Source organism: Yersinia antarctica (assembly GCF_056636475.1).
Window position 1 is genome coordinate 2,417,746 of record NZ_JBSJQF010000001.1, and the last position, 57,671, is coordinate 2,475,416.

Below are 57,671 nucleotides of genomic sequence, written 5' to 3' on the forward strand. Positions count from 1 at the left end.
AAGTGACCCACCGGTCAGGTACGGATAAAATAGCCGTATTGACCCTGTCGGAGACCCTGTTGCATGAAGGGAAAACATTTGACTCAGCATGAGCGCTTTTACATCGAAAAACGAAAAGCTGAAGGCGTTAATCAGTCCTGCATTGCCAGAGAACTGGATGTCTCTCGCTCTACCCTGAGCCGGGAGCTCAGGCGTAATACGGACCCCGCTTTCAACGGACTTTACTCCTCCAGACGCGCTGATGCCTTAGCCAGACAACGGCGGGGCGCCACCTCGGCACACAATGCCTGTTTCCCTCTGTGCCAGCAGACACAAGACTTTCTCCGGCAGGCGCTGGCTGTACATACCTCCCCTGAGGTTATCTGTGGGAGACTGAAAATCCAGTTTGATATCGCCGTCAGCAAAAATACCCTCTACCGCTATATCCGTTCGGACAGACAGGCTGGCGGTAAGCTTTACCTTCAGCTCCCTCACCGGGGTAAACGCTATCGCTATGATACGGGTGAGCCCGGACGCACGCCCATCCCGGACAGGGTTGGCATTGAGCACAGGCCTGCTGAGGCTGAACTCAAACAGGTTCCCGGGCATGTTGAAATCGATACGATTTTTGGCAAAGACCAGAAGTCATTCCTGCTGACGGTCGTGGACAAAGCCACAAAGCAGGTCATTATCCGTAAACTCCCCAATAAGTGCGCTGAGAGCGTCGTGGAAGCGTTCAGGGACATCGTGGCGAATACTTTCTGCGAGTTTAAAACCCTGACGGCAGATAACGGACCCGAGTTTGCGAAACATAAGGACATCACTCAGGTAACGGGCGCAAAGGTTTACTTTGCCCGGCCTTATCATTCCTGGGAGCGGGGGTTGAATGAGCATACCAACGGTCTGATACGGCGGTTTTATCCGAAAGGAACCGATTTTAATGGCGTCAGCGATGAAGATATTGCGAGACTGGAGCACATCCTCAACACTCGGGGGCGCAAATCTCTGGAATACAGCTCACCGAATGAGGTATTTTTAGAGTATCTACTCGCTGCATAACGCATGATGGTTTGTTGCGTTTCGTTCGGGAATGGGGCATCGGCCATCATGCGGGTATTATTTGACATGGTGTCATAGAAAATGGTTATCCGGTCTTCCTGATAATCTGCCGCCCAAGCCAGATATTGCGTGACAATTTGGGTTGGATTATCGCGCCATACCACGCCATGGGAGGTGGCAATCATTGATACTGGCAGATTGAAACCAAGAATTTCATTGATTTTTGGTGTTACCAAGCGGCTGAAAGGGGTCAAAATGTTGGCATAATAGCGAGCGCACTGTTCATAAAGTTCGGTCTGATCGACCTCGTCATTAAACAGATGCTCATCACAGTAGTGCTGACCGAAAGCATCATTACTGAACAACACGGCATCACCCGTGATGTAAGTCATCATGCTGTCAGGCCAGTGCAGCATCGGCGTTTCAACAAAGATCAATTGCTTACCGTTGCCGATATCTAAGGTATCGCCTGTTTTAACTGTAATGAAATTCCATTCAGGATGATGATGATGTCCGTTGATTGAGTCGATAGCATTGGCGGTGCAATAAATCGGAGTGTTGGGGATACGCGCCATTAACTCGGTTAATGCGCCGGCATGGTCTTCTTCTGCATGATTGATAACAATATAGTCGAGCGCATTTAAGTCGATCTCCCGTGCTAAATTGGCAACAAAATCTCGATCAAATTTCTGATCAACTGTATCGATCAGAATGTTCTTTTCTTCGCAGATTAAATAGCTGTTGTAACTGGTCCCTTTCAGGGTTTTGTACTCAGTACCATGGAAATCACGCACTTCCCAATCACGTTGCCCAACCCATTTGATATTATTCTTAACTTGAATCGCCATGAACCGTTCCTCAACTAAAATAAATGATTTACCTCACCTTAGAGAGCAAATAGCGTGCCATGATTTATAGTATTGATTTTAATCATATAAAAATTAAAGTTAGTCATTATGACATTGATGTGTCATTGTCATAATGACTAACACTATGTCGGAATGACAAAATATGAGTTTATCCATTCAGTCACTGGCCAAAATAGCCATTGAGCTACAGGGCGGCTTATCAGGGCAAGATCGTTTTCAGACGTTAGTCAGTAGCTTGCGGCAATTACTGCAATGCGATGCCTCGGCACTTTTACGTTATGAACATCAATTGTTCCGCCCCTTGGCCATTGATGGTTTATCGCCTGATGTGTTGGGGCGGCGTTTTTCGTTGTCATCCCATCCGCGATTAGAGGCCATTGCCCGGGCAGGGAATGTGGTCCGTTTCCCGACTGACAGCCATCTGCCTGATCCCTATGCCCCATTCCCGAACGAAACGCAACAAACCATCATGCGTTATGCAGCGAGTAGATACTCTAAAAATACCTCATTCGGTGAGCTGTATTCCAGAGATTTGCGCCCCCGAGTGTTGAGGATGTGCTCCAGTCTCGCAATATCTTCATCGCTGACGCCATTAAAATCGGTTCCTTTCGGATAAAACCGCCGTATCAGACCGTTGGTATGCTCATTCAACCCCCGCTCCCAGGAATGATAAGGCCGGGCAAAGTAAACCTTTGCGCCCGTTACCTGAGTGATGTCCTTATGTTTCGCAAACTCGGGTCCGTTATCTGCCGTCAGGGTTTTAAACTCACAGAAAGTATTCGCCACGATGTCCCTGAACGCTTCCACGACGCTCTCAGCGCACTTATTGGGGAGTTTACGGATAATGACCTGCTTTGTGGCTTTGTCCACGACCGTCAGCAGGAATGACTTCTGGTCTTTGCCAAAAATCGTATCGATTTCAACATGCCCGGGAACCTGTTTGAGTTCAGCCTCAGCAGGCCTGTGCTCAATGCCAACCCTGTCCGGGATGGGCGTGCGTCCGGGCTCACCCGTATCATAGCGATAGCGTTTACCCCGGTGAGGGAGCTGAAGGTAAAGCTTACCGCCAGCCTGTCTGTCCGAACGGATATAGCGGTAGAGGGTATTTTTGCTGACGGCGATATCAAACTGGATTTTCAGTCTCCCAGAGATAACCTCAGGGGAGGTATGTACAGCCAGCGCCTGCCGGAGAAAGTCTTGTGTCTGCTGGCCCAGAGGGAAACAGGCATTGTGTGCCGAGGTGGCGCCCCGCCGTTGTCTGGCTAAGGCATCAGCGCGTCTGGAGGAGTAAAGTCCGTTGAAGGCGGGGTCCGTATTACGCCTGAGCTCCCGGCTCAGGGTAGAGCGAGAGACGCCGAGCTCTCTGGCAATGCAGGACTGATTAACGCCTTCAGCTTTTCGTTTTTCGATGTAAAAGCGCTCATGCTGAGTCAAATGTTTTCCCTTCATGCAACAGGGTCTCCGACAGGGTCAATACGGCTATTTTATCCGTACCTGACCGGTGGGTCACTTTGTTGCATTTCGTTTGGGAATTGGCGGATGCTATTGCTCAGGGTATTCACGATACCGACCCCGGTGTGGCAGTGAAGATCTACAACATTGCCCGCCATGACAAAAATGAAATCCTCACCCAGGTCTTCCGTTCTAAAGGCGTTTTAGTGGGTTCTTCCACCATGAACAACGTCATGATGCCAAAAATCGCCGGGATGCTCGAAGAACTGGCCGGATTACGTTTCCGTAACAAAAAAGCTGCGGCATTTGGCAGCTTTGGCTGGACTGGCGGTGCGGTTGACCGCATTCAAACTCGCCTGATGGATGCCGGGTTTGATATCTCCCTCTCCTTAAAAATGAAATGGCGGCCTGATACTGATGCTTTAGCAGAGTGCCGTGAACATGGGCGTAAAATTGCCCGTGAATGGGCACTTCATCCATTGGAGACCCCCCATTTATCTGAGGTTGACGACGTTATCGCCCTCACTCAAGAAAAGGCCCGCGCCGAGAAACAGAATCTGGGTATTTCAATGCAATGCAGTGTTTGCCAGTGGATATATGACCCAGCACTGGGTGAGCCTCTTCAAGAGGTTAAGCCGGGAACCTGTTGGGAAAATGTACCCGATTTCTTCCTCTGCCCAGAGTGTGGCTTGGGCAAATCTGTGTTCGATCCACTGTAATGGAGCATGTTATGACAGATAACATTATTATTGTGGGTTCAGGTTTTGCCGCCCGCCAAGTGGTTAAAAACATCCGTAAACTTAACCCACAAGTGCCAATCCAGATGATCGCCGCTGACAGTGGCGTGGATTATAATAAACCTGATTTAAGTCATGTATTTAGTCTTCAGCAGAGCGCTGACGATCTCACCCGGTTGTCGGCCGAGAAGTTTGCAGAAGAAAATAATCTTACTTTGCATACAGCGATGTTGGTCACCGCCATTGAGCGGCACACTAAACGCGTTTTTTGTGGTGATCGGGGATTTAATTACCATAAATTAGTGCTGGCTACCGGGGCGTCTGCACTGGTTCCGACCGTGCCCGGTAGCGAGATGATCGTTACATTTAATAGCCAAAATGAATACCGGCAACATCAAGATAGGTTGCAAAAGGCATCGCGTGTTTTAGTGCTGGGCGGCGGGTTAATCGGGACGGAGTTGGCAATGGACCTACAGCGTTCTGGTAAGCAGGTGATTCTGGTGGATAAGGCACACAGTTTGCTAGCCTCTGTGATACCAGTGGAGATCAGTAGCCGCTTACAACAGCGCCTCAGCCAAAGTGGTGTTACTTTGGTGTTTAATAATGAATTGCTCAGTGTGACAAAAGTCACCAACGGCTTGCGAGTAGAACTTCGCGCGGGTCAAACGTATACCGTTGATGCTGTTATTGCCGCGATTGGTTTAAAGCCGGAAACTGCCCTCGCCGCTGCCGCAGGTCTCGATATTGGGCGTGGTATTAAGGTCAATAATCAGTTGCAAACGGTTGATCCAGATATCTTTGCCGTGGGTGATTGTGCCGAGGTCGAGGGGAAAGTACTGCCATTTTTGCAGCCCATATTAGTGGGAGCCATGACACTGGCAAAAAATATTCTAGGGGGAGCCGCGTGTCTCACCCTGCCGCCGATGTTAGTTAAAGTCAAAACACCTGATCTACCGCTCTATTTCGCTGGCGAAACCAACCGCGAGGATCTCCACTGGGAAATATGCCTGACAGCGCAGGGGATAGTGGCGCGTGGCACTGATAACTCACAGCAATTACGCGCGTTCGTCGTCAGCGAACAACAGACCCAACAGGCTTTCCCCCTGTTACGTGAACTGAGTGTGTAACATTAATCGTGCTGCGCTATAACATCACAACGCTAACCCCCCGCCACCTGCGTAGGGGGTTTTGCCTGCAATTTTCATCACTTCTGCCCCCAACGTGACAAAAGGTGCCCGCCGACTGGCGTAGATAATGCCGCCAGCCTGAGCGCGAACCGCTTTTACCGTATCGGTGAGCGGATCAATAATTTCAGCTACCACTTCATCTTTCCCAACCCATTCACCCGGCTGGCGTAATAACAGCAGAATGCCACTGGCAGGTGCTGTCACTATCTCACCCGCCGTAAACGGCAACAGGGTGACTTCCCGCTGCGGAATAACCAAAGGTTGCCCTTTGACTGCGCCACGGTACTGCAAATAGTGATAAAGACGCTCGGCATCAGCACTGGCCAACGCGTGGCTAACATCCTGTTGACCCCGTAATTCTAGCGTCACCGCCATGCAGCCCGGTTCAAGCTTTAACGCCGGATAGTGCGCCGCCAACCGGTGCCATGGCAAGCCGCAAGCCTCATCAAAGGATCCACCACCGCTATCTTGCGACAGTAATACGGTGCCAATATCTAAGAACCGTGCCAAGGTTTCGGCGGGTTCACACCAGGCAGGATCAGCGTACATGTGCAAAATAGCGTGATCATCACAATGCAGATCCAGCACCAGGTCCGCATCACAAGCCAGTCTTAATAAGTGTTGGCGCAGCGATGCAACTTCACTGCTGGCAGGCAAATCCTGCAATGCCTCAACCATGGCAACTCGCACTTGTTGCTGTATACCAACACTATCAGTGAGCGGCCGCGATGCCAGCCGCGTTTGTACCCCTTGCGCCAGATCAGGGAAGTCACGGTTGAAATTGCGGCCACTGCCCAGATCAAAACGGCCGATACCACTATTAAGGAGCACTTGCGCAATACCTACCGGGTTGGCAAGCGGCACAATAATTATTTCGCTCTGAATTTCACCGCGCCGTTCCGCCTGACTCAGTAATCTTTTAAGATAATGTAATACCAGCATGCCGGGCAGTTCATCAGCATGCAGGCCAGCTTGTAGATAGATTTTCTCACCAAAACTTTGCTGGCCGAAATGAAAGCTGGTTAATTGACGCTGCCCACCCAGGGCATGTTCAGGTAACTTATGATTATTGATTTTCATTGGACGTCCTATCTGTGGAAAAGAAAGCCCGGCTTGACCGAATTGACAAAAAAATCCTTGAAATACTGAGCCAGGATGGTCGCATCTCTTATCAAAAGCTCTCTGAACAGGTAAACCTTACCGCTCGCCCTTGTCTGGAGCGCGTACGGCTACTGGAGCGTGCCGGTATTATCCGCGGTTACAGCGCGATTATTGAGTTGCCGGAACCTGCGCATGCTTTTGTTATACAAGCACAAATTGCACTGGCCGACCATGGGCACTCGCAGGCGGCATTCGAACAGGAAGTATGCAAAACGCCGGAGGTGCTGGACTGTTGGTTGGTCGGTGGCAGCTTCGACTTCCTGGTGCGCATTGGCTGTCGTAACATGGAACACTACCGGTTACTGGCTGATAGTTGGCTGACCAGTAAAAAATTCCGGGTCGATAAAATTGTCACCCTGACGGAATTACAAACCATCAAACGCACTTAAATCCGCAGTGCCCGCACGGAATACTTAATCGTGACGGGCAAAAGCCAGCCAGCGCCGTTCTGCACGTGAAAATAGGTAAATCAGCATAAAAGTGCATAACAGATAGAGCGCCGCCGCCATCAGGAACGGGATGAACGGGGAATAAGTTGCCGCATAGAACGAGCGCGCCACGCCGGTAATATCCAATAGCGTTACGGTACTGGCAAGTGAGGTGGCGTGTAGCAGGAATACCATCTCGTTATTCAGCGCTGGGATACCGCGCCGCAATGTTGCGGGCAGTACCAACCGGCGAATAATCTGCCACTGGCTCATGCCAAAAGCTTCGCCAGCCACCCACTCCTGACGTGGAAACGTCACCATCATTCCCGCCAATAATTCTGCCACATAAGCACTGGTATTCAGCACCAGCGCGAGCGTGGCACAGAAAGTGGCATCACGGAACAGCAGCCAGAACGGTTGGTCGTCCTGCCAACCCAACTGCACGATGTCAAACTGTGACAAACCGTAGTAGATCAGCATTAATTGCAGATAGAGCGGCGTGCTACGGAAAAAATAAGTTACGCTGCGGATGAACCAAGAGAGCGGCCGTGGGCCAAAAGCTTGCCCAACTGCCATCAGTAGTGCCAACAATAAACCCGGCACCACGGACAGTAAAAACAGCTTAGCGGTCATGGCCAACCCGGTAACATCCGACCCGTCGCTATACAAAAATGTCGGTGCAGCCTCCAGCATGGTTTGCAGATTCATCCTTGCCTCGCTGCACTAGAGGTTGACAGCGCATAGCGCCGTGAAAGCAGACTGAATCCCCAACTAGAAAGCGCGGTGATGACCATGTAAATCATCGCCACCAGGAAGTAAAACAAGAACGGTTTTTGTGTCGCCCGTCCTGCCTGTTCAGCCAGCCACACCATATCTTCCAACCCCAGAATGGATATCAACGCCGACGCTTTCATTAAACCAAGCCAGTTGTTATTGATCCCCGGAATGGCAAAACTGAGCATCTGTGGCAACATAATGCGCCGGAATACCTGAGCAGGACTCATACCGTAAGCTATTGCGGCCTCCAACTGACCACGATCAACGGTTTGAAATGCGCCCCGGAAGGTTTCAGTGTAGTAAGCGCCGAATACAATACCAATGGCCAACACGCCAGAGATAAAAGTGTTGAAGCGAACCGGCCCCACGCCCAATAAACTGAGGAACCCATTCACCAGCATTTCGCCACCGAAAAATAGCAGCAACATAATCACCAGTTCAGGAATACCTCGCACCAGCGTGGTGTATCCGGTTGATATCCAGCGCAACCAGCGCGGACCAAACAGTTTGATAACCGCATTGATCAACCCAAGTACCAGTGCCACCGCGAGTGACAGCAGCATCACACACAGTGACAACCCCGCCCCCTGTGCCAGTAAAGGCAAATATTCGGCTACCATTATTGGCCCCCTGTCGCTGAAAAACCGGTGCCGGGCGCGTTAGTCATCGGCCCGGCGGGTTTACATCACAAAAAATGGTGAAGCACTCAGTTGCCGTAAATATCGAAACTGAAATATTTTTTCTGAATGGCGTCATAAGTACCGTCAGCACGGATCGCCTTAATTGCTCCATTCAATGCATCGCGTAACGCTGGATTATCTTTACCGACGGCGATACCCACATCAGATGAGATAGTTTCGTCTTGGATAACTGGCCCGGCAAAAGCAAATTTCTGCCCACGCGGGGTATCAATAAAGCTACTGGCAGCCTGAATGTTATCTTGTAGCGAGGCGTTGATGCGCCCAGACAGCAGATCCAGATAGACATTGTCCTGATTGGCATAAGAGACGATTTTCACCCCTTGTCCACCCCAGTGTTTTTTCGCATAGGTCTCATGGATTGAGCCGGTTTGCACACCCACGGTTTTGCCTTTCAAGCTGGCGGTGTCCGGTAACAGCGGACTGCCTTTTCGCGCCACCAATTGTGCGGCACTGCGATAGTATCGATCCGTGAAATCCACTTCTTTTTTGCGCTCTTCAGTAATGGTCAGCGACGCAATAATTGCATCGAACTTACGGGCATTAAGTGCCGCGATCATGCTTTCAAACGGTTGTTTAACGAATACACACTTCGCATGCAGGTTTTCACACAAGGCATTCGCGATATCGATATCAAAGCCGGTGATCTCGCCACTGGGAGAAAGAACATCAAAAGGTGGATAACCCCCGTCTACACCAAAGCTAATAGTGTCAATGGTCTGAGCCGCCACGGGCGCGGAAAGTATCAGGCCGGTCAATATTGCAGCTAATGTCTTTTTCATGGTTAAGATCCCAATGTTGGCAAGTAATAGAAACCGCAAAGATTAGAAACGAAGCGAGAGGCAGGTCAAGCCGCCATCCATTTTTTTAAATTCACTGGTATCAAGTTGAATAATTGGCATTCCCAGCTTTTCAATTTGCGCCAACGTGTAAGGATACCCTTGCGGTGTAATCAACGTATCATTGATCCACAAAGTATTACCGGCGTAAGACTCATCTTCAGGAATAACAATGGTATTAAACCGAGAAAACGCGGGATGGTGCTGATAATCCTCGGTCAGCAACAAGGTGTTACGCCCAACATAGTTAACAATCGACTTCAGGTGTAACCCCGCACTCACTGCTATTGGCGTTACCCGATAGCCATAGCGCGCGACCGCGGCGGTAAACTCGCTGATCCCGACTTCATCAGTGCGTGAAGTCAGGCCGATAAAAAATTGTTTATCCACCAACAGCACATCACCCCCATCAAGATGGCCTTGCTCGCTCATTCGAAAGACCGGGCGGTCGGTAAATAGCGGCTCGATAGTCGCCACTTCGCCTTGGCGGCTGGGTGCCCCAGGGTGGGTTATCACCGCCAGTTCCGGCATGACGACGGCAGTATCCTCAACAAAGTGCGCATCAGGGAATGCCGGTGCTGCCGGTAAAATAGTCACTTTCAGGCCAAGACGGAGCAAGGTATCAACGTAGGCCAAAAATTGGTGACCCGTCACAGCAATATCTGGGGCGCCCAATTGGGACGTAGTCTGGCCGCTACCACAGGTAGCCGCCGGCAGTCTGGCAATGGCTTGAGTAAAGTGCATAGGCGAGTCTCTTGATTGAGTGTTGCAAAAGTGTTGATCTGATTATTAAACAGATACTGTTACCAATCAGGTTGAATCAGCTATCACTGCCATACATTTACGCTGTATATGACTCTCTCTGCGACCTATTCAGTTGTCAGATGAAAACCATAGACAACCCGCTTTAGCTATATACTATTTGATATAACTTATCGGGCAGTATCCGAGACAGGCAAGCTACCCTTCCTGTCTCTGCGCGCGTAGCGTGCTAGCGAACCTAAGGAAACCGAATGAAAAAGTTAATCATGGTGATGATTACACTATTGCTGATTGCCTGTGCAAATACCGGTCATGTCGGCGTGAGTGGGGGTTCGGGCGGAGTATCGAGTATCAGCATTGGCACCGGCATTCGCCGGTAATACAGGCAGGTGTTTTCAGTCCCTGCCTTACCAGTATTGACTGTAAAATTGGCTGTCAGCTATCTGTTTTTCAGGACTGGAGCATCCTCGGAAAAACGTGCTGAAATAGCATCCCGTTCATAACCTTGCCGCTCAGTCAAAATGGTATATAACTCAGGGCGACGACCATAGATCCAGCGCCGTCCAGTACTGAGTGGGATCAAGGAGAGATCCAGCTCAGCGCACACCATCATGTCGGCGGCCTCCCAGGTTTCATTGATGATGCGACCATACGGGTCCAGTATCATCGCCCCATTCCCGAACGAAACGCAACAAACCATCATGCGTTATGCAGCGAGTAGATACTCTAAAAATACCTCATTCGGTGAGCTGTATTCCAGAGATTTGCGCCCCCGAGTGTTGAGGATGTGCTCCAGTCTCGCAATATCTTCATCGCTGACGCCATTAAAATCGGTTCCTTTCGGATAAAACCGCCGTATCAGACCGTTGGTATGCTCATTCAACCCCCGCTCCCAGGAATGATAAGGCCGGGCAAAGTAAACCTTTGCGCCCGTTACCTGAGTGATGTCCTTATGTTTCGCAAACTCGGGTCCGTTATCTGCCGTCAGGGTTTTAAACTCGCAGAAAGTATTCGCCACGATGTCCCTGAACGCTTCCACGACGCTCTCAGCGCACTTATTGGGGAGTTTACGGATAATGACCTGCTTTGTGGCTTTGTCCACGACCGTCAGCAGGAATGACTTCTGGTCTTTGCCAAAAATCGTATCGATTTCAACATGCCCGGGAACCTGTTTGAGTTCAGCCTCAGCAGGCCTGTGCTCAATGCCAACCCTGTCCGGGATGGGCGTGCGTCCGGGCTCACCCGTATCATAGCGATAGCGTTTACCCCGGTGAGGGAGCTGAAGGTAAAGCTTACCGCCAGCCTGTCTGTCCGAACGGATATAGCGGTAGAGGGTATTTTTGCTGACGGCGATATCAAACTGGATTTTCAGTCTCCCACAGATAACCTCAGGGGAGGTATGTACAGCCAGCGCCTGCCGGAGAAAGTCTTGTGTCTGCTGGCCCAGAGGGACACAGGCATTGTGTGCCGAGGTGGCGCCCCGCCGTTGTCTGGCTAAGGCATCAGCGCGTCTGGAGGAGTAAAGTCCGTTGAAGGCGGGGTCCGTATTACGCCTGAGCTCCCGGCTCAGGGTAGAGCGAGAGACATCCAGTTCTCTGGCAATGCAGGACTGATTAACGCCTTCAGCTTTTCGTTTTTCGATGTAAAAGCGCTCATGCTGAGTCAAATGTTTTCCCTTCATGCAACAGGGTCTCCGACAGGGTCAATACGGCTATTTTATCCGTACCTGACCGGTGGGTCACTTTGTTGCATTTCGTTTGGGAATTGGCGATTCGCCGCTGCTAATGGTTGGATGCTCAAAAGCATGCAATTTGCGATGAGTGTGCCAGGTGCCATCAGGCATGCAAGCAACATAGGCGTTATAGAGTCGCCCGTCATCTGCCCGCTCAATCAGACCCACACCAATAAGCATTTGATATTTAACTGCTAACGCACGAACCAAGGCGATTGATGGACTGTTTCCTATCGATTCCGCCAGTGCATTGACTTGCACCGCAGTCAACTTAGGGACATGCCAGTATCCAGTGATACACATCTCTGGAAAGGCTAATATTTTGATGTTTTGCAGGGCTGCCTGCTCGATAAACTTCTCAATAACCAACAGATTATATTGTTTGTTATTGGCCTGATGCTGGAACTGCACTGTTGCTGCTGTTATCAATGGTAATTCAGTCACATTATCCTCCTAGGGCATCTATCGCTGATTTTTATCATTGGCATTACAGCAGCCGTATTGATAACTTTATAATGAATGATTTTCCTTTATCGATTACCAATTGGAATGAAATAGTGAATATTAAGTTGCTAAAAGCCTTTGTTATGCTGGCACAGAAAAGCAATTACAATGAAGCTGCACAGGCGCTTTGTATCACGCAACCGGCCCTGTCTAAGCAGATTAACTTATTGGAATCGATGCTAAATCTTCATCTGTTCTCACGCGGGCGTCATGGTGCGCTACTGACCCCTGGCGGCCAACAGTTGCTGGCAGAGGCGGAGAAAGTGATTAATCAGTCTAATTTTTTTCTACAACATGCCGCCAGAGTGGCCAAGGGCATTGAAGGGTTTATATCGATAGGTTTTGGATTGTCGACTTTCTATACTGCTCCGCACTGTATCGCCAAATTCAGAGAGCAGTTCCCTGGCATTGCCATTACGTTGGAGGATATCCCCTCGGCACAGCAATATGCATTATTAACCCACGGTGAACTGCAAATAGGATTTGTTCGAGTGCCGCCCAAGGCGCCGTTACATTATCATCCCTTATTTGACGATCGCCTGGTGCTGGTAACCCCGCAAGATAAGGCACTAACACTCGACGAATGGTTAAAACATCTGCCGTTACTGCGTTTATATACCGAGCGTGGGCGCGGGCTAAATGCACAAATTGACCTGTTCTTACAGTCAAATCAACTCTACGTGCCAGCGATGCAAGAAGTTGAGGATATTCAAACCATACTCGCACTGGTGATTGCCGGTCTCGGCGTGGCATTACTGCCGCAGAGTGTGGTGCATATCGCGCCCCCGACGATGAATATTATTGCGCTCAGCGGAGACACCCTCAGTTGGCAAGTGGGTATCGCTTGGAATAATACTATTCCTGATTTGGTGCGGGACAATTTTATTAAGATGGTCATCGAGCATAACCGGCAAAACATCGATTGATACTTTGCCGGTTTATGGCGTGATGAGATTAGCGGAACGGCGGCTCGTTAAAGGTGCGCAGTTTGCGTGAATGCAGTTGATCACCCTCCGCGCGCAATAAATCTATTGCCCGAATACCAATCTGCAAATGCTCAGAAATAGCACCTTCATAGAAATGGTTAGCTTGCCCCGGCAACTTGATTTCGCCATGTAACGGTTTATCTGAAACACAGAGCAATGTGCCATAAGGCACTCGGAAACGATAACCTTGAGCTGCAATGGTGGCACTTTCCATATCGACGGCAACTGCGCGGCTTAAGCTAAAACGCAGTGCTGACGCAGAAAAACGCAACTCCCAGTTACGGTCATCAGAAGTGACTACCGTCCCGGTGCGCAACCGCTGTTTGACTTCAACGCCTGGCATGCCACTCACCGCTTTGGTGGCGTCGTACAATGCCCGCTGTACCTCAGCAATACTTGGGATCGGGATATCTGGTGGCAACACCGCATCCAACACATGATCATCACGCAGATAGGCATGAGCCAGCACATAATCGCCGATGGCCTGACTTTCACGCAATCCACCACAGTGCCCAATCATCAACCATGCATGAGGCCGCAGTACCGCCAGATGATCACAAATAGTTTTGGCATTGGATGGGCCGACGCCAATATTCACCAAAGTAATGCCATGCCCCCCTTCTGCAATTAAGTGATAGGCCGGCATCTGATGTTTTTTCCATGCCAGATCAGAGGTGGTCTTTTCAGGATCAGCATTTTCAGCCGTTATGTAGCTGCCACCGGCACAGGATAAGGCTTTATAAGGGCTGGCGGGGTCGAGAATCTGCTCACAAGCCCAACTGACAAACTCATCAACATAGCGGCTGTAGTTAGTGAAAAGGATATAAGGCTGAATATGTTCTGCGGGGGTGCCGGTGTAATGTTTTAGCCGCGCCAGTGAAAAATCAGTCCGCAAGGCATCGAAATGCGATAAGGGAAAATCAGCGGTGGCAGTATCAATACCATCAGTAATGCCATCACCGATTTTTGCCAAATCCGTGGTTGGGAAGTGCTGAGCAAGGCCCGCCGTCATTGACCGGTCGAGAATGAGGTCAGAACCGTCGATCACAAAAGGATATGGCATTTCTTGTTGTGACGGTGTCACTTCAAACACCGCGCCGTACTCACTTTCAAGCAAGGTGAGTTGCTCTGTCAGATAGTCCCGAAACAATGTCGGCCGAGTAACCGTGGTACTGTATTGCCCGGTCCGGGAGAAACGACCATAAGCACGGGTACGCTGGTGGTCGCGGAATCTTCCGTCCCAACTGACACTGAGCTGTGGATATGAAAACAAGCCCTTAGCCCTTTCACCAACATCCGGCAGAGCGCCATCGCGAATAAAAGCGCTAATAGCATCACGTAATGCCGCAAGTGCTGACTCGTATAGCGTCTCAAGCCTATCAATCGCTTCGCTGGCTGATAGGTGAATGGTATTTTGTGATTGATTCAAGATATCTCCTTTCAATACGCGTAAAGGCGGTGCTTAGCTTACTCAATTAACCGACGCAGAAACATAGTAAAAAACACGGTTTTACTGTCCATCGACGTAATGTGCTCTGTAATGAACATTTTGCCGTTACAGGTCAAATATCCAAACACGCGTTACACCAAAAACCTCCATTCATTGAAAACAAGAAGACATTTTGCCACTTATTCCGTCGTTTGATTCCCCTTCACCAACACTAAAGTATAGGTTGTCGCAGATAACACATTATTTTCTGCCTTGGGCAACACTATAAAGGTCTCTTTTGCGTGGCAAAATCATTTTTACGCAGTGGTAGTTTGGACGACATTCTGGCGTTAGGCGAAAACGGGCAACCGGTTTATGCCTCTGCACGGCAGATAAGAGAGGCATTACGCCTTAAAAAACAGCAACATATTGCTGACTGTCTGGCCATACCTCAACTTAATGAACGCGGCGACCGCATAGATTGGTATGCCCCCATTGAAGGTAAAGTGACCTCATGGCTGGCAGCCAGCAGTGTTGAGCGCAAGGCAGCGGTTAAGCAGTTGTCAGCCTGTCTGGCAAGTGCCAATGACTTGTGTCAGCGGGCGCAAAAATCAGATAACGCCGCACAGCAGCTATTTGGCGTACTGTTGGCCAAAACAATGCAATTCCCCGATCAAAATCACGTTTATTTAGTGGCAGGCAAGCCAGTACTGACCTTTTGGGGATTTGTCAGCCCGGATAAAAAAACACGCACTGACCCACTCGATTGTCTGCGCCAGACCACCGAAGTTTACGAGTCGATTGAACCTATTATCGCTACCATTACGGCCCCAATGCCCACGCCGCCTGCCGCTGCTGTCATTGAGTTAGCACCTCAGGCCGAAACTACGTTGCTGCCCCCCCTGCCGGAGCCTGTCGCAGAGGTCACCCCGCTATCAAAAGCAGTAAAAAAACCAACACGTTGGCTACGATTTAGCTGGATGTTACCGGTGTTGGCGCTAATCATCGCCTTGATAGTGCAATTCAGTGGTGGAATGCCGGAAAATGCCGCTGCCGCCCCGGATGTTAAGCCCACTGTCCTCGAAGATAAATCAGCCACTGAAGATAGAACCCTGTCAGTTAAAGACCTTGCACCGGTAACCACTGCACCTGTTGCTCAAATTATCCAGCCCACAATTGCATCACAACTGCCGTTGAATAATGCCACCGTCGTGCCTGCATCAGCTATCGCGGAACCGACCGCCGTCGCATTGCCGACCACCGTTGAGAGCAAAAGTGCGCTGATACTCCCTTCGGATGCCGTCAAAGTGGGATCGACTACATTCCTTAATGGAAACTGGCGGGTCAGCCCGGATATTAAAACCGCCCAAACCGGTAAAGCACCCAGCCTGAAGTATCAAATTAAAAACGGTAAAGGTACGGTGAAAATCACCCACGGGGATAACGTGACTTGCCGCGCAAATATCACTGCTGGTGTAATGAAGTCAGGCAATTTGGTAATCAATAGCCGCTATAGGGCGCAGTGCAGTGATGGTTCAAAATATCAAATGCCTGAGATCGTCTGCAAACAAGGCGTGAGCGGGATTGCAGATTGCAAAGGCCGTTACGATGCCAATACGACCCTTCCAATGACGATGAAGCGTGAGACTAAATAATATTATGCTGGCAACGATCACGGATTTAAAACAGAAAATTACGCTTATTCAGGACAGCGGCATTCAGTTTCTGGACTTCGCTTTAAAGCCCCAATTAGATACTGAGCTGCCAAATAAATTCGTCCGCAAAAGCGCTAATGGCCCACTATTACGCCTGAATTACCATCCACATAACGGTAAATATTCGCTAATGGTACCCGGCTCAGCCCCAGAGATTGTTAAACCTGAATTTAGTATTCCATTGGAACAATCGCTAAAACTGCTGAACAAGATTTGGTTGCCGCTGCCCTTCTTGCGTTTTAATCCGCCGCGCACCTTCGTTAATGGGCCTGATAACTGGGCCAGAGTACAGATTTTAGTGCTAGATTCGCCAGATCAAGATGGCAATACTTTACGTGTCACCATGGCATTTGATACCAAAGTCTATCCTGAAGGTGATGCTAATGAGTATTTGGCACCTAATGAAAATGATGTCAAAACCGGATTAAGTTTCGCCCTGGCCTACCACAATGAAGAATTGGCAGAATTCCTTGATTTAACCTGGGTTGACGGTTGGTTGCGGGAAGTTTTTGTTCAACAGGCATCAGAGCAGGAAGAACGCACCGAAAGGCATATCAGTGTGTCGCTGCGCGAATTCGAATATCAGGCGCACTATCTTAATTTGCTGGAGTTACTTGGCAGCCAAATTGGTGTGCCAGAAATAAAAATCAATACCAGCACCTTACAAGAACCTACCGTTAATGTTGATTTGATCCTCGATGTCGGCAACTCGCATACCTGCGGCATTTTGGTGGAAGACCATGCCGATGAAAGTAATGGCCTGAAACAGACTTACGAATTACAAATTCGTGATTTAAGCGAGCCACACTATCTGTATAACGAACTGTTTGAAAGCCGGATTGAATTTGCGCAAGCGAAGTTCGGCAAACAGAATTTTTCGGTGGAAAGTGGCCGTGACGATGCCTTTATCTGGCCTGCGATTACCCGTGTTGGTCGTGAAGCCAGCCGTATGGCACAACACCGTTTAGGCACCGAAGGGTCTACCGGCATTTCCAGCCCCCGCCGCTATCTGTGGGATGAAGAGACCTATACTGCGGGCTGGCGCTTCAACGAGACCCAAACCACGCTAATACATGAACCGCTGGCGACGGCGTTGCCGCTGACCAATCTGGTCAATGATGACGGCCAACCGCTCTATACGATGCCAGTAGATGAACGGCTCCCGGTATTTTCACCACATTATAGCCGTAGTTCATTGATGACATTTATGTTGTCGGAACTATTGGCGCAAGCGCTGATGCAAATCAACAGCGCGGCACAACGTTTAAAAATGACCCATGCCAATGCGCCACGGCAATTACGCGCCATTATCTTAACGCTGCCGTCCGCCATGCCAAAACCGGAGCGCGAGATATTCCGCCGCCGGATGAATGAAGCCATTGCCTTAGTTTGGAAATCTATGGGTTGGCATCCGGCAGATGATAACTTTGCATCCACCCAAGGCCGCGCCAAAAGCCAGGTTCCAGTACCAGATGTACAGATGGAATGGGATGAAGCGACCTGCGGTCAGATGGTTTATCTGTATAACGAAACTCAAGTTAATTTCGGTGGCCGTACCGCAGCCTTTTTTGCCAGTATGGCACGACCCGATAAACAGCCGGAAGCTGGGGATGTTGCCGGGAAAACCTTACGTATCGCCTCTATCGATATTGGCGGTGGCACCACCGACCTGGCAATTACGCAATATTGGCTGGATGATGGTATTGGCAATAATGTCAAAATCAGCCCGCGCCTGTTATTCCGTGAAGGGTTTAAAGTGGCCGGTGATGATATTTTGCTGGATGTTATTCAGCTCTATCTTCTACCTGCCCTCCAGGCTCGCCTTAAGAAAGCTGGCGTCACCAATACTGATGCCTTGCTGGATAAATTATTCGGCAATGATGGCCGCATGGATGGGCAATCAGCCCTGCGTCAGCAAGCCACATTGCAGATATTTATGCCCGCAGGCCGGGCTATTCTGGAAGCCTACGAGAACTTTGATCCCCTGGATGCCAGTGCAGAAATAGACGCTAATTTTGGCGAGCTATTGCCCCAATTACCGACGCAGAAAGTCCTTGATTACATTAACAGCGAAGTTCAGCGTGAACTAGCAACAGATGCTGGCGGGTTTGATATTTTGCAGGTTCCGTTAGTATTAAAGCTAAGCAAGTTGCACGGTGAGTTTTTATCTAACCGAATGAGTATTACGCAAAACCTGCGTTCACTGTCTGAAGTGGTATCACTCTATTCTTGTGATGTGCTGTTATTGACTGGCCGCCCTTCCCGCTTCCCCGGCATTCAGGCACTATTTCGCCATCTGCAACCTCTGCCCAACAATCGTATTCTCTCGCTGGATGGATATCACACCAGCGATTGGTATCCGTTTAACAAGCATGGTCGCATTGATAACCCAAAATCGACTGCCGCAGTGGGGGCAATGCTATGTTTACTGGCACTGGACTTACGGCTGGCCGGTTTTTACTTTAAAGCCGGTGATTTCCAACCTTATTCGACCATACGCTACCTCGGGATGTTAGACAGCAGCGACGCACTGACAGAAGAGAATGTCTACTATCGCGATATCGATCTGGATAGCAGCAATTTTGCCTTGCCATCCGACGCTCATTTTCAGGTTAGAGGGTCGTTGTGCCTTGGCTTTCGCCAGCTCGATAATGACCGTTGGCCTGCCTCGCCGCTTTATACCTTATCCATTGTTGATCAGGAACTGGCGCGCAAAGTCGCGGGTGACAGCGTATTGCATGTCAGACTGAGATTAGCAAAGGGCGACAAGCAGAATGACGATGGTCAGGAGCGCTTTGAGATAGCGGATGCCGTATTGCAAGATGGGAGCCGTGTGCCATCCCACCACCTGCGCCTCAAGCTCAACACATTAGCCAGCAACGGTTCAGGATCAACCCATTATTGGATTGATAGTGGGAGTGTATTTAGAAAATGAAATCATTAATCACCCAACAGCTCAATAACCAGCTTGAGCAAGTCACACAAGGTATTGATCAAACAATTAATTGGATTAACAATGTGCGCCAACACGCCATTCGATTGGATATTGAAGCCGATCTTCTCACCATCAAACTGCGTCGCCATCGCAATAAAGCACGTCAACTAACGGAAACATCCTTAACCGGCATGAGCATTGGCTTTTTTGGTCAGTCATCTGCCGGGAAACAGCACCTTATTTCAGCGCTGGCGGCGGATGAAAATGGCCGCTTGGAAACCACCCTTGGCGGGAAAACTCTCGACTTTTGGCAACAAATAAAACCGGGCTATCAGGCCAGCGGGCTGGCAACACGTTTTAGCCAGCAAGCCGTTAGTCATTCCGAAAGCCATCCGGTACGGCTTTCTCTTCTCAGTGAAGTGGATATTGCTAAAATAGTTGTGGGTGCTTTTCTACTGGATAATCCTCAAGGCCCCCGTCATCAGGATGGACGAGAGCATTCGCTGGATGAACAGCATATTACTGACCATCTGCAACAGCTCGTTATGCGCAGACAACCGATCGCCAACGCAGGTATCAGCAGTGATGATGTCATTGGGCTGTGGGATTATCTGGTTCGTCATGACGCCCCGCGCCAGAGAAAACTGGAAACTCATTTCTGGCCGGTGGCCATTGAACTGGCTCCTTATCTGAGCATTGATGATCGTGCCCTTTTGTTCTCATTACTGTGGACAGAATTACAGCCATTGACCGATGCTTACCGCCATTTTGCCTATACTTTGCAACATCTGGGCGGCGCGACTCAAGTACTGTCACCACTAAGCGTATTAGTGGACGATACCCTACTGCCCGCCAATGGCGTTATGAATGTTGCGACACTCTATTCTCTGAACACACCCGCGGATAGCCACATTCAAGTTATACCCTTAGTTGATGACAATGCGACTGATTTAGTGACATTGTCACTTGCTGAGCTAACTTTTTTAGCTGCCGAGTTACATATCCCGCTGACCACATCTACCCGTAAAAATGTATTTGAATCCATTGACTTGCTAGATTTCCCTGATTTTACTGAGCCATTCGATACACCAGAATACCTTGAACATCCTCCTTATCCGCAGGCCGTTTTGCTATCTCAAGCTAAAAATGCCTATTTGCTTGACCGCTACACGGATAAACAGCAGATAAACCTGCTATTAGTCTGTAATGCGGCGGGTAAACGCTCAGAAGTCAAAACTGTCAGTAAGGCACTGGATTATTGGGTTAAGCAAACACAGGGGGAAAATGTGCAGGTGCGTTCCCGTCGCAATCCTGGGTTAATCTGGGCATTAACACCTTTTGATCAACGGGTTACTGCGGACCCACAGTTGGCTGGTGCGAAAAATTATGACGAAGCGGTACAACGTCATGTGGGTAATCCTGGTGATAGCTGGGGCTCCATGCTGGCATTGGACACTCGTGGTGTTGAACGAATGGTCACTTATCTGACCCAAGAGATCCGTCGTGATATCAAAACAGAACGGATAACCGAACAACTTCATGAGTTACAACGAGAATTGACCGATAATCTGCTTGCAGGCTGGTATCAGCCAGCAAACAGCGAATTGCAACAGAAACAACGTATTGCTGAAACCTTACTCAAAGCCTTACAAACGCGAACCGGCTTACACGGCGAGTTATTAGAGCGACTGCTGCCCTCTCGTGATGAGTTACGCGGTTTATATCTACAACAGCAAAACCGTGCGGCTGAATTGATCACCCCAGCGACCCATAGCGAACCTTTTAGTATCGGTATCGATATCGACTTATTCAGTGATCAGCCCGAATCCGCGGCATTTCAAACCACGGTAACACCTGCGATAAGCCATGATTATGAAACAGCCTATGCCGCAAGTGTGCAGCGTTATTGGATAAATCACCTGCGACAACTGCCCGATAACGGCCCATTGATTGAACTGCTCGGTATTGCCAAACCCACCATTGAATTGCTGGTTGCAGAACTGATTACCGCCAGTATCCGACTGGATATCGCCGGGCAGTTAATCACGATACTGGCAGACAGTGAGCAAGTTGGTCTGCACCGTGAAACCAAAGCCGATCGTCAGGTATCGCGTGCGTTGACGGTATTGGGCGATTTTGTTGCCTGGCTTGGTTTCTTACAAATAGAGGAAAACCAGCGCCCTGATAGCCGTATTAATCGGGGAAATAAGATTTTTGCCCAACCACCTAAATCAGTATCGCCGTTGGGGGCATCACAGCGATTGACCAAATTGGCATTGACCCCAACCAATAATACTGCATTTTATATTTATGATTGGCTGGTTGGCTTAGGTGAAATGATTATTCACAACCAGGGTTATTCTGCCAGCAGCGAAATAAACTTGCAGAATCGTGAACAATTAGCGGCAATATTCTTGCTGATTAATCCGCAATTCAGGCCGTAAACCATCAGTAATATATCCGTTATTCCCCGTTGAGTCGGGGGAGTAACGGATACCACCATACTGAACTCAACCCATTGGTTCTAAATCACTATCTCCGACCGGCAATGCCCTAAGTACCACAATGCCTGGGGTTTTCTTCACATATTCCAAGAAAGGTGAGTCGACAACTTTATTGTTCCCTTTCATTGATGATGCATTACGGAACATCGCGCCTTTTGCTGTCCTGATAAATATTCCTGTATGGGTGACATCCAGACCTAAAATAGGGGTGTAAATGCCGATATAATCCCCATTTTTTAACTCCGCGACTACCGCATCATTAATAAACTCAGCCGGAATATAAACAATATTACGCTCAATAGCACTCAGCCCGGGGATAAACTCGCCACCCTCTTTTTTCTGATTCAGATTTTTGAGAACAGTGTGGGTATGAGTACTTATTTGTGCAGTAACATCTTGTGCGTTTAAAGGGGATCGCTGTGACCAGTCAGTAAAGAAATGTTTTCGGTGCAAGTAGCTGACATCAGCATCAACATATCTTGTTCTGATAACTTGCTGCACAAACTCCGCCTTGCTTCCTGATTTTCGCAAGGCTTCAACATAATCCAGGTAGGTGAAGCAGTCCAATCCACGGAAATCGACCACTAACTGTTCCGGTTGCGTTAGCGAACCAATGAGTACATTTGCCTCATAAGGTGTACCTAAAAACTCAGCAGATATATTCGCAATAGCATCACCCTTATTGCTATAAGGTGCTGTTTCTAATTTAGCTTCTATAATACTGGTGATACGATTTGCGGTGTAATTATCAATGCTGACCGTTTCGGGAGGGGGTTGTTTCGCACCACATCCTGCGATAATAGCAATGAGAACCAAAGATAACGATTTATGCATAAGTCCCTTCTATGCCTTATCAAGCGGCTATTCCATACACTCCAAGAGTTTTACTTTAATGTTTAAATTTTAAACAAGGTATCAACAAGAGCAGATTAGCCTGTGTTGATAGGCTATCTGAGTGCTGACACCTCATGCTATATGATAAAAAACCTTATCTTGCTAAATCGCTAACCAAACATCTATTAATTACTTTAATTTTCAAATAATTAAACAAAAAAATATTTAACTACCGCGTCCAGCCACACCAGTAACGTTGTGATCCGCCTCAGATTTTTGCATTGTTATCATTCTGATTGCTTGTGCCTTTTGGCGAATCGTGTTTATCTTTTAAGGCTTATTACACTTATTGATGAGATACCTCGTGAACTATTCCACTGCCACCTTCAGTCTACAAAATACTGCGTATGTTAACGCAGTGGTAGTCGTACGCGTGCTAGTGGTGGTGGTCGGCAGCGCGCCGTAACGGGTACCGAATCCAGAAAGATTCCCAAACCCCGCCGGCGCCAGCCGAGCGGGGTTTCTTTTTAGCCCCACTCTGTTAACCGCCGGCCCTGATGAAGGATATAACCATGCGTTATACAGGCGCCCAACTAATAGTTCGCTTGCTCGAGCAGCAAGGTATTACCACGGTCGCAGGCATTCCCGGCGGCGCAGCGTTACCGTTGTATGATGCTCTAGGGCAAAGCCGTATTATTCGCCATGTGCTGGCACGACACGAACAAGGTGCTGGCTTTATGGCTCAAGGCATGGCCCGCGCCACCGGCCAAACCGCAGTCTGCTTAGCCTCCAGCGGCCCTGGGGCAACCAATCTGGTCACGGCAATTGCCGATGCCAAACTCGACTCTATTCCACTCGTGTGTATTACAGGTCAGGTTTCCTCCTCAATGATTGGCACCGATGCTTTTCAAGAGGTTGATACCTATGGCATATCGATACCTATCACCAAACATAATTATTTGGTTCGCGATATCAGTGAATTGTCCCGGGTGATCCCGGCGGCATTTCGCATTGCCCAGTCTGGGCGGCCCGGTCCGGTATGGATTGATATTCCCAAAGATGTGCAAACAGCAGAAATTGAGCTTGAGAGTTTGCCGCTACCAGGAGTTGCCGATGAACCTTGCCCAATAGACCCACAAGCTATCGCGCACGCCGCTCAAATGATCAACCGTGCGGCACGGCCTGTGCTCTATCTGGGGGGAGGAATCGTTAGTTCGCAGGCACACCAACAAGCAATACAACTGGCTGAACAGGCTGGACTGCCAACTACCATGACATTAATGGCACTGGGTACCATGCCCGTTGACCACCCATTATCCTTGGGAATGTTGGGAATGCATGCAGCACGCTCAACCAATCTGATCATGCAACAAGCTGATTTATTGATCGTACTTGGGGCGAGATTTGATGATCGTGCTATCGGAAAAGCAGAACAATTCTGCCCTGATGCTAGCATCATTCATATTGATATTGACCCGGCTGAATTAGGCAAAATCCGCCGACCACACCTGGCGATGAATGCCGACATTAAGCAGGTATTAACCCACCTGTTGCCTTTAGTTGAAACTCGTTCACGCAGCGAATGGCGCTCAACCGTCAGTGATATGCAGCGCGAATTTCCGTTCAATCAACCCAACAGCACCAACCCACTGTGCCACTATGGTTTGATTCGTGCGGCGGCCGAAGCGCTGGATGATGACACCATCATTACCACTGATGTGGGACAACACCAAATGTGGGTAGCGCAGGCTTATCCGTTGCATCGCCCGCGACAGTGGTTAACGTCTGGCGGACTGGGCACCATGGGATTTGGTCTGCCCGCTGCCATTGGTGCAGCACTGGCGAAACCAGAGGCAAAAGTAGTGTGTTTTTCTGGTGATGGTAGCCTGATGATGAATATTCAGGAAATGGCGACCGCCGCTGAAGAGCAGCTGAACGTTAAGATTATTTTGATGAATAACCAATCATTGGGTTTAGTCCATCAGCAACAGGAACTGTTCTTTGGTAAACGTATTTTTGCAGCCGATTACCCGTATCGCACAAACTTCATCCATATCGCAGAAGGGTTTGGTTTCTCCACATGTGACCTCAACACAGCCAGCGACCCTTATGCTGCCTTGCATGAAGCCTTAAACCGCCCAGGCCCAGTATTGATCCACGCACTGATTGATGTAGATGAAAAAGTGTATCCGATGGTGCCACCGGGTGCTGCAAATATCGATATGATTGGAGGGGAGTAATATGACGACTCAACAAATGGCAGGACAACCAGCACCAAACCTATCGACATCTGCGCAGGTGACACTGTTACTCACAGTACGCAATCACCCCGGGGTGATGTCTCATATTTGCGGGCTATTTGCCCGGCGTGCATTTAACGTCGAGGGAATTTTGTGTATGCCGTTGGCTGGCGGTGACGAAAGTCGCATTTGGCTGCAAGTCTTGGATGATCAGCGATTACTGCAAATGATAAGCCAGTTGGAGAAACTGGAAGATGTGCTCCAGGTGCGCCGCTTCGGGCCTGAAATGCCTATTTTTGACCAAGTAGAAGACTTAATTGCCAATCAGCGGTGACGTTGTCACTAGCATTGAATTACGTTGGATGGCAGACCTTAGTTGTAAACCCGCACTTCCGCTTACTGGCGGCTGTGCGGGCTAGCTCAATTTTAGGCTGGATTAATAGCAAATAGCGTTTCTATCTCAATATTTATCTCAGGTGAGAATAAACCTTTAACTTCAACCAAAGAACTGGCTGGCAAGTTGGGGTTCCGTGCACATTTCCCCGATAATGCTAACCTAATCGCTAAAAATCATTTATTTTCACTATGTTGACTTTAAAAAATCGACTGTCGCCGCTCACGTTTTCGACTCATCGATGATTTTATAGACCGTAGAACGTGCGATACTTATCATCTTTGCTATTTCTGTCGCTCCGGTTCCCCTTCCTCCTAAATCTTACCCCCTTAAGCTTGGCCTCCCGTCTGCCTTCGTTTGTTTGTTCTAAGGTCGATATAAAAAAAGGCCCGAAGGGCTTTTTATGAGGTCAGGGCAGACTGTGCCTGCGCCAGCCATCTTTCCTGAATGGTGGCTTTTGCCTGTGCCAGTCGCTGCTCTTCAATGACGCCTTTTTGCTGGGCAACCATCGCCCCGGGCTGGAGTGTAAATGCCTGCAACAGTTCCGCGCCGGGTAACATGGGCAGCGGCTTACCGGACAGAATATCCATCGCCTGGGCTTCCAGCGAAATGGCTCCCGCCATGCCGGCCAACCCCAGAAGTTTACCCTGTATTTTTTTCTGTTTAATGATAAAGGCGACACCGCCCACCAGGGTTGCCGCCCCAACGACCGCGCCCGCCACCATCAGCGGTGACAGCGGTTTATTGCTGTTATCGCCAAAATAGATCATCCGCTCGAGAAAATAACTGCCCCAGGGTTCGCGCGCCCCAAACGCATTGTGCATAAACCAGGCGCGGGAATCATGCACCTGATCATCAAACAGCGCGCGGAGCTGCCCCCCGGGTAATTCGGTATTACTGGCTTCACCGGCCACAGGGAATAGCACGGTACATCGCACTTCACCGGCGGTTTTCATGCGCAGCCATTCCGGGTATCGGTCGTCGGTACTCAGAAGGAAAATCGCGTTTTTTAGCCCATAGACCGGCTCAAAGTACCATTCCTGCGTGTTGGTGCGTGATACTCCCTGATAATCCTCTCGGAACTCCTCTGCGGCCTGGCGTAACTGGGTCTGTCCCAGTGACGCATCGAAGTCCTTAGGCCCCTGAGGGAGAAGGAGAAACTCACCGTCTTTAGCGGCAGCGGCCATGCTCTGGCGCTCTTTATCCGTGGTTTTTTGAATTTCCGCCCGGTTATCTTCGTCGGCTTTTCTGAGGGCCGGATCACTGTGTTTATCCAGTCCGTTGGCGGCAGAGTCGATGTAGAAGCGTTGTGTTTTGTAGGAGCCGTTGGCGTAGCGGTTGATGCGCCAGGCGGTGATCCACGCCGTTTGTTCTTCCATGGCTTTTTCCAGGCTGACGGCCGCGCGCAGTGGCTGGTATGTCGAGGCCTGTTCGTTGCTGATCTTTTTCTCTGCCGGCGGCAGGTTTAATGTCAGCGTACGCCATGCATTGAAGCGGCTGACGAGCGTCGGTTCTATAAAGAATTCTAATTGAAGGTCTGGGGGTAATTTCCGCCAGATATCTTTTTTCAAATCATCAGAAAGGGAGGATGGCGGTACTTTTAACGGTGCTCCAGCAGAAAACGCATTGGCATAAAGGTCATGTAACGGTATTTGCGATAAAAGATATCTATCTAATTGGTCTTTGTCGTTAGCTTTTCCCTGGTCGCCTGGCGGATATCCACCGCCCAAATCTGAATGTACACCGGGGTACACCACCTCTTCGCTGTTGGCCGGGTACTTTCCATCGGTGCGGCGAATGGAATCAAGGGGGAAGCAGAGCCGCTGCTCGTGGGAAGACACCAGATGGACACAGCGTTTTATCAGACCACCGTAAATTTTCTCGTCAGGCAGCGCCTGGTTACCGTCGGCCCAACCCATGTGGCCTTCCGCAATCGGGGCCATGTGGGGAATACCCACGGAGGCGACTGTATCCAGCAGGCCAATAAACTCTACGCTGAGGGGGATTTTCAGGTCACCGACCATCAGACACTGTTCTGGTTTTTCCTCATCGCCCTGCGGTTTTGGCAGCAGTTCACTGAGCCAACTGATAAAAGCCCTGGCTGCGGCCGCGCCGCGTGAAAACCCGTAGACGTACAGCTTGATACCCAGCAGTTTTGGCTTTCCCGGTTCTGCTGGCTGCAAGGCCGTGCGCAGAGATTTTAACAGGTCAGGCTTTTTGAGAAGGCGCTGGAATTCTTCATAGCGGTTACTGCTGCCGGTCAGGCCGAAGGAGGCCATCGATGTTGCCATTGTTTGAACGGATTTCCAGCAGGTACTGTCGTCCATTCGCTCCAGTCCTGTTGTGCGCCTGAGGGCATCAATGATGCGCAGCAGCCCCCAGTTGATGCGATCTTCGCCGTGCGTGGCGGCAGCGAGGCCGCGCATGCTGAAATCGAGGTCTGAAATTTCCGGGAACGGGGTACCGACGCCCGGCATATAGTATTTGTAATACTTGTTGTCGGCGCTTTGCGGCATATCTGTCAGCGCAGCGTTTTTGCTGGCAAGTCCTCCGGCCTGCCCCTGGCCGATGGTGGCTCGAAACAGGCGGGCAATATTGGTGGGGTGTTTCGGGTCGGCCACGTACAGGTCGTGATTCATGTTGTTGCCGGTGCCGTCAAAGAACAGGCTGATGTGCAGGGTCTTGCAGCAGGGGGGCATGACGCGGCGTCCTGTTGCGAGGCACAACTCATTGTGGTAGGCCCGTTCATGGCTGTCCTGTTGACGGCAGTTCTGACCGACCAGAGCCGCGTGAGCCGGAAGTCGGCCCTGTTCGGGGAATTGGGGGGGATACCAGACCAGATCGGTTGTTATCTCGGACATACTTTAGGCTCCGTCATCCGTAAAGGCTCTTTAATGGGGTAGTTAGGATGGCCATACTCGTAGCAACTGGTGGTGACTTTAATTTGGTCGCAGGGCATAAAGTGAACGGTGATCCCACATGTTTTTCCACCGGAGGTATAAGCGGGTACAGGAACTGTCAGGGTATGTTTTTTATTCATGGCCTTTATTTTTCTAGCCCACGCCAAAGCTTTTTCACTGTTCTCATACCCAGGAAAATCATCGTCAGTTCCCACCCCTGTTTCCCAATCTATTCTGACCGTCATTCCCGGTTTCCATTGTGGTGGTGCGCCGTAACAGCAGCCACCGCCGCCGCCCTGGAATGGGCCGATGGCATCGATGCCAGACTGTCCGTTGACGCTGAACTGGTTGATGGCCCATTTGGTGTGGTTAACAGCTTCGATGGTGCCCGCGAGGGCGAATTGGCTGCTTCCCGCCAGTAAAAAAGCCCCCACTAACAGGGTACGGCTGATTATTTTCATCATTAATTCCCTTCGCCAATTCCCAAACGAAATGCAACAAAGTGACCCACCGGTCAGGTACGGATAAAATAGCCGTATTGACCCTGTCGGAGACCCTGTTGCATGAAGGGAAAACATTTGACTCAGCATGAGCGCTTTTACATCGAAAAACGAAAAGCTGAAGGCGTTAATCAGTCCTGCATTGCCAGAGAACTGGATGTCTCTCGCTCTACCCTGAGCCGGGAGCTCAGGCGTAATACGGACCCCGCCTTCAACGGACTTTACTCCTCCAGACGCGCTGATGCCTTAGCCAGACAACGGCGGGGCGCCACCTCGGCACACAATGCCTGTGTCCCTCTGGGCCAGCAGACACAAGACTTTCTCCGGCAGGCGCTGGCTGTACATACCTCCCCTGAGGTTATCTGTGGGAGACTGAAAATCCAGTTTGATATCGCCGTCAGCAAAAATACCCTCTACCGCTATATCCGTTCGGACAGACAGGCTGGCGGTAAGCTTTACCTTCAGCTCCCTCACCGGGGTAAACGCTATCGCTATGATACGGGTGAGCCCGGACGCACGCCCATCCCGGACAGGGTTGGCATTGAGCACAGGCCTGCTGAGGCTGAACTCAAACAGGTTCCCGGGCATGTTGAAATCGATACGATTTTTGGCAAAGACCAGAAGTCATTCCTGCTGACGGTCGTGGACAAAGCCACAAAGCAGGTCATTATCCGTAAACTCCCCAATAAGTGCGCTGAGAGCGTCGTGGAAGCGTTCAGGGACATCGTGGCGAATACTTTCTGCGAGTTTAAAACCCTGACGGCAGATAACGGACCCGAGTTTGCGAAACATAAGGACATCACTCAGGTAACGGGCGCAAAGGTTTACTTTGCCCGGCCTTATCATTCCTGGGAGCGGGGGTTGAATGAGCATACCAACGGTCTGATACGGCGGTTTTATCCGAAAGGAACCGATTTTAATGGCGTCAGCGATGAAGATATTGCGAGACTGGAGCACATCCTCAACACTCGGGGGCGCAAATCTCTGGAATACAGCTCACCGAATGAGGTATTTTTAGAGTATCTACTCGCTGCATAACGCATGATGGTTTGTTGCGTTTCGTTCGGGAATGGGGCGAAAGTGATGCCTATGCAAACGCCAGCAGTAATATGAATACGATCATTATTAACAATGGTGTGTTCAAGGGTGATATTTACGGCGGTTATTCTGTTAGCAATGGCAATGCTTTGGCAAACGCCTACGGTACTGGCAGCATCGCCAGAAGTTTGGCTGATGCGCGCGCCACCAGTGATACCAATAACATTACGATTAATGGCGGTTCGTTTAGTGGCCCTGTGCATGGTGGATATGCCTATACCAATGTGTTTGCTTTTGCCTATGGCGCTAACAGCGTAGATAAAACTCAGGCGAACGCCAGCGCCTCAAGCAGTGGCAATACAATTGTTATTAATGATGGTTCCTTTATTGGTTCTATTTATGGTGGCTACGCAGAAGCTATCACCATGATTGACCAAATAACCCCAGGAGAAAGTAGCAGTATCAGTGTGAAAAGTAATGCCAACACTCTTACGCTGAATGGCGGTGTATTCAGTGGCCTTATTTATGGCGGTTATGCCTCAAGCTTTGGTGGCGCACCAACCCCCGAGAATGCCACTGCAATCAATAACACCATTACGCTGTCAGGCGCTCCGGTATTTAACGCTAATAGTAGTGAAATATGGGGGGGATATGTGGATATGTTCGACGGTATCGCAACCTCATATGGTGATGCTTTCACCGGCAATACTTTTAATTTTTCCGCCAACCCTATCACTCTGAATAAGATCGGTAATTTTGCCTTTTATAATTTCTATCTGAACAACAATATTAAAAATAATGATGTTTTGATTGCACTGACTAACGCGGCTAATATCGACAATGCGGCTATTGCAGTGACCGGCATCAGTAAGGACAGCAACCTGGTCAAGGGTGATGCTATTACGCTTATCTCAAATGTCACCGGGGGTGAGCCGACGTTAAATAACACGCAAAAAGTCACAATTGGTACGGCAAAACTGGCGGATATCAGAGTGTATCGGGAAAATGATGCAGTAAAAGCGTCGTTAGATAGCGTAACCCAATTAAGCCGGGAAAACGGCCCGACCACCGGTTTTGACGCAAACCCACAGACTAAAGCCTATTTGGAAGGCCGTCTGCCAGGCATGTTTTTAATCAATCAAGGCAGCGACCTGCTTGCCGGGTTGGATACAGCACAACTTTACCGTGATGATAATGGGGTGGCACTGTTTGGTCTTACCTCCGGCAGCAAGAGCCGTTACAACACCGGTTCCCACATTGATATGGATAGCTTCGCTTTGACCACCGGTATCACCAAGAATCTGGGGCAACTCACCCTCGGTGGCCTGTTTGAAGCCGGCTGGGGTAGCTATGACGCCTATAATGATTTTAGCGGATTGGCCAGTGTAAAAAGTAACGGAAATGTCGACTATAAAGGTGCAGGTATTATTGCCAACTATGCATTCACTGACGCTATTTACCTCAACAGTTCTCTGCGTGCAGGGCGGGTATCTAGCGACTTTTCTTCTGCTGATTTCGGTGTGAATGGCGGGGTTGCGAGCCATTATGACAGCGCGTCACCTTATGTCAGCGGGCAGCTGAAAACCGGCTATCGCTATGCCATGACGCCGGCGGTGAAACTAGACACCCATGCCAGTATCCTGTCGACTCGAGTGGGCAGTGACAGTGTCACCAATTCCCAGGGTGAGAAGCTGACGTTTTCGGCGTTGAACTCACAGCGTGTGAATACCGGCGTTACTGTTACCTATCATGCCACACCTAAACTGGATGTTATCGGCGGGGTTGCCTATGAATATGAGTTTGATGGTAAAGCCAAGGGGACTATCGATGGGGATAATATCGATTCTGCGGGCATTAAAGGGAGCACGGGCATTGGTGAAGTGGGCATTCGTATCACACCGACTAAAGAAAAGAATCTGTCTATGGACCTGAAACTGTCAGGTTACAGCGGAAAACGCGAAGGTGTAGCTGGCGGGCTTAGTGTGAAATATGCCTTCTAACACCCGTGATTGAGCATGTCATCTGGGTTGGATACCGGTACCTTTCGGTTATGCCGTATCCAACACCCCAGATATTAAAGATATTTAGCGGAACGGCGTGGCGTCCCCCGCTCCTTCACGAATAACTTCAGGAGAGGAATCAGTCAGATCAATAACTGTAGTGGGTTGCTGCCCTAATGAACCGCCATGGATGATTAAATCCACTTGCTTACCGAGATGGTCTTTGATCTCTTCCGGGTCGGATTCAGCAAAGTCATTACCCGGTAGCATCAATGTCGTCGACATCAAAGGCTCGCCTAATACATCCAGCAACGCCAGCGCAATAGGGTTAGAAGGCACACGTAAACCAATAGTTTTACGTTTGTCATTCATCAAACGCCGAGGAACTTCTTTCGTCGCCTTCAATATAAAGGTGTAATTACCCGGGGTATTATTTTTGATAAGTCGAAACGCTGAATTATCAACATATGCATAAGTCGATAACTCCGACAAATCACGGCACACCAGTGTGAAGTTATGATTACCATCTAATTGACGGATACGGCAAATACGTTCCATTGCCGCTTTATCTTCTAAACGGCAGCCAAGGGCATAACCAGAATCTGTCGGATAAACCACCACCCCGCCCTTGCGTAACACATCAACACTTTGGTTGATCAGTCGCGGCTGAGGGTTTTCCGGGTGTATATAAAAAAATTGACTCATGACACTACCTCATCATTCAACGTTCGCGTTAGCTGGCTCTACAGGCCAATCACGCCATACTGGTTCCACCCCTGCGGGCAGCCACAATTTGCGGCCCAATTCAATCCAGGCGCAAGGCTGATGGAAATCAGATCCCTGGGATGCCAGTAAATTATAGTCGCGCGCATACTGTGCAAGCTGCGCTCGTTCATGGGGGGCTTGTTGGCACTGGGCAACTTCCATGGCATCACCGCCATGCTCGGCAAAATGGGCTAATAAACGTTTCAACCATTTGGCGGTTAAATCGTAACGACCCGGATGCGCCAGTACCGCTTGCCCACCAGATTGCTTAATTGCTTCAATAGCTTGTTCTATTGTACACCATTGTGCGGGGACATAACCGGTCTTGCCTTTGGCTAAATACTTTTTAAAAACCTGCCCAACGTTACTCGCCAACCCCAACTCCACCAGATAGCGGGCAAAATGCCCACGGGTTACCTGTCCGCCCCCCGCCAAGCGGTTAGCTCCGTCCCAGGCACCGGGAATACGCGCTTTTTCCAGTCGCGCGCTTATTTCCTGCGCCCGAATATAGCGATAGTTGGACTGCTCACTCAATAATTTGCCAATACTGGCATGCTGGGTATCAATACCTAATCCCACAATATGGATCTCGTGGTTTTCCCATAATGTAGAAATTTCCACCCCAGGGATAAGCCGTAGTGCCAATTGTTGCTGGGCAATGGTGGCGGCGGCTTCAGCCAACCCTGCGGTGGTATCGTGATCGGTAATAGCCAAAACACCTACCCGCATCTGCGCTGCTCTTATTACCAGTGCCGAAGGGGTTAACAAGCCGTCCGACGCAGTGGTATGGCTATGCAAATCATAAAGTGTAAAGGCCGTTGATATGGTGGCATCAGCCCTATCAGATAAGGTGGTGTTATCAGTCAAAACAGGTTTATTTATCAAAATGGTCTTATTAACCAAAACAAAAATCCGAAAAAGCGTGGCGGGCTATCATACCTGTTAATAACACACTAACGTTAATCAAACTTAGTCGTGCTCTGCCACCGTATCGAAATTAAAGTGAAATAGATAACCGCACAGACTTTGTTAGAAAACAATCAATCAAGGGTTGACATTTACCTCGTGAATCAGTTAACTAGTACACAAGTTCACAGGGCACTTAAACGTCTGAGTAAACAGCAAGTGAACGTAGCTAACCCCCTACGGCGTCAAGGGCAAGGGGAATAAACTGAATGCAATCATAGAGAGTAGTGACTGATAATGAAAACTTCCCTGATTTCCTTACTGCGTTGGTGGCACATCTCCCTCTCTCGGGCGATGTAATCACGCATATCAGTCACCAGACAATGCAGATTGCTTCAGCCCGCTAATAGCGGGCTTTTTTATGGTTAGATTTCGGCGTAATCACTTTTCAGGAAAGATAAATGATGCAAACTTCGCGCCCCACATTACAGTTACTGAGCACCCCGGCGTGTTACCGCGATGACCCAACCGCGCTGTTTCACCAGCTCTGCGGCGCACGACCAGCCACTCTGCTGCTTGAATCCGCAGAAGTGACCAGTAAACAGAACTTAAAAAGCCTGCTGATTATTGATAGCGCTTTACGTATTACCGCCCTTGAGCAGAACGTCACGATTGAAGCACTCAGTCGCAATGGCGCGTCGTTATTACCGCTGTTAGATGCTGCGTTACCGCCACAAGTAGAGATTCAAGTGCGCCCGAATGGCCGTGAATTAACCTTCCCTATCATTAACGAAGTGCAAGATGAAGACTCTCGTTTACAGTCATTGTCGGTTTTTGATGCGCTACGTTTGCTACTAAAACTGGTCGATGCACCCGAAGCTGAGCGGGAGGCCGTATTCATTGGTGGTCTATTCGCTTACGATTTGGTGGCGGGTTTTGAAAATTTACCCCCGCTGCGCCAGGACCAACGTTGCCCAGATTTCTGCTTCTATTTAGCCGAAACCTTGTTGATATTGGATCATCAGCATCGCTCGACGCAGTTGCAAGCCAGTTTGTTTACCGCCGACGCTAGCGAACATTTGCGTCTGACCCAGCGGTTAGAACAAGTTAGCCACCAGCTACAGCAAGCACCACAACCGATCCCTGCCCAGTCAGTGCCTGAGATGGCGTTACAGTGTAACCAATCAGACGCAGAGTACGGTGCAGTGGTGGCCCAATTGCAGATAGCAATCCGAGAAGGCGAAATTTTCCAGGTTGTTCCTTCGCGCCGTTTCTCACTGCCTTGCCCCTCACCACTGGCGGCATACCAAACATTGAAAGACCATAATCCCAGCCCGTATATGTTCTTTATGCAGGATAACGAATTCTCCCTGTTTGGTGCTTCACCGGAAAGTGCGCTGAAATATGACGCCACCAACCGCCAGATTGAGATTTACCCGATTGCCGGTACGCGCCCGCGTGGCCGCCGTGCCAATGGTGAATTGGATCGTGATTTAGACAGCCGTATTGAGCTGGAGATGCGCACTGACCATAAAGAATTGGCTGAACATCTGATGCTGGTGGATTTAGCCCGTAATGATTTAGCCCGCATCTGCGAGCCGGGTAGCCGCTATGTGGCCGATTTAACTAAAGTTGACCGCTATTCCTTTGTGATGCATTTGGTCTCGCGCGTAGTGGGCACGCTGCGTCAGGATCTGGATGTACTGCATGCTTATCAAGCCTGTATGAATATGGGCACCCTGAGCGGCGCACCGAAAGTCCGCGCTATGCAATTGATTGCTGGCAGTGAGGGCGCACGTCGGGGCAGTTACGGTGGCGCGGTGGGTTACTTTACCGCACACGGCGATTTGGATACCTGCATTGTTATCCGCTCAGCTTATGTCGAAGACGGTGTCGCCACGGTTCAAGCGGGGGCCGGTGTGGTGATTGACTCCATTCCACAGGCCGAAGCCGATGAAACTCGCAATAAAGCACGTGCGGTTCTACGGGCAATTGCTAGCGCACACCATGCCAGGGAGATCTTCTAATGGCTGATATCTTGCTGCTCGATAATATTGACTCCTTTACTTACAACCTGGTGGACCAATTACGCTCCAGTGGCCATCGGGTGGTGATTTACCGTAACCAAATCGCCGCCGATACCATTATCGCCCGCTTGCAACAACTCGAACAACCGGTGCTGATGCTCTCACCCGGCCCTGGCACACCGGCACAGGCGGGGTGTATGCCCGAATTATTGCAACGTCTACGCGGCCAGTTACCGATTATCGGTATTTGCCTTGGCCACCAGGCCATTGTCGAAGCTTATGGCGGCCATGTAGGACAGGCCGGAGAGATACTGCACGGCAAAGCCTCGGCCATTGAACACGATGGACAAGCTATGTTTGCAGGCATGCCGAATCCGCTGCCAGTAGCCCGCTACCACTCATTAGTGGGCAGCAATATCCCAACAGAATTAACCGTTAACGCCCGTTTTGGTGAGATGGTCATGGCGGTGCGCCATGACGCACATCGGGTGTGTGGCTACCAATTCCACCCGGAATCTATTTTAACCACCCATGGTGCCCGTTTGCTTGAGCAGACGCTGGACTGGGCATTATGCCCTCCACACATGAAGCTGTAGCGGTGTTAGCTACATTCGTTACTCGCATGCTGTCACCTGTAACACCATGTTCTTTGGGTAGGGTGTAATTAAGGACTATAAGATGCAAAACTTATTATTATCAAAAGAATTATTATTGGAAAAACTGTTTCAGGCTAAATCCCTGACCCAAGCGGAAAGCCAAATCCTGTTTAGCTCTATCGTGCGAGGTGAACTGGAAGCGAGCCAATTGGCGGCGGCGTTAATCAGTATGAAAGTACGCGGTGAAACACCTGCCGAAATAGCGGGTGCCGCGCAAGCCTTATTGGCGGATGCACAGCCCTTCCCGCGCCCGGATTACCTGTTCGCCGATATCGTTGGTACCGGGGGTGACGGCACTAACAGTATCAATATATCTACCGCCAGCGCCTTTGTTGCCGCCAGTTGTGGCGTAAAAGTGGCCAAACATGGCAATCGCAGTGTTTCCAGCCGTTCCGGTTCATCAGACTTGCTGGCCGCATTTGGTATTCGCCTGGACATGAGCGCGGAACAATCCAGATTAGCCTTGGATGAGTTAGGGGTTTGTTTCCTGTTTGCGCCGCAGTATCACACTGGCTTTCGCCACGCGATGCCGGTTCGCCAGCAGTTGAAGACCCGCACCCTGTTTAATGTGTTGGGGCCATTAATCAATCCGGCTCGCCCGCCGTTGGCGCTGATTGGTGTTTACAGCCCTGAGTTGGTATTACCCATCGCGCAAACCCTACAAGTGTTGGGTTACCAGCGTGCTGCGGTGGTACATGGTGGGGGAATGGATGAAGTGGCGATTCATGCACCGACTCAGGTTGCTGAGCTGAATAACGGCAGCATCGAAAGCTATGAATTAGCACCGGAAGATTTTGGTCTGAACCGTTATTCACTGGGCGCGTTACAAGGCGGCGCACCGGAAGAAAACCGTGACATTTTAGCACGGTTGTTACAAGGTAAAGGTGAACCGGCACACGCCGCAGCCGTTGCGGCTAACGTGGCGTTATTGCTGAAGTTGCACGGTCAGGAAAACCTGCGCCATAACGCACAGCAGGCATTGGAAATGATTCACAGCGGTCAGGCTTTTGATCGTGTTACCGCTCTGGCGGCGAGAGGATAAATCATGCAGGAAACTGGGCTTAATAAAACCGTGCTCCACCACATTGTGCACGATAAGGAAATCTGGGTTGCCGCTCGGAAATTGCAACAGCCTCTGGCTAGCTTTCAAAACGATATTACCCTGAGCCAGCGCGACTTTTATCACGCGCTGCAAGGCAGTAAGACCGTTTTTATTCTGGAATGTAAGAAGGCATCCCCGTCTAAGGGGGTTATCCGCGAGAACTTTAATCCGGCAGACATTGCAGCAGTTTATAAAAATTATGCATCGGCCATCTCGGTATTAACCGATGAAAAGTACTTCCAGGGCAACTTTGATTTCTTACCACTCGTCAGTGCTGCCGTCACTCAGCCGGTGCTGTGTAAAGACTTTATTATCGACGCCTATCAGATTCAATTGGCGCGTTTTTATCAGGCTGACGCCATTTTACTGATGCTATCGGTGCTCGATGATGACAGCTATCGCCAACTGGCCGCCGTAGCACACAGCCTAAATATGGGGGTGTTGACCGAGGCCAGTAATGCTGAAGAACTGGATCGGGCAATAGCATTGGGTGCCAAAGTGGTCGGTATTAATAACCGGGATCTGCGTGACTTGTCGATAAGCCTTGATCGCACCCGCGAACTGGCCCCACGGCTGCCAAAAGGTGTCACGGTTATTAGCGAGTCAGGTATTAATAATTACCAACAGGTGCGCGAACTGAGTCACTTTGCCAACGGGTTCCTGATTGGCAGCGCGTTGATGTCTGAACCCGATCTCAATGCTGCGGTGCGCCGTGTGTTACTCGGTGAAAATAAAGTCTGCGGCCTGACCCGCGCTCAAGATGCCGCCGCAGCTTATCAAGCAGGTGCCGTCTATGGTGGTTTAATCTTTGTTGGCAGTTCACCGCGTTATGTGGATATCGCCAAAGCACGGACTGTGATTAGCGGCGCACCATTGAAGTATGTTGGCGTATTCCGTGATGCCAAAATTGAAACTGTGCAGCAAACAGCCGAGCGCCTGTCGCTGGTGGCAGTGCAGTTGCACGGGCAAGAAGATCAGAGCTATATCAATCAACTGCGGGCGATACTGCCTGCCAGTTGCCAAATTTGGCAGGCGTTGCGTGTTGACGATAGTGTACCGCAACGCAACTCACAGCATGTCGAGCGTTATGTTCTGGACCACGGCAACGGTGGCACCGGTCAACGCTTTGACTGGTCATTACTGGCCGGTCAACCGCTGGATAATGTGCTGCTGGCGGGTGGGCTAAGCGCTGACAACTGTTGTGCAGCAGCCCAACTGGGTTGTGCCGGTCTTGATTTCAATTCCGGTGTAGAAAGTGCCCCCGGCATCAAAGATCCACAACTGATCGCCGCTGTATTCCAGACGTTACGCGCTTACTGATGGATAATTTTGCTGGCTAACTTTATTCATGATTCATGGACACACTTTAGTAACCCCATAGGACAGAAAAATGACCACACTTAATCCTTATTTTGGCGAGTTCGGTGGCATGTATGTGCCGCAGATTTTGATGCCAGCATTGAAGCAACTGGAAGAGGCTTTTGTCAGTGCTCAACTGGACCCTGAGTTCCAGGCAGCATTTCAGGATCTGTTAAAGAACTATGCTGGTCGCCCGACCGCGCTAACCCTGTGTCAGAATTTGACCGCTGGGACAAAAACCAAGTTATACCTGAAACGTGAAGACCTGCTGCACGGCGGCGCGCACAAAACCAATCAGGTTTTGGGTCAGGCCTTATTGGCCAAACGCATGGGTAAAACCGAAATCATTGCGGAAACCGGCGCAGGTCAACATGGGGTAGCGTCAGCACTGGCTTGCGCCCTGCTCGGCTTGAAATGCCGTATTTATATGGGTGCCAAAGACATTGAGCGCCAGTCACCCAACGTGTTCCGTATGCGCCTGATGGGGGCTGAAGTGATCCCAGTGCACAGCGGTTCTTCCACCTTGAAAGATGCCTGTAATGAAGCACTGCGCGATTGGTCTGGCAGCTACGAAACCGCCCACTATATGTTGGGAACCGCAGCAGGCCCACACCCTTACCCGACTATCGTGCGTGAATTCCAACGGATGATTGGCGAAGAAACCAAAGCGCAGATGTTAGCCCGGGAAGGCCGTCTGCCGGATGTGGTGCTGGCATGCGTCGGTGGCGGCTCGAATGCGATTGGTATGTTTGCTGATTTTATCGATGAGCCAGGTGTTGCTCTGATTGGTGTTGAGCCGGCAGGGCTGGGTATTGAAACCGGCCAGCACGGTGCACCACTCAAACACGGTAAAGTAGGCATCTATTTCGGTATGAAATCGCCGATGATGCAGACCAGTGACGGCCAAATCGAAGAATCTTACTCAATTTCTGCGGGGTTAGACTTCCCATCCGTAGGGCCACAGCATGCTTATTTAAATAGCATTGGTCGTGCTGATTATGTTTCCGTTACCGATGACGAAGCACTCGATGCCTTTAAAGCGCTGTCATGCAAAGAGGGGATTATTCCAGCACTGGAATCCTCCCATGCCTTGGCCCATGCCTTAAAAATGATTAAAGCGTCGCCGGAAAAAGAACAGATATTGGTAGTGAATCTGTCCGGGCGTGGTGATAAAGACATTTTCACCGTTCACGATATTCTGAAAGCACGGGGAGAGATTTAATGGAGCGTTATCAGCAACTTTTCAATCAGTTGGCAGCCAAAAAAGAAGGGGCATTTGTTCCTTTCGTACAGCTAGGGGATCCAACACCGGCTCTATCTTTAGAGATTATTGATACATTAATTGCCGCAGGTGCCGATGCGTTGGAGCTGGGTATACCATTCTCTGATCCACTTGCAGATGGCCCAACCATTCAAAATGCAGCATTGCGGGCTTTTGCCGCTGGCGTGACACCCGGTATCTGCTTTGAAATGCTGGCGGAAATCCGTAAAAAACACCCCGCTATTCCCATTGGTCTACTGATGTATGCAAATCTGGTATTCCACAATGGAATTGATAGTTTCTACCAGCGTTGTGCTGCTGTCGGTGTCGATTCAGTGCTCATTGCTGACGTACCTTTTGAAGAGTCAGCCCCGTTCCGCGCAGCGGCACTGCGCCATGGGATTGCGCCTATCTTTATCTGCCCACCCAATGCGGACGATGATTTACTGCGCGAGATAGCTTCTCATGGCCGTGGTTACACCTATCTATTGTCACGTGCGGGTGTCACCGGTGCTGAGAATCACGGTCAGCTTGCGCTGAATCATCTGATTGATAAACTGCGTGAATATAATGCCGCCCCAGCACTACAAGGTTTTGGTATTTCAGAGCCAGCACAAGTGAAGACCAGTCTGGCAGCCGGTGCGGCCGGTGCGATTTCAGGCTCCGCGATTGTAAAAATCATTGAAAATAATGTCTCACAGCCCGCTGAGATGTTAGCCCAGTTGTCGCGTTTTGTGACTGAAATGAAAGCGGCAACTCGCGGTTAATCTCACCACCAGCGCCTGATTGTCGGTTCCGATCAGGCGCTATATTCGCTCGAACTTCTCGCCTGCCACGCTATATATCTGCTGCAAATTTGAATTAACACTATTCATAACCAATAATTATGTAACGCCCTAAGCATTTCTTTACATTTTGGATGCGATGAGTGATCAGTAGCATGACGTCAATATGTGTTAATAACGCTTTCAACAAGTTATTTTTTTCGTAATGTCCTGTTAAATTATTGGCAAACATGGAGAGTAATTTATGAAGCTTTTTAAGACCCTTTCAGCCTTATGTATTGTAGTAATCATGGCAATGGCAGTAGCAGCCTGTGCACCAACACCTAAATCTGAAGGCACAGGTGGATATCTGGATGATACTGTGGTGACCACCAAGGTAAAATCGGCGTTACTGGGTGAGAAGAATCTTAAATCTACTGAAATCAGTGTTGAGACCTTTAAAGGACGGGTCCAGTTAAGCGGCTTTGTTAGTTCGCGTCAGGATGCAAACCGTGCAGTACAGATCACCCGTACCGTACCTGGGGTGAAATCTGTTAGTGATAGAATACAAATCAAATAATCCCCTGTTCGGAGGCGCTCTTCGCGCCTCCTTTGTAGGCCCCCGCAATCACATCAGAGATTCCTCAAAGTTATTGCCGTTGCAGGTAGGCGGCCAGCAAACGCATCCCGATGAGCTGACTCAGGTCAGTGATTCGGGTAAGTGAGTGCAGCTAACACCCCTGCAGCGGCAAGAGCGAAGGCTATTACCCAAAGTTATTGCCGTTGCAGGTAGGCGGCCAGCAAACGCATCCCGATGAACTGACTCAGGTCAGAGATTCGGGTAAGTGAGTGCAGCTAACACCCCTGCAGCGGCAAGAGCGAAGGCTATTACCCAAAGTTATTGCCGTTGCAGGTAGGCGGCCAGCAAACGCATCCCGATGAACTGACTCAGGTCAGAGATTCGGGTAAGTGAGTGCAGCTAACCCCCCTGCAGCGGCAAGAGCGAAGGGTAATTAGAAACGATAGCCCGCGCCAAACATAAACACCCATGGATCAAGACGGGTATGAATACTTTGCTCTTCACCCCCGGCTTTGAATTTCACGTCAGTTTCGATATTCATCCACCAGACCGACATATTCAGCATCCAGTTTTCACTGACCATGTAGTCCATACCCGCTTGCCCAGCAATACCCCACGAATCTTTAACACTTAAATCCGTCAAACCGGCACCTTGCCCTGTGTTATTAAATTTCTCATCAAAGAAGGTGGTGTAGTTCAGGCCGATACCCAGATACGGGCGCAGTTTGTCTTGTTTATCGCGGAAATAGTATTGCGCCATTAAGGTTGGCGGCAATTGCTTAACTTCAGCAATGGTACCGGTTGCCTCCAGACCAATTTTATGGCGGAACGGCGTAGCAGCCAGCAATTCTACACCGATGTTATCAGTAATCAGATAGCTGAAGGTCAGCCCTAACTGAGTATTGTTATCCGCTTTGAAGGAACCGTAACCTAATACATCATCAGACCCGGCATTTGGTCTGACTGTTGCTGTCCCTGCCCGGAAAATATAATCGCCTGCTTGATGCGCGCTTGCCGCAATGGGAGCCAGAGCTGCTACAGCTAACAATGCCAAAGTGACTTTTTTCATTATCCATTCCATTTGTAGGTATATTCGCGAGCAAAATATACCCATAAATGAGTATTCATGATCCAATCGAGATCACATCTTTGGTAACAAATTAAATAAATCCTATTTTATGTAAGGTTATTTAATTCCTTAATAATATTGAAATTGATCTGGATCATAAAAACCATTTAGCCGCAAATTGTGCTGACAGTCATTGATGAAAAATGGAACTGTTGTCATGCTGCTATGCTTGGATGTTGTATGTGTGAAATCGCGATCGGTTGGCTGTTTACTTTGTAAGGAGCAGTAGATTCAAGATGAACGCTGAAATTAATCCGTGTCAGAACTGTGGTGCGTGTTGCGCCTATTTTAGAGTGTCGTTCTATTGGGCTGAAGCCAAAGAGGGAGGCGGTACAGTGCCCAACGCCATGACCGAACAAGTCACACCCTTTATAAGCTGTATGTCCGGTACTAACTGTAAATCCCCCCGTTGCAGTGCACTTCAAGGTGAAGTCGGTCACACTGTTTCCTGTACAATTTATGGCGACCGCCCACCACCCTGTTATGAATTTGAACGCTCAGGGGATGCCGGAATTCATAATCCGCACTGTGACCGCGCCCGTGCGCACTATGGGTTACCACCGTTAGCTATTGATAACGTCGAGGTAATCAGATTAGAAGAAATCACTGCTAGATTAATGACAGGATCCCACAGCGCCTCATAACAAGGTATAATCATCGGCTAGCGCTATTTTTTCGATCCCAAGGAGCTTTCATGCCTATCACGGCTAACAGTTTATACCGTGACAGTTTTAACTTTTTACGTAATCAACTGCCGGCAATCCTGCTGCTGGCTTTACTGACTGCGTTCATTACCGTCATGCTGAATCAGGCATTTATCCCTGATGCTGAACAACTGGGTATTTTAAGTGCTGCGGACAGTGATATTGCGTCATCAGCAAGTGTCAGTATCAGTGAGATAGTATCGCAGATGACACCGGAGCAGCAGATGGTGCTGCTTAAAGTCTCTGCGGCGGCGACCTTTTCTGCCTTAGTCGGTAACGTGTTATTAGTCGGTGGAATGCTAACCCTGATTTCTATGGTATCGATGGGCCGTCGGGTCAGTGCATTGCAAGCTATTGGTATTTCAGTACCGATCTTGCCTCGCTTACTGCTGCTGATGTTTATCGGTACTTTGTTGATTCAGTTAGGATTAACAATATTTATCGTGCCTGGTGTGGTCATTGCTGTCGCGTTATCACTCTCACCGATCATCGTGACCACAGATAAAGTAGGTGTTTTCTCGGCCATAAGAGTCAGTATTAAATTGGCATTTGCCAATGTGCGGTTAATCATCCCTGCGATGATGCTGTGGATAGCGGCCAAATTGATTCTGTTGTATCTGGTAAGCCACCTGACTATTTTGCCAACACCGATTGCGACTATTATTTTAAGTGCGCTTAGCAATCTGGTTTCTGCATTATTGCTGGTGTATTTGTTCCGTTTATATATGTTGTTGCGCCCTGCCACTCCAGCGGAGTAAGTACCCCGCCAAGTAAAAGCAAAAAGGGCCATTACGGCCCTTTTTGTTCATCAATGATTGATACCTATGCACTAACTTCAGGCTCGGCACCTATCTCTGGTTCTTGTTTCTCTGCCACCCGCTGCTTACTTTGAATCAGTTTTAGTGCCAGATAGAGATCCGGTACCAGAATTAGGTCATTATCCTGACTTTTCAATTTATTAACTCTAAACCAGCGTGTTAGTTCGGTACGTCTTCCCGCCAGTATCAACTTAATATTGCGTTGCTTCAGGTCACGTTTAAGCTCATCAATCGCCGATAGAACACTAATATCGGCATAGGTAAAACTGGCAACCGCATCAATAACCACCCAATCTGCCTGATGGGGGGTGCTGTCAACCAAATTCAAAATCCGCCGCTTAAAGTACGCCACGTTAAAATAGGTCAGAGGTGAATTAAAACGATAAATCATCACGCCGGGTACAGGTTTGATCCCATTGCCGCTACGCATTGAATGGATCATACCATCAGCATTAACCCCTAATAACTGTTCTGTTGGGCGGAATACCGTGCGCAGGAACTGCAATAGCCCCAATAGTACCGCCAATCCAATACCACTAATCACGCCGACCAATACTACGCTGACAAAAGTAAATATCGCTAAATAGAAAGCCTGAGTATTACGTTTACGTAATTGCCATAAACTCCTGAATCCCAGCAGTGACCAGGCAGCATAAATCAGCACCACGCCCAGCGCTGCGATCGGGATAAATTGCAACGGTCGGGTTAAAAACAGCAACACCATCGCAATCATCAACGCAGCAATAATAGAAACCAACTGGCTTTTGCCATTATTGGCGTCATTTACGGCTGTACGGGTACTGGCCCCACTGATAGCAAAACCTTGTGATAGCGCTGAAACAATGTTGGTAATACCCAAGGCGCGCAGTTCTACATCGGCATCCACCTCATAACCATTTTTGGCGGCAAAACTACGCGCGGTCAGCATCATGCTAACAAAACTGACCACGGCCAGGTTAAGTGCCGGGATAACCATATCGCGCAGCAGGCCGGGTTGGAAATCAGGCCAATGCACCATTGGCAAGCCACCATCGAACCCGCCGACCACCGCCACACCAAATTGCTGCATATTGGCAGCCCAGGAAACAAAGGTCGCCATGACGATCGCCAACAGCGGTGCAGGCCAGTTTGGTCGTAACCACTTAACACCATACAGCACCACAAAAGTCAGTAGTGAAATGGCGACGGTGGGCAAATGGCTATTAATTAAATTATGGGGTAATGCCAGTACCCGCTCAATCAGTTGTGGGGGGCGGGTCATAAAACCAAAAACCTTACCGAGCTGATCGACAATAATGGTAATTGCCACCCCATTAAGTAACCCGGTCAATATTGGCCGGGATAATAGATCAGCCAAAGCCCCCAGTTTGAAACGACTGGCCACCAGACACCATGTGCCCATCATCAATGTCATCATGATGGTGAGCTGCCAATGCACCTCACTGCTCCCCGCAGCCAGTGGCGCGACCACAGCGGCAATCACCGCACAAGTTGCCGCATCAGGTCCGACGATTAATTGTCGCGATGAACCAAAGAAAGCGTAGGCAATCATCGGCAAAATACAGGAGTACAAACCAACAGCGGCACTAACCCCCGTCAATTCAGCATAAGCAATAGCAATAGGTAATGCGACTGCGGCCACGGATAGACCCGCCCTGACATCGGGTTTGAGCCATTCACGTTCATACGCCATCAATTGGGTCAAACCCGGCATCCAGTACCGAAGTGATCTTCTCTGCATATTTACTCCACAACACCTAACCCAATAATTATTACTCATCATGCTGGGTTAACGCACTACTGGCAATATGCTGACAAAATCTGTTACTTGTTTATCGTAAGTTTCTGCAAATTCCACTGGCAGAGCGCGCATTCCGACGGATAATTAAGGATAATAGTATTTTACCGCTGGTACCCTCACACCACTGAATCCGGTATAGTCGGGCTGTGTACAAATGATGGATTGATTCATGAAGCAACTTTTAGATTTTCTCCCGCTGGTCGTATTTTTCGTTTTCTACAAGATGTATGACATTTTTGTCGCCTCAGGGGCGCTGATTGTCGCGACACTACTCGCGTTAGCCTTTACCTGGGTTAAGTACCGTAAAGTAGAAAAGATGACATTAGTTACCGCTGTTATGGTGCTGGTATTCGGGACCTTGACGCTCACATTCCACAGCGACTTATTCATTAAATGGAAAGTGACGGTGTTATATGCACTGTTTGCTGTTGCTTTGTTAATAAGCCAATGGGTTATGAAAAAACCATTGATTCAGCGCATGCTGGGTAAAGAGCTAACGCTACCAGATGCGGTATGGTCAACACTGAATATGTCATGGGCGCTGTTCTTCTTAGCTTGTGGCCTGCTGAACATTTATGTCGCGTTCTGGTTACCGCAAGATATTTGGGTAAACTTTAAAGTCTTTGGTTTAACCGCACTCACCCTGATATTCACATTGATCAGTGGCGTTTATATTTACCGGCATATGCCGGAAGAACAGAAAAAGTCATAATCTTAAATAATAGCTCCCAATGTCATTGAGACTGCAGACAGGCATCGCCCTGCGGCCTCAATGACGTTGGTATATTTGCGCTTATTGAAATTTCAGTGAGCCATTCCAGGTGAATAGATTTACTTTTAGAAGTAGGCAGAGATGACTCAGGAACAATTATCACCTCGCGGTGAGCAATCATTACCTAATGGTGAATTGGTACTTCGTACCCTTGCAATGCCCGCAGACACTAATGCTAATGGTGATATATTTGGCGGTTGGTTAATGTCACAAATGGATATTGGCGGAGCCATTCAGGCCAAAGAGATAGCTCAAGGGCGAGTTGTCACTGTTCGGGTGGATGGGATGACCTTCCTCAAGCCAGTCGCTGTGGGCGATGTGGTTTGTTGCTATGCCCGCTGTATTAAAACCGGCCGTAGCTCAATTACCATCAATATTGAAGTCTGGGTGAAAAAGGTCTCTTCTGAGCCAATCGGGCAGCGCTATCGTGCCACTGAAGCGGTATTTACCTATGTAGCGGTGGATGATGCCGGTAAAGCCCGTGCGCTACCTAACGGCAGAGGGAATTTCGAGGTTGGCGCAACGCAATAACCGTTGGCCGAGTTTGTCCTGACGCAAAAAAAGGGGCGCCCTGTATAACAGCGACCCTTTTCTTATTATGATATTTGCTGATTACTCAATAGCAGACTGAGTAATATCATAATAACCTTAGTTCATTTCCATATTGCCGCCGATCTTGAACACAATGGTGGTGACATAATCTTTAGCCGCAACCGCTTCAAATCGCCATTTACGCATCACTTGCTTCACCTCACGCTCAAAGGTATTACGCGGCGTCGCTTCCAAAACGCGCACATTAGTGACACGACCATTTTCGTCAATATCGTATTGGACCTTAACCTGCCCTTCGACCCCCAAAGCCAGTGCCCTTGCCGGATAAGTTGGCTTCGCCTTACTCAAGGCTCTTGGCCCAGCCGTGGTTGATGCCCCCGGGACTGACGCTTTCGGCGCGGCTTTTACCGGCGCATTATTGGCAACCAGTGCTGGCTCATCAGATTTAAACGGCTTGTCATCCGGTGGTGCTTCGCTCTTCTTCACTACCGGCTTTTTAACTTCTTTTTTCACCGGTTTAGGCTTGGGCTTTGGTTTCGGCTTCACCGGTTCAGGAATCGGTACAGGCACAGGTTCTGGCAACACCTCAGGCTCTGGCGGTGTTTCTTCAACGGGTTCCGGTTCGGCCTGTGGCTCCGCCGCCGCTGGTTGTGGTGCGGCAAAGGTCGCTATATTGACCATCGTAACGGCCAGCGGTGCATCCTCTATTTCAGGTTGTACCTTCATTTGCTCGACAGAAACGTACAGTAATGCCGCAACTACGCTGCCATGTAAACCAACTGAAAATACGATTGGCCATGTAAGCCGTCGACCCAGGAAAAATTTATTTAGCTGCATAATAATTCAATGTCCTCTAATGCAGCTAAGTGTAAATGCAAATAGCAATCATATTCAATAAGCAACGGCAAACAATCTTCCTCAACAGCCTTAAATGATGCTTTAAACGGCAATATCAACCAAATAATACTTTCTCGTTACGCTTAGTTATCATTTTATTTCATTATTAACTACCGGTGTATTCATCTGAGAATTTTAGATGCCGCCCTTTCTGCACCTTATTGAATTTATGGATAGAACATGGTGTTATGGCGCAACGAATACAAATCATCATATTGAGGTATATACCCTAAATAATTCGAGTTGCAGGAAGGCAGCCAATGCAGCCAATGCAGTCAATGCAGCCAATGCAGCCAATGCAGCCAATGCAGCCAATGCAGCTTGCAGTATGACGGGTATGATAATTTTAAAGGTGAAACATGCTTTATATAATCTTTGCAACGGATGTCCCTGATTCACTTGATAAGCGCTTATCCGTTCGCCCTGCACATCTGGCCCGCCTGCAAGTATTGCAGGATCAAGGTCGCCTACTGACAGCAGGCCCGAACCCAGCCATTGATAGCGCAGACCCCGGTGCTGCCGGATTTACTGGATCGACTGTTATCGCCGAATTTGCCTCGCAACAAGAGGCTGAATACTGGGCGGAACAAGACCCTTATAGCGCGGCTGGTGTGTATCAGTCGGTTATTGTAAAACCCTATAAACGGGTATTCTGAATCACTACAGATGTCTAACATCTATCCAGCCATAGACAAAGTCGGTTGCATGTAGCCATCTCGTCAGGCGATTACATGTATTTAATTATCTTTACTTATAATTACTGAGAATCATTGTCTAATCAGATATCGATTTTTCTATCGTGACGTTGAGTCATTTTGTTAAATGCGGAGATGAAGACTATGCAGTGTCCAGTATGCAAAGATACCCAACTGGTGATGTCTGAACGTAAGAGCATTGAGATCGATTATTGCCCTAACTGCCGTGGTGTATGGCTGGATCGCGGAGAACTGGATAAAATCATTGAAAAATCGGCTGAAAGTACACCGACATCAACATCAGCGCCATACTCTGACACCAGAGAACGTGAACGCGATAATCACGGATATGCAAAGCCTAAACACTACAAAAAGAAAAGTTTCCTCTCAGAGTTATTTGATTAACCACGCAGATTGTTTTGCGCTGTGGTGGTAAACAATAGTCAACTTGATCATACGCCTGAATACAGGCGTATTTGATTTTATACTACCAGCCAGAACAAAGACGTTAACGCCGCCTTAAGCTTTGTAGTGCTTCAGCCAATGCTCTTCGCATGCCTCAACTGCTTTATCCAGCATATGCGCCGGTGCTTTTAAAATCATATGGTCTTTTCTTACCCAAACCGGATAAGTGTGTTTGCCAGCAGCAATGACTTGCTCAGAATAAATAGCAGCATGGTATACCAGCTCAGATTCTTCACAATAAATCTCGTACTTATAAAGTGCGGTGCTAACTTTTAAATCCCCGAAGAATACTGTTTTAGCTAATTTATATTGAGACATGAACTATAGCCTTTACCGAAATAGGGACTCTATCATCCACTCATCAGCCAGATATAACTGTGATATCCACTACAAAAAGTACCCTAAGTTGATGTCCTATCGGAAAAATTTAGCTTTATTCGAGCGACAACTTCTCCACCTCAATCAACGGAAATGAACTAAATAGATAACCTTGCATGGCATCCACCCCGAGATCAGATAACTGAGTAAGCTGTTGATGAGTTTCTACCCCCTCAACTATCACGCACTGGCAGTGCTCACGAAGTCGTGTCAGCAGGTTATCGAACGTGGCACTTCCCCCCCATTGCCAGTAAAAGTGCTTATCAATTTTGACACATTCAAAGAACCCACTGGCAACGGCCGCCAGGTGAGCATTACCGCTACCAAAATCGTCCAACCATAATGAATATCGTTCAGCCAGCTTACTTAATAGTGTGTTCTTCGGCCCATCGCTGAGATTGGGAAAACTCTCCATTATTTCTAGCCGGATAAAGGGCATCATAGCTAATAATGATATGACATCTTCGTCATACAGCACCGTCTGAGCCATATCAAAATCTATATTAATTGAGAGTATTATTTGTTGGTCAATAAACCATTTCTGCTGTGATTTTACCGCACATAATTGGTCAAACAGCAGCTTAGCCTTCATTTGAGCATTAAGTTGATGAAGGAAGCGCTCAGTATAAATAGGCGATTTAAAAGAGGCCGTTGTGAACCGACTCAATAACTCCACAGCAAATAACTTACCATTCTGCCAGTAAACTGGTTCACAGATAAAAGTGCAATCAACTGCAATGTTTAGCCTGCTATCCACAGTAAAACCCTTTTATTTGATTAGAACAGCAGTATTGATCAATTGATAAAATTGATCAATTTTTTATTATTGATCACTAAAAACGATATAAGAGATTCCCAAAAGTAGCAACCACTCCGATCAACCCATTGATAGATAAGAAAGTATTATTTAATCATGATGATTATCAATGTTATTATTTCATAATCATTTATTTCATAGGAGAATGGTCGCTTCGAACAACCAAACAGTAACACCCCTGAAACTGAATGATTAGAACGAAGCGACCTAATATATATGGTAGCGCGATGTCATTCTGATGTGAAATAAACTTATAAATGACTATTCTGCACCTTTTATTATTAGTAGTAACATCAGAATTATCGCATTTTGATAATTTAGGATAGGAGTGATTTTTCTGCGAAGAAAAACACTATTTAAAGTAGAAAATATCATTCCAGAATTTAACGCCAGCAACAAATTATTGACAAGTTCATCTGCAACAGCTCAGTTCCGGCAAGTATAATATGAGATATTTTGTGGTGGGAAGTTAATAAAAGCTCAGTGTTTACTATGATTAAAACAAAAACAGCCTCATAAAGAGACTGTTTTTATTACTACCACAGCGGACTACCATTCATAAGCTACAGTGAACAATAGCGCCCGACGATGCTGATGCTCGTGGAGCTGCCTGACACAATAGATATGGCGATAGCGCCGTGATTGACCTTCAAGCCAGCGATTTCTTCGGCGCTGATTTTGCCGCAGCATACGCCAACGGCCCACCTCATTCTTACTCCGTCTCATGAAACAATTCTTCCAAAGCTGAGAACTGGGCTATTATAAACCTTTCATCTTGTGAGCCAAGCCGCTGCACGGCGAAATCGCGGGTTTAGTCCAAATAGCTTATTTAGCTCAGCGTGGGAAGATCAAAAAAATCCCGTTAAATATTTAATTACCCGTTGCAAGTCCTTTAGCTTAAAAGATTTTATCCAGTAATATATCTGATTAAAGGTTTCGCCTTTGCAATACTGTGCGTACACTCTTTAGTGACCGTTTGTGAACAGGACTTCCGCCCTTATGACAACATTTTATACCGTAATCAGTTGGCTCTCGATTTTTGGCTATTGGTTGCTTATTGCCGGGGTAACATTGCGTATTCTGATGAAACGCAGAGCCGTTCCTTCGGCTATGGCATGGCTGCTGGTTATTTATATTCTGCCGTTAGTTGGGATAATTGCGTATCTCTCATTTGGTGAACTTCATCTCGGCAAGCGCCGTGCTGAGCGAGCAAAAGCGATGTGGCCATCCACTGCTCGCTGGTTAAGTGAACTGAAAGACTGCCAACACATTTTTGCCACTTCAAATAGCGAAGTCGCTACCCCATTATTCCAATTATGTGAACGCCGCCAAGGCATCAGCGGCGTTAAAGGTAATCAATTACAGTTATTGACCACCACCGATGACACATTAAAAGCACTGGTACGTGACATTGAACTGGCCCGTCACAATATCGAGATGGTGTTCTATATCTGGCAGCCTGGTGGCTTGGTTGATCAAGTTGCCGAATCGTTAATGGCGGCAGCGCGCCGAGGTGTTCATTGCCGATTGATGCTGGACTCCGCCGGTAGCCAACAATTCTTTCGCACCCCCTATCCGGCGATGATGCGCAATGCTGGGATTGAGGTGGTCGAAGCACTTAAAGTCAATGTGTTCCGGGTCTTTCTGCGCCGAATGGATTTGCGTCAACACCGTAAAATTGTGTTGATTGATAATTATGTTGCTTACACCGGTAGCATGAATATGGTTGATCCTCGGTTTTTCAAGCAAGATGCCGGCGTAGGTCAATGGATCGATATGATGGCACGGATGGAAGGCCCGGTAGCCACCACCATAGGTATCGTATATGCCTGCGACTGGGAGATTGAAACCGGCAAACGTATTCTACCCCCGCCGCCTGATACTAATATCATGCCGTTTGAAGAAGAGAGCGGTCATACCATTCAGGTTATTGCCTCTGGCCCTGGATTCCCTGAGGAAATGATTCATCAGGCATTATTAATGGCGGTGTATGCAGCCCGTGAGCAGTTAATCATGACGACGCCATATTTCGTACCTAGCGATGACCTGCTGCATGCCATCTGTACCGCAGCACAACGTGGTGTTGATGTCAGCATTATTGTTCCTCGAGACAACGACTCGATGATGGTCCGTTGGGCTAGCCGGGCATTCTTCTCAGAATTGTTGGAAGCGGGCGTTAAAGTTTATCAGTTTGAAGGTGGCCTATTGCACAGCAAAAGTGTGCTGGTCGACGGTCAACTAAGTTTGGTTGGTACGGTCAATCTGGATATGCGCAGCTTATGGTTGAACTTTGAAATCACGCTGGTCATTGATGATGATGGTTTTGGTGCAGATTTGGCGCAAGTTCAGGACGACTACATTGCCCGCTCGGTACTGTTAGATGGTGAATTGTGGAATAAACGCCCTCTCTGGCATCGCGTTACTGAACGATTATTCTACTTTTTCAGCCCGTTACTGTAATAACTGAGGCGGCTGGTGGTATGCCTATTGTAGATTCTCTGAGTTATTGACTTCAGATAGCATAATAATTGTAAAAGCGGCATAGAGAATGTTTTAATGAGCGCAATCTGCAAATAACAAATGGGAATCGGTAAATGGACCAGAATAGACAAGAGCCAAGCTTAATGGATCTCAATAACCGCCTGACTGAAGATGAAACACTGGAACAGGCTTACGATATCTTTCTGGAGCTGGCGGGGGACAATCTCGATCCGGCAGATATTTTATTGTTTAACCTTCAGTTTGAAGAGCGTGGCGGTGCGGAGTTATTTGATCCAGCCGAAGATTGGCAAGAACATGTCGATTTTGATTTAAACCCTGATTTTTTCGCCGAAGTTGTTATCGGCCTTGCTGATAGTGATGGTGAAGAGATTAATGATGTATTTGCGCGAGTTCTTCTGTGCCGCGAAAAAGACCATAAACTTTGCCATATTTTGTGGAAAGAGTGATCGTTACACGACCCTTCCCCCATGGCTGCTAATACCGTAATCATAACAACCCCCGTCATTTCTCTGACGGGGGTTTTGCTTTTGGACAATCACTATCAGAATGTTATAGCGGATCGACTTTCAGACAAGATACCGCGTGGCGGAAGCTACCCTCTAACAGTGGGCGGGTTTTCGCACACTCCGGCCCGGCAATCGGACAACGAGTGCGAAATACACAGCCTGATGGCGGATTAATCGGTGAAGGCAGTTCCCCCTCCAGTAGCTGAATCACTTTCGCCCTTTCTTTGTCAGGATCAGGGATAGGTACCGCCGACATGAGCGCCTTGGTATAGGGATGCTGTGGATTATGATAAACCTCATCGTAGGTCCCCAGCTCCACTGCGTGGCCTAAATACATCACCAGAACCCGATCAGAAATATGCTTCACCACCGCTAAATCATGGGCGATGAATATTAGTGACAAGCCCATTTCGCGCTGTAATTGCTGTAACAGGTTCACCACTTGCGCCTGAATTGACACATCAAGCGCGGAGACCGGTTCATCACAGATAACCAGCTTCGGTTCAAGAATCAATGCACGAGCAATACCAATACGTTGACACTGCCCCCCCGAAAATTCATGGGGATATCGGTTGATCAAGTTAGGCAACAAGCCGACCTTAAGCATCATTGCTTTAACTTTATCTTTAATTTCTTGACGCGACATTTTGGGATGATAAGTTCGCAGCGGCTCAGCGATGATTTCACCGATGGTCATACGCGGGTTTAGTGAAGCCAGTGGATCCTGGAATATCATCTGAATATCACTACGGGTCGCGCGCCATTGTGCATCACTCAGGCTAAGCAAATCTTTACCTAACCATGAAACACTGCCACTGGTCGCTTTCACCAAACCAATAATGGCACGGGCGAATGTTGATTTGCCACAGCCAGATTCGCCAACCACACCTAAGGTTTCGCCTTCATACAAGCGCAATGTTACACCATCAACAGCTTTTAGTGTTTTTGATGGCTGCCAGAACCATTGTTTGCCATCCTGAATATCAAAATGGACTTTTAGATCAGCCACTTCTAGCAATACTTTCTTCTCAGTCATGGCATTCATACTAGTTCCCCTACTGGCTTATAACAGGCACGTAAACGGCCATCACCAAAATGCTCCAATGGCGGGGCCACGCCACAGCGATCCATGGCATATTGGCAACGCGGTTGGAATGGGCAACCTTTCGGCAAGCGCAATAAATTCGGCGGATTACCCGGTATCGTCATGAGAGATTCGCCTTCAGCATCAAGACGAGGAACCGCATTCAGTAGACCAATAGAATAAGGGTGACTTGGGTGATAAAACACATCGCGGGCCTGACCATACTCCATCGTTCGCCCTGCATACATCACCAGAACTTTATTGCAGATTCCGGCAACGACGCCAAGGTCATGGGTGATCATGATAATCGCGGTATTGAATTCATGCTTTAGCTCATTCAGCAACGTCATGATTTGTGCTTGAACGGTGACATCAAGTGCCGTTGTTGGCTCATCGGCAATCAATAATTTAGGGCGGCACAACAGCGCCATTGCAATCATTACCCGCTGACGCATACCACCAGAGAACTCATGGGGATACATGCGCATGCGCTTACGTGCTTCTGGCATTTTTACCGCATCAAGCATACGAATTGACTCTTCAAATGCTTCGCTTTTACTCATCTTTTTATGCAGTTGCAGCACTTCCATTAGCTGCTCACCAACACGCATATAAGGATTCAACGAGGTCATTGGGTCTTGGAATATCATCGAGATTTCCTCAGCCCGCAAACGGTTTAACTGTTTTTCCGGCAGATTTAAGATTTCGCGGCCATTAAACTTTGCAGACCCCCCTATCCGGCCATTACTGGCCAGCAACCCCATCAAAGCAAAAGCTGTTTGCGATTTCCCTGAGCCAGACTCACCTACAATGCCTAATGTTTCACCCGCACGCAGATCAAAATTAAGGGCGTTAACTGCCGTTACATCACCATCTGGCGTACCAAAAGTCACGGTTAAATCTTTTACATCCAGCAGGATATTTTGTTCCAACTGTCTATTTTGTTCCAACAATGCCGATTGCTGAACAGCAGACCGATTATCAATAGTCGTCATAGTGCTACTCCTCAGCGATCTTTCGGATCGAGGGCATCACGCAAGCCATCGCCGATAAAGTTGAAACAGAACAAGGTCACTACCAGAAAACCGGCAGGGAACATCAGCAACCATGGCGACACTTCCATGGAGTTGGCGCCATCACTTAGCAATGCGCCCCAACTACTCAAGGGTTCTTGGGTGCCTAAGCCGAGGAAACTCAGGAAAGATTCAAACAAAATCATACTGGGAACCAGTAAAGAAGCGTACACCACCACCACACCCAACACGTTCGGAACGATATGACGCAATACGATATTACGTGTGGAAACACCGCCCACCAATGCGGCCTCAATAAACTCTTTCCGTTTCAAACTTAATGTTTGTCCACGAACAATACGCGCCATATCCAGCCAGGACACCATACCGATCGCCACAAATATCAATAGAATATTCTGGCCAAAGAAGGTCACTAACAGAATAACGAAGAACATGAAGGGGAATGAGTTAAGAATCTCCAACAGGCGCATCATCAGTGAATCGACTTTCCCGCCGAGATAGCCCGATAAAGAGCCATACAAGGTGCCGACAACCACAGCAACCAACGCCGCAGCCACCCCCACCATCAATGAGATCCGACCACCAATAGCAACACGAACCAACAGATCCCGACCAGAAGAGTCAGTACCGAAGTAGTGCCCAGACTCAATATTCGGGGCGGCTGACATCATGCCCCAGTCCGTGTCTGAATAAGTAAACTGCGCTAACATCGGCGCCAAAATAACAAATAGGGTAATTAACATTAGGATCACCAAACTGGTGATCGCCGCGCGGTTATGAACAAAACGACGGCGGGCATCCTGCCAAAGGCTGCGCCCTTCAACTTCCAGTTTTTCACTGAAAACTTCCAGAGCTTCGCTATTTTTATTGCTCAACATAATTGGCGTGCTCCAGTGCTAGTAACGGATTTTAGGATCGATAACGGCATACAGCACGTCAACAATCGCATTGAATAAAATAGTCAAAGCGCCGACTAAAATGGTCAAACTCAGCACCAAAGAGTAATCGCGGTTTAACGCTCCGTTGACAAACAACTGACCAATGCCCGGCAAACCAAAGATGGTCTCAATAACCATCGAACCGGTGATAATCCCTACAAACGCAGGTCCCATATAGGATAAAACAGGCAACAACGCCGGTTTTAATGCATGGCGTAATACGATGGTCCGCAGTGGTAATCCCTTCGCTCGCGCCGTACGGATAAAGTTAGAGTGAAGAACCTCAATCATTGAGCCACGGGTAATACGTGCAATGCTGGCGATATAAGCCAACGACAGCGCGACCATCGGCAAAATGATAAACTTCGGCGCTCCGCCATTCCAACCACCACCCGGTAACCATTTCAATATAATGGCAAAAACCAACACTAATAAGGGGGCGACCACAAAACTCGGGATGACCACCCCAGTCATGGCAAAGCCCATTACCGTATAATCCCATTTGGTATTTTGATTCAGTGCCGCAATGACCCCAGCACTAACTCCTAATACTACTGCGAGTAAAAATGCTGCAAAACCAAGCTTCGCAGAGACGGGAAACGATGCAGACACCAGATCGTTCACAGTGTAATCTTTATATTTAAACGAAGGCCCAAGATCGCCATGCGCAAGTTGACCCAAGTAGTTGAAATACTGTTTATAAACCGGGTCGTTGAGGTGATATTTTGCCTCAATATTGGCCATAACTTCAGGAGGAAGATTACGCTCGCCAGTAAACGGACTTCCTGGGGCGAGACGCATCATAAAAAATGAAATGGTTATCAAAATAAAAAGTGTCGGAATCGCTTCCAGACAGCGGCGTAGAATAAATTTTAACATTGCCTGTACCTTTAGCCTCTTACTGCGACTTTATATTATCAACGCAATAAGGGCAGCACGCTAATTCAGCTGCTGCCCTTAATATATTAGTGCTTGATAATATAAAGATCTTTTACGTGCATATTATCCAGTGGGTCTTTACCGGTATATCCACCGACATAAGGTTTCACTAAGCGGGCATTCACATAGTAGAACAACGGCACAATAGCAGAATCTTTATCCAGCAATACCTCAGCTTGTTGATACAAACCGGCACGCTCTTTTTCAGATTTTACTTTCAGCGTATCTTGGATCAACTTATCAAAGGCTGGGCTCTTATAATGCACCGTGTTATTGCTGCTGTCAGATAGCATCATGTTCAGGAATGACGACGGTTCGTTATAGTCAGCACACCAGCCAGCACGCGCTACATCGAAAGTGCCTTGATGGCGGGTATCAAGGAAGGTTTTCCATTCCTGATTTTCCAGCTTAACGTCAACACCCAGATTTTTCTTCCAAATAGATGCTGCCGCAATAGCCAATTTTTTGTGTAGATCAGATGTGTTATACAACAGGTTAAATTTCAGTGGTTTATCTTGTGTGTAGCCAGCGTCAGCCAGCAACTTCTTAGCCACTTCATTA

The 57,671-nt window shown here is 48.6% G+C and carries 53 protein-coding genes, 6 pseudogenes and 1 other annotated feature (1 of these 60 running past the window's edge); of the genes and pseudogenes, 31 read left to right on the top strand and 28 right to left on the bottom strand.

Annotation, left to right across the window (positions count from 1 at the left end; all coding sequences use genetic code 11):
* Nucleotides 1-63 precede the first annotated feature (63 nt).
* Entirely contained in the window at nucleotides 64-1,038 is a 975-nt protein-coding gene (locus ACWJJO_RS11170) for an IS30 family transposase (protein WP_481091023.1), read from the top strand.
* A 35-nt stretch (nucleotides 1,039-1,073) separates the two neighbouring features.
* Here ACWJJO_RS11170 and ACWJJO_RS11175 read toward each other — a convergent pair.
* Nucleotides 1,074-1,886, bottom strand: a pseudogene (locus tag ACWJJO_RS11175) (oxygen-binding di-iron domain-containing protein); the annotation flags it as partial.
* Nucleotides 1,887-2,049: 163 nt separating this feature from the next.
* Here ACWJJO_RS11175 and ACWJJO_RS11180 point away from each other — a divergent pair.
* Nucleotides 2,050-2,343 (top strand): annotated as a pseudogene (locus ACWJJO_RS11180) (nitric oxide reductase transcriptional regulator NorR); the annotation flags it as partial.
* Nucleotides 2,344-2,381: 38 nt separating this feature from the next.
* Here ACWJJO_RS11180 and ACWJJO_RS11185 read toward each other — a convergent pair.
* Nucleotides 2,382-3,356 (bottom strand): IS30 family transposase, encoded by a 975-nt coding sequence (locus tag ACWJJO_RS11185; protein ID WP_481090518.1) that lies wholly within the window; start codon nucleotides 3,354-3,356, stop codon nucleotides 2,382-2,384.
* A gap of 83 nt (nucleotides 3,357-3,439) precedes the next feature.
* Here ACWJJO_RS11185 and ACWJJO_RS11190 point away from each other — a divergent pair.
* Nucleotides 3,440-4,078, top strand: a pseudogene (locus tag ACWJJO_RS11190) (rubredoxin); the annotation flags it as partial.
* Nucleotides 4,079-4,089: 11 nt separating this feature from the next.
* A complete protein-coding gene (gene norW, locus ACWJJO_RS11195; protein ID WP_442820888.1) occupies nucleotides 4,090-5,223 on the top strand; it encodes an NADH:flavorubredoxin reductase NorW in 1,134 nt (377 codons plus the stop codon).
* Nucleotides 5,224-5,247: 24 nt separating this feature from the next.
* Here the strand turns inward: norW and ACWJJO_RS11200 are convergent, their stop codons facing one another.
* Nucleotides 5,248-6,363: a succinylglutamate desuccinylase/aspartoacylase family protein gene (locus ACWJJO_RS11200; RefSeq protein WP_481091024.1), complete on the bottom strand. Its 1,116-nt coding sequence runs from the start codon at nucleotides 6,361-6,363 to the stop codon at nucleotides 5,248-5,250.
* A 14-nt stretch (nucleotides 6,364-6,377) separates the two neighbouring features.
* Here ACWJJO_RS11200 and ACWJJO_RS11205 point away from each other — a divergent pair, with 14 nt between their 5' ends.
* Nucleotides 6,378-6,833 carry an Lrp/AsnC family transcriptional regulator gene (locus tag ACWJJO_RS11205; RefSeq protein WP_005184236.1) on the top strand — a complete coding sequence of 152 codons (456 nt, stop codon included), beginning with the start codon at nucleotides 6,378-6,380 and terminating at the stop codon, nucleotides 6,831-6,833.
* A gap of 24 nt (nucleotides 6,834-6,857) precedes the next feature.
* Here ACWJJO_RS11205 and ACWJJO_RS11210 read toward each other — a convergent pair whose 3' ends face one another.
* The 4 genes from ACWJJO_RS11210 to ACWJJO_RS11225 all read right to left on the bottom strand — a co-directional run bounded on the left by ACWJJO_RS11210 (nucleotide 6,858) and on the right by ACWJJO_RS11225 (nucleotide 9,930).
* Nucleotides 6,858-7,580: an ABC transporter permease gene (locus ACWJJO_RS11210; protein WP_083158825.1), complete on the bottom strand. Its 723-nt coding sequence runs from the start codon at nucleotides 7,578-7,580 to the stop codon at nucleotides 6,858-6,860.
* Entirely contained in the window at nucleotides 7,577-8,269 is a 693-nt protein-coding gene (locus ACWJJO_RS11215; protein ID WP_005184240.1) for an ABC transporter permease, read from the bottom strand. Before ACWJJO_RS11215 ends, ACWJJO_RS11210 begins: the two co-directional genes overlap by 4 nt.
* An 86-nt stretch (nucleotides 8,270-8,355) precedes the next feature.
* Nucleotides 8,356-9,129: an ABC transporter substrate-binding protein gene (locus ACWJJO_RS11220; protein WP_083158824.1), complete on the bottom strand. Its 774-nt coding sequence runs from the start codon at nucleotides 9,127-9,129 to the stop codon at nucleotides 8,356-8,358.
* A gap of 42 nt (nucleotides 9,130-9,171) precedes the next feature.
* Nucleotides 9,172-9,930: a dimethylarginine dimethylaminohydrolase family protein gene (locus tag ACWJJO_RS11225; protein ID WP_372569196.1), complete on the bottom strand. Its 759-nt coding sequence runs from the start codon at nucleotides 9,928-9,930 to the stop codon at nucleotides 9,172-9,174.
* 269 nt (nucleotides 9,931-10,199) lie between these two features.
* On the opposite strand from ACWJJO_RS11225, the gene ACWJJO_RS11230 reads away from it, so the two are divergent.
* Nucleotides 10,200-10,328 (top strand): hypothetical protein, encoded by a 129-nt coding sequence (locus ACWJJO_RS11230; protein WP_265331623.1) that lies wholly within the window; start codon nucleotides 10,200-10,202, stop codon nucleotides 10,326-10,328.
* A 59-nt stretch (nucleotides 10,329-10,387) separates the two neighbouring features.
* Here the strand turns inward: ACWJJO_RS11230 and ACWJJO_RS11235 are convergent.
* From ACWJJO_RS11235 to ACWJJO_RS11245, 3 genes and pseudogenes are all read right to left on the bottom strand, one after another.
* Nucleotides 10,388-10,636, bottom strand: a pseudogene (locus ACWJJO_RS11235) (acyltransferase); the annotation flags it as partial.
* 18 nt (nucleotides 10,637-10,654) lie between these two features.
* Complete coding sequence (locus tag ACWJJO_RS11240; protein ID WP_481090564.1) at nucleotides 10,655-11,629, bottom strand: IS30 family transposase; 975 nt, start codon at nucleotides 11,627-11,629, stop codon at nucleotides 10,655-10,657.
* Between the two features lie 87 nt (nucleotides 11,630-11,716).
* A pseudogene (locus ACWJJO_RS11245) lies at nucleotides 11,717-12,124 on the bottom strand (nitrilase-related carbon-nitrogen hydrolase); the annotation flags it as partial.
* Between the two features lie 113 nt (nucleotides 12,125-12,237).
* On the opposite strand from ACWJJO_RS11245, the gene ACWJJO_RS11250 reads away from it, so the two are divergent.
* A complete protein-coding gene (locus tag ACWJJO_RS11250) occupies nucleotides 12,238-13,110 on the top strand; it encodes a LysR family transcriptional regulator (RefSeq protein WP_083163631.1) in 873 nt (290 codons plus the stop codon).
* A gap of 28 nt (nucleotides 13,111-13,138) precedes the next feature.
* Here the strand turns inward: ACWJJO_RS11250 and ACWJJO_RS11255 are convergent, their stop codons facing one another.
* Nucleotides 13,139-14,599, bottom strand: coding sequence for an AMP nucleosidase (locus ACWJJO_RS11255; protein WP_420073401.1), 1,461 nt, complete (start codon nucleotides 14,597-14,599; stop codon nucleotides 13,139-13,141).
* A 302-nt stretch (nucleotides 14,600-14,901) separates the two neighbouring features.
* On the opposite strand from ACWJJO_RS11255, the gene ACWJJO_RS11260 reads away from it, so the two are divergent.
* The 3 genes from ACWJJO_RS11260 to ACWJJO_RS11270 are packed head-to-tail and all read left to right on the top strand — an operon-like array spanning nucleotide 14,902 to nucleotide 21,693.
* Nucleotides 14,902-16,254, top strand: a complete 1,353-nt coding sequence (locus ACWJJO_RS11260; protein WP_481091025.1) for an SrfA family protein — start codon at nucleotides 14,902-14,904, stop codon at nucleotides 16,252-16,254.
* Between the two features lie 4 nt (nucleotides 16,255-16,258).
* A complete protein-coding gene (locus tag ACWJJO_RS11265) occupies nucleotides 16,259-19,249 on the top strand; it encodes a virulence factor SrfB (protein ID WP_442821436.1) in 2,991 nt (996 codons plus the stop codon).
* The gene (locus ACWJJO_RS11270) at nucleotides 19,246-21,693 is read left to right on the top strand and encodes a putative virulence factor (protein ID WP_442820885.1); all 2,448 of its coding nucleotides are present in this window, start codon (nucleotides 19,246-19,248) and stop codon (nucleotides 21,691-21,693) included. The genes ACWJJO_RS11265 and ACWJJO_RS11270 overlap by 4 nt, the downstream gene beginning before the upstream one ends.
* A 66-nt stretch (nucleotides 21,694-21,759) precedes the next feature.
* Here the strand turns inward: ACWJJO_RS11270 and ACWJJO_RS11275 are convergent, their stop codons facing one another.
* Nucleotides 21,760-22,587, bottom strand: coding sequence for a DUF1460 domain-containing protein (locus ACWJJO_RS11275; RefSeq protein WP_442820884.1), 828 nt, complete (start codon nucleotides 22,585-22,587; stop codon nucleotides 21,760-21,762).
* Nucleotides 22,588-22,951: 364 nt separating this feature from the next.
* On the opposite strand from ACWJJO_RS11275, the gene ACWJJO_RS11280 reads away from it, so the two are divergent.
* From ACWJJO_RS11280 to ilvN, 3 genes are all read left to right on the top strand, one after another.
* Complete coding sequence (locus ACWJJO_RS11280) at nucleotides 22,952-23,053, top strand: ilvB operon leader peptide IvbL (protein WP_227746532.1); 102 nt, start codon at nucleotides 22,952-22,954, stop codon at nucleotides 23,051-23,053.
* A gap of 106 nt (nucleotides 23,054-23,159) precedes the next feature.
* Entirely contained in the window at nucleotides 23,160-24,827 is a 1,668-nt protein-coding gene (ilvB, locus tag ACWJJO_RS11285; protein ID WP_442820883.1) for an acetolactate synthase large subunit, read from the top strand.
* Between the two features lies 1 nt (nucleotide 24,828).
* Nucleotides 24,829-25,161, top strand: a complete 333-nt coding sequence (gene ilvN / locus ACWJJO_RS11290) for an acetolactate synthase small subunit (RefSeq protein ID WP_193784658.1) — start codon at nucleotides 24,829-24,831, stop codon at nucleotides 25,159-25,161.
* A 282-nt stretch (nucleotides 25,162-25,443) separates the two neighbouring features.
* Here ilvN and ACWJJO_RS11295 read toward each other — a convergent pair.
* From ACWJJO_RS11295 to tli1a, 3 genes and pseudogenes are all read right to left on the bottom strand, one after another.
* Nucleotides 25,444-25,591, bottom strand: a pseudogene (locus ACWJJO_RS11295) (helix-turn-helix domain-containing protein); the annotation flags it as partial.
* A gap of 31 nt (nucleotides 25,592-25,622) precedes the next feature.
* On the bottom strand, nucleotides 25,623-28,082 hold the full coding sequence (locus ACWJJO_RS11300) for a T6SS phospholipase effector Tle1-like catalytic domain-containing protein (protein WP_481091026.1): 2,460 nt from the start codon (nucleotides 28,080-28,082) through the stop codon (nucleotides 25,623-25,625).
* Complete coding sequence (gene tli1a / locus ACWJJO_RS11305; protein WP_481091581.1) at nucleotides 28,070-28,582, bottom strand: Tli1a family immunity protein; 513 nt, start codon at nucleotides 28,580-28,582, stop codon at nucleotides 28,070-28,072. The genes ACWJJO_RS11300 and tli1a overlap by 13 nt, the downstream gene beginning before the upstream one ends.
* Before the next feature lie 102 nt (nucleotides 28,583-28,684).
* Here tli1a and ACWJJO_RS11310 point away from each other — a divergent pair, with 102 nt between their 5' ends.
* Nucleotides 28,685-29,659, top strand: coding sequence for an IS30 family transposase (locus ACWJJO_RS11310; RefSeq protein ID WP_481090564.1), 975 nt, complete (start codon nucleotides 28,685-28,687; stop codon nucleotides 29,657-29,659).
* Nucleotides 29,660-29,670: 11 nt separating this feature from the next.
* Entirely contained in the window at nucleotides 29,671-31,659 is a 1,989-nt protein-coding gene (locus ACWJJO_RS11315; protein WP_481091027.1) for an autotransporter domain-containing protein, read from the top strand.
* A gap of 84 nt (nucleotides 31,660-31,743) precedes the next feature.
* Here the strand turns inward: ACWJJO_RS11315 and ACWJJO_RS11320 are convergent, their stop codons facing one another.
* Nucleotides 31,744-32,364, bottom strand: a complete 621-nt coding sequence (locus ACWJJO_RS11320) for an L-threonylcarbamoyladenylate synthase (protein WP_005191561.1) — start codon at nucleotides 32,362-32,364, stop codon at nucleotides 31,744-31,746.
* A 12-nt stretch (nucleotides 32,365-32,376) separates the two neighbouring features.
* On the bottom strand, nucleotides 32,377-33,327 hold the full coding sequence (rnm, locus tag ACWJJO_RS11325) for an RNase RNM (RefSeq protein ID WP_442820910.1): 951 nt from the start codon (nucleotides 33,325-33,327) through the stop codon (nucleotides 32,377-32,379).
* A gap of 300 nt (nucleotides 33,328-33,627) precedes the next feature.
* Between rnm and trpL the strand changes: the two genes are divergently transcribed.
* The 8 genes from trpL to ACWJJO_RS11365 all read left to right on the top strand — a co-directional run bounded on the left by trpL (nucleotide 33,628) and on the right by ACWJJO_RS11365 (nucleotide 41,079).
* Nucleotides 33,628-33,690, top strand: a complete 63-nt coding sequence (trpL, locus tag ACWJJO_RS11330; protein ID WP_002227930.1) for a trp operon leader peptide — start codon at nucleotides 33,628-33,630, stop codon at nucleotides 33,688-33,690.
* Nucleotides 33,652-33,753: a sequence feature (Trp leader region), on the top strand. It overlaps the preceding gene by 39 nt.
* 41 nt (nucleotides 33,754-33,794) lie before the next feature.
* On the top strand, nucleotides 33,795-35,357 hold the full coding sequence (locus ACWJJO_RS11335; RefSeq protein ID WP_481091582.1) for an anthranilate synthase component 1: 1,563 nt from the start codon (nucleotides 33,795-33,797) through the stop codon (nucleotides 35,355-35,357).
* Nucleotides 35,357-35,953 carry a glutamine amidotransferase-related protein gene (locus tag ACWJJO_RS11340; RefSeq protein ID WP_083158925.1) on the top strand — a complete coding sequence of 199 codons (597 nt, stop codon included), beginning with the start codon at nucleotides 35,357-35,359 and terminating at the stop codon, nucleotides 35,951-35,953. Before ACWJJO_RS11335 ends, ACWJJO_RS11340 begins: the two co-directional genes overlap by 1 nt.
* An 82-nt stretch (nucleotides 35,954-36,035) precedes the next feature.
* Nucleotides 36,036-37,055 carry an anthranilate phosphoribosyltransferase gene (trpD, locus tag ACWJJO_RS11345; RefSeq protein ID WP_050073272.1) on the top strand — a complete coding sequence of 340 codons (1,020 nt, stop codon included), beginning with the start codon at nucleotides 36,036-36,038 and terminating at the stop codon, nucleotides 37,053-37,055.
* 3 nt (nucleotides 37,056-37,058) lie between these two features.
* Nucleotides 37,059-38,435, top strand: a complete 1,377-nt coding sequence (trpCF, locus tag ACWJJO_RS11350) for a bifunctional indole-3-glycerol-phosphate synthase TrpC/phosphoribosylanthranilate isomerase TrpF (protein ID WP_083158926.1) — start codon at nucleotides 37,059-37,061, stop codon at nucleotides 38,433-38,435.
* Between the two features lie 70 nt (nucleotides 38,436-38,505).
* The gene (trpB, locus tag ACWJJO_RS11355) at nucleotides 38,506-39,696 is read left to right on the top strand and encodes a tryptophan synthase subunit beta (RefSeq protein WP_083158927.1); all 1,191 of its coding nucleotides are present in this window, start codon (nucleotides 38,506-38,508) and stop codon (nucleotides 39,694-39,696) included.
* Complete coding sequence (gene trpA, locus ACWJJO_RS11360) at nucleotides 39,696-40,502, top strand: tryptophan synthase subunit alpha (RefSeq protein WP_083158928.1); 807 nt, start codon at nucleotides 39,696-39,698, stop codon at nucleotides 40,500-40,502. The genes trpB and trpA overlap by 1 nt, the downstream gene beginning before the upstream one ends.
* Nucleotides 40,503-40,764: 262 nt before the next feature.
* The gene (locus ACWJJO_RS11365; RefSeq protein WP_481091028.1) at nucleotides 40,765-41,079 is read left to right on the top strand and encodes a BON domain-containing protein; all 315 of its coding nucleotides are present in this window, start codon (nucleotides 40,765-40,767) and stop codon (nucleotides 41,077-41,079) included.
* Nucleotides 41,080-41,512: 433 nt separating this feature from the next.
* Here ACWJJO_RS11365 and ompW read toward each other — a convergent pair whose 3' ends face one another.
* Nucleotides 41,513-42,148: an outer membrane protein OmpW gene (ompW, locus tag ACWJJO_RS11370; RefSeq protein WP_083158930.1), complete on the bottom strand. Its 636-nt coding sequence runs from the start codon at nucleotides 42,146-42,148 to the stop codon at nucleotides 41,513-41,515.
* A 296-nt stretch (nucleotides 42,149-42,444) separates the two neighbouring features.
* Here ompW and ACWJJO_RS11375 point away from each other — a divergent pair, with 296 nt between their 5' ends.
* Complete coding sequence (locus ACWJJO_RS11375) at nucleotides 42,445-42,852, top strand: YkgJ family cysteine cluster protein (protein ID WP_193784665.1); 408 nt, start codon at nucleotides 42,445-42,447, stop codon at nucleotides 42,850-42,852.
* A 50-nt stretch (nucleotides 42,853-42,902) separates the two neighbouring features.
* Nucleotides 42,903-43,670 carry a YciC family protein gene (locus ACWJJO_RS11380; protein WP_481091029.1) on the top strand — a complete coding sequence of 256 codons (768 nt, stop codon included), beginning with the start codon at nucleotides 42,903-42,905 and terminating at the stop codon, nucleotides 43,668-43,670.
* Between the two features lie 64 nt (nucleotides 43,671-43,734).
* On the opposite strand, the gene ACWJJO_RS11385 is transcribed toward ACWJJO_RS11380, so the two are convergent.
* Nucleotides 43,735-45,471, bottom strand: coding sequence for a SulP family inorganic anion transporter (locus ACWJJO_RS11385; protein WP_083158933.1), 1,737 nt, complete (start codon nucleotides 45,469-45,471; stop codon nucleotides 43,735-43,737).
* A gap of 229 nt (nucleotides 45,472-45,700) precedes the next feature.
* On the opposite strand from ACWJJO_RS11385, the gene ACWJJO_RS11390 reads away from it, so the two are divergent.
* On the top strand, nucleotides 45,701-46,243 hold the full coding sequence (locus ACWJJO_RS11390) for a septation protein A (RefSeq protein ID WP_083158934.1): 543 nt from the start codon (nucleotides 45,701-45,703) through the stop codon (nucleotides 46,241-46,243).
* A 141-nt stretch (nucleotides 46,244-46,384) separates the two neighbouring features.
* On the top strand, nucleotides 46,385-46,834 hold the full coding sequence (gene yciA / locus ACWJJO_RS11395) for an acyl-CoA thioester hydrolase YciA (protein ID WP_050110472.1): 450 nt from the start codon (nucleotides 46,385-46,387) through the stop codon (nucleotides 46,832-46,834).
* A 117-nt stretch (nucleotides 46,835-46,951) separates the two neighbouring features.
* Here yciA and tonB read toward each other — a convergent pair whose 3' ends face one another.
* Nucleotides 46,952-47,692 (bottom strand): TonB system transport protein TonB, encoded by a 741-nt coding sequence (gene tonB, locus ACWJJO_RS11400; RefSeq protein ID WP_420073394.1) that lies wholly within the window; start codon nucleotides 47,690-47,692, stop codon nucleotides 46,952-46,954.
* 419 nt (nucleotides 47,693-48,111) lie between these two features.
* On the opposite strand from tonB, the gene ACWJJO_RS11405 reads away from it, so the two are divergent.
* Both ACWJJO_RS11405 and ACWJJO_RS11410 read left to right on the top strand, forming a co-directional pair.
* Nucleotides 48,112-48,408 carry a YciI family protein gene (locus ACWJJO_RS11405; protein ID WP_372569142.1) on the top strand — a complete coding sequence of 99 codons (297 nt, stop codon included), beginning with the start codon at nucleotides 48,112-48,114 and terminating at the stop codon, nucleotides 48,406-48,408.
* Between the two features lie 183 nt (nucleotides 48,409-48,591).
* Nucleotides 48,592-48,852 carry a TFIIB-type zinc ribbon-containing protein gene (locus tag ACWJJO_RS11410; protein WP_083158937.1) on the top strand — a complete coding sequence of 87 codons (261 nt, stop codon included), beginning with the start codon at nucleotides 48,592-48,594 and terminating at the stop codon, nucleotides 48,850-48,852.
* A 114-nt stretch (nucleotides 48,853-48,966) separates the two neighbouring features.
* Here the strand turns inward: ACWJJO_RS11410 and ACWJJO_RS11415 are convergent, their stop codons facing one another.
* From ACWJJO_RS11415 to ACWJJO_RS11425, 3 genes are all read right to left on the bottom strand, one after another.
* Nucleotides 48,967-49,230, bottom strand: coding sequence for a hypothetical protein (locus tag ACWJJO_RS11415; protein ID WP_083158938.1), 264 nt, complete (start codon nucleotides 49,228-49,230; stop codon nucleotides 48,967-48,969).
* A 115-nt stretch (nucleotides 49,231-49,345) separates the two neighbouring features.
* Entirely contained in the window at nucleotides 49,346-50,047 is a 702-nt protein-coding gene (locus ACWJJO_RS11420) for an EAL domain-containing protein (RefSeq protein WP_083158939.1), read from the bottom strand.
* 609 nt (nucleotides 50,048-50,656) lie between these two features.
* Nucleotides 50,657-50,833 carry a YciY family protein gene (locus ACWJJO_RS11425; protein WP_071843552.1) on the bottom strand — a complete coding sequence of 59 codons (177 nt, stop codon included), beginning with the start codon at nucleotides 50,831-50,833 and terminating at the stop codon, nucleotides 50,657-50,659.
* 273 nt (nucleotides 50,834-51,106) lie between these two features.
* Here ACWJJO_RS11425 and cls point away from each other — a divergent pair, with 273 nt between their 5' ends.
* Nucleotides 51,107-52,567: a cardiolipin synthase gene (cls, locus tag ACWJJO_RS11430; protein ID WP_420073321.1), complete on the top strand. Its 1,461-nt coding sequence runs from the start codon at nucleotides 51,107-51,109 to the stop codon at nucleotides 52,565-52,567.
* Between the two features lie 164 nt (nucleotides 52,568-52,731).
* On the top strand, nucleotides 52,732-53,055 hold the full coding sequence (locus ACWJJO_RS11435) for an HI1450 family dsDNA-mimic protein (RefSeq protein ID WP_032819973.1): 324 nt from the start codon (nucleotides 52,732-52,734) through the stop codon (nucleotides 53,053-53,055).
* Between the two features lie 103 nt (nucleotides 53,056-53,158).
* On the opposite strand, the gene oppF is transcribed toward ACWJJO_RS11435, so the two are convergent.
* The 5 genes from oppF to oppA form a co-directional block, all read right to left on the bottom strand.
* A complete protein-coding gene (gene oppF / locus ACWJJO_RS11440; protein ID WP_372558962.1) occupies nucleotides 53,159-54,160 on the bottom strand; it encodes a murein tripeptide/oligopeptide ABC transporter ATP binding protein OppF in 1,002 nt (333 codons plus the stop codon).
* Nucleotides 54,157-55,194, bottom strand: coding sequence for an ABC transporter ATP-binding protein (gene oppD, locus ACWJJO_RS11445; protein WP_083158942.1), 1,038 nt, complete (start codon nucleotides 55,192-55,194; stop codon nucleotides 54,157-54,159). Before oppD ends, oppF begins: the two co-directional genes overlap by 4 nt.
* An 11-nt stretch (nucleotides 55,195-55,205) precedes the next feature.
* Entirely contained in the window at nucleotides 55,206-56,114 is a 909-nt protein-coding gene (oppC, locus tag ACWJJO_RS11450) for an oligopeptide ABC transporter permease OppC (RefSeq protein ID WP_083158943.1), read from the bottom strand.
* A 15-nt stretch (nucleotides 56,115-56,129) separates the two neighbouring features.
* Nucleotides 56,130-57,050, bottom strand: coding sequence for an oligopeptide ABC transporter permease OppB (gene oppB, locus ACWJJO_RS11455; RefSeq protein ID WP_083158944.1), 921 nt, complete (start codon nucleotides 57,048-57,050; stop codon nucleotides 56,130-56,132).
* A gap of 86 nt (nucleotides 57,051-57,136) precedes the next feature.
* A protein-coding gene (gene oppA, locus ACWJJO_RS11460; RefSeq protein WP_083158945.1) for an oligopeptide ABC transporter substrate-binding protein OppA crosses the window boundary here: on the bottom strand, nucleotides 57,137-57,671 show its final stretch. The gene runs 1,103 nt beyond the window's last position; only the last 535 of its 1,638 coding nucleotides appear in the window; its start codon lies off the right edge, out of view; the stop codon is at nucleotides 57,137-57,139.

Bases quoted from the DNA above. Each gene is read 5' to 3' on its own strand.
- ilvB (WP_442820883.1), top strand. From the start codon at position 23,160: ATGCGTTATACAGGCGCCCAACTAATAGTTCGCTTGCTCGAGCAGCAA.
- ACWJJO_RS11435 (WP_032819973.1), top strand. From the start codon at position 52,732: ATGGATCTCAATAACCGCCTGACTGAAGATGAAACACTGGAACAGGCT.
- ACWJJO_RS11200 (WP_481091024.1), bottom strand. From the start codon at position 6,363: ATGAAAATCAATAATCATAAGTTACCTGAACATGCCCTGGGTGGGCAG.
- ACWJJO_RS11240 (WP_481090564.1), bottom strand. From the start codon at position 11,629: ATGAAGGGAAAACATTTGACTCAGCATGAGCGCTTTTACATCGAAAAA.
- ACWJJO_RS11215 (WP_005184240.1), bottom strand. From the start codon at position 8,269: ATGGTAGCCGAATATTTGCCTTTACTGGCACAGGGGGCGGGGTTGTCA.
- ACWJJO_RS11425 (WP_071843552.1), bottom strand. From the start codon at position 50,833: ATGAGACGGAGTAAGAATGAGGTGGGCCGTTGGCGTATGCTGCGGCAA.
- ACWJJO_RS11365 (WP_481091028.1), top strand. From the start codon at position 40,765: ATGAAGCTTTTTAAGACCCTTTCAGCCTTATGTATTGTAGTAATCATG.
- ACWJJO_RS11385 (WP_083158933.1), bottom strand. From the start codon at position 45,471: ATGCAGAGAAGATCACTTCGGTACTGGATGCCGGGTTTGACCCAATTG.
- ACWJJO_RS11220 (WP_083158824.1), bottom strand. From the start codon at position 9,129: ATGAAAAAGACATTAGCTGCAATATTGACCGGCCTGATACTTTCCGCG.
- ACWJJO_RS11335 (WP_481091582.1), top strand. From the start codon at position 33,795: ATGCAAACTTCGCGCCCCACATTACAGTTACTGAGCACCCCGGCGTGT.
- ACWJJO_RS11210 (WP_083158825.1), bottom strand. From the start codon at position 7,580: ATGAATCTGCAAACCATGCTGGAGGCTGCACCGACATTTTTGTATAGC.
- ACWJJO_RS11230 (WP_265331623.1), top strand. From the start codon at position 10,200: ATGAAAAAGTTAATCATGGTGATGATTACACTATTGCTGATTGCCTGT.
- ACWJJO_RS11225 (WP_372569196.1), bottom strand. From the start codon at position 9,930: ATGCACTTTACTCAAGCCATTGCCAGACTGCCGGCGGCTACCTGTGGT.
- ilvN (WP_193784658.1), top strand. From the start codon at position 24,829: ATGACGACTCAACAAATGGCAGGACAACCAGCACCAAACCTATCGACA.
- trpB (WP_083158927.1), top strand. From the start codon at position 38,506: ATGACCACACTTAATCCTTATTTTGGCGAGTTCGGTGGCATGTATGTG.
- ACWJJO_RS11300 (WP_481091026.1), bottom strand. From the start codon at position 28,082: ATGTCCGAGATAACAACCGATCTGGTCTGGTATCCCCCCCAATTCCCC.
- ACWJJO_RS11405 (WP_372569142.1), top strand. From the start codon at position 48,112: ATGCTTTATATAATCTTTGCAACGGATGTCCCTGATTCACTTGATAAG.
- yciA (WP_050110472.1), top strand. From the start codon at position 46,385: ATGACTCAGGAACAATTATCACCTCGCGGTGAGCAATCATTACCTAAT.
- norW (WP_442820888.1), top strand. From the start codon at position 4,090: ATGACAGATAACATTATTATTGTGGGTTCAGGTTTTGCCGCCCGCCAA.
- tonB (WP_420073394.1), bottom strand. From the start codon at position 47,692: ATGCAGCTAAATAAATTTTTCCTGGGTCGACGGCTTACATGGCCAATC.
- ACWJJO_RS11320 (WP_005191561.1), bottom strand. From the start codon at position 32,364: ATGAGTCAATTTTTTTATATACACCCGGAAAACCCTCAGCCGCGACTG.
- ACWJJO_RS11415 (WP_083158938.1), bottom strand. From the start codon at position 49,230: ATGTCTCAATATAAATTAGCTAAAACAGTATTCTTCGGGGATTTAAAA.
- ACWJJO_RS11410 (WP_083158937.1), top strand. From the start codon at position 48,592: ATGCAGTGTCCAGTATGCAAAGATACCCAACTGGTGATGTCTGAACGT.
- oppD (WP_083158942.1), bottom strand. From the start codon at position 55,194: ATGACGACTATTGATAATCGGTCTGCTGTTCAGCAATCGGCATTGTTG.
- cls (WP_420073321.1), top strand. From the start codon at position 51,107: ATGACAACATTTTATACCGTAATCAGTTGGCTCTCGATTTTTGGCTAT.
- ACWJJO_RS11375 (WP_193784665.1), top strand. From the start codon at position 42,445: ATGAACGCTGAAATTAATCCGTGTCAGAACTGTGGTGCGTGTTGCGCC.
- ACWJJO_RS11310 (WP_481090564.1), top strand. From the start codon at position 28,685: ATGAAGGGAAAACATTTGACTCAGCATGAGCGCTTTTACATCGAAAAA.
- ACWJJO_RS11185 (WP_481090518.1), bottom strand. From the start codon at position 3,356: ATGAAGGGAAAACATTTGACTCAGCATGAGCGCTTTTACATCGAAAAA.
- trpCF (WP_083158926.1), top strand. From the start codon at position 37,059: ATGCAGGAAACTGGGCTTAATAAAACCGTGCTCCACCACATTGTGCAC.
- ACWJJO_RS11270 (WP_442820885.1), top strand. From the start codon at position 19,246: ATGAAATCATTAATCACCCAACAGCTCAATAACCAGCTTGAGCAAGTC.
- ACWJJO_RS11340 (WP_083158925.1), top strand. From the start codon at position 35,357: ATGGCTGATATCTTGCTGCTCGATAATATTGACTCCTTTACTTACAAC.
- tli1a (WP_481091581.1), bottom strand. From the start codon at position 28,582: ATGAAAATAATCAGCCGTACCCTGTTAGTGGGGGCTTTTTTACTGGCG.
- oppB (WP_083158944.1), bottom strand. From the start codon at position 57,050: ATGTTAAAATTTATTCTACGCCGCTGTCTGGAAGCGATTCCGACACTT.
- oppF (WP_372558962.1), bottom strand. From the start codon at position 54,160: ATGAATGCCATGACTGAGAAGAAAGTATTGCTAGAAGTGGCTGATCTA.
- ACWJJO_RS11275 (WP_442820884.1), bottom strand. From the start codon at position 22,587: ATGCATAAATCGTTATCTTTGGTTCTCATTGCTATTATCGCAGGATGT.
- trpA (WP_083158928.1), top strand. From the start codon at position 39,696: ATGGAGCGTTATCAGCAACTTTTCAATCAGTTGGCAGCCAAAAAAGAA.
- ACWJJO_RS11170 (WP_481091023.1), top strand. From the start codon at position 64: ATGAAGGGAAAACATTTGACTCAGCATGAGCGCTTTTACATCGAAAAA.
- ACWJJO_RS11265 (WP_442821436.1), top strand. From the start codon at position 16,259: ATGCTGGCAACGATCACGGATTTAAAACAGAAAATTACGCTTATTCAG.
- ompW (WP_083158930.1), bottom strand. From the start codon at position 42,148: ATGAAAAAAGTCACTTTGGCATTGTTAGCTGTAGCAGCTCTGGCTCCC.
- ACWJJO_RS11390 (WP_083158934.1), top strand. From the start codon at position 45,701: ATGAAGCAACTTTTAGATTTTCTCCCGCTGGTCGTATTTTTCGTTTTC.
- trpD (WP_050073272.1), top strand. From the start codon at position 36,036: ATGCAAAACTTATTATTATCAAAAGAATTATTATTGGAAAAACTGTTT.
- ACWJJO_RS11380 (WP_481091029.1), top strand. From the start codon at position 42,903: ATGCCTATCACGGCTAACAGTTTATACCGTGACAGTTTTAACTTTTTA.